Genomic DNA, 52323 nt, shown 5'->3' on the forward strand with positions numbered 1-52323 from the left:
GCTCTTTGTCTTGGGAGAACCAGATGTGTACCAGTACGGCCTGCTCACCGGCATCATAACGGTCAAACAAGCTATAACCTCGCTTATATAAAAAGACCAGGATGGAAAACCTGACGCTTTCCGATCCTGGTTAAACGGTGCCGCCTTACTCTGCGTTATCACCGTCTTGTTGTGGCTGCGACTGCGCAGAAGTGCTGCTGCCGCCATGATGGTAATTGTTGCTGCTGCCACCGCCGGTATTGTTGCTATGGTGAGAAACCGGGCGTGAAGGCACGACGGTAGAAATGGCGTGCTTATAAACCATCTGACTTACCGTGTTTTTCAACAAGATCACGAACTGATCAAAGGATTCGATCTGACCTTGCAGCTTAATACCGTTAACCAAATAAATCGAAACCGGAACACGTTCACGACGCAGTGCGTTCAGAAACGGGTCTTGTAATGATTGCCCCTTAGCCATTCTATCTTTTCCTTATATGCTTGTTGTTTGTTGCTTGTAGAACACAGTGGTTCTGAAAAAAACTGCGTAAAAATTTGCGCACGTAACTTGCCAATTGTACACAATCACCCATGCTTCGCACTAACAACCTTCAGTACTGTATCACGCGCTGAGTGAGGTTCATCACTGTCTAGCCAGTGAATATTTTCCCAACCACGTAACCAGGTCATCTGGCGTTTAGCGAGTTGCCGGGTTGCGCAAACTCCCCGATAAACCATTTCGTCGTAATCGATCTCGCCAGCCAAATACGACCACATTTGGCGATAGCCAACACAACGAATGGAAGGCATATCCGTATGCAAATCACCTCGTGCAAACAGGGCCCGAGACTCCGCTTCAAATCCTGACGCCAACATCTGATCAAAACGCAGTGCGATGCGTTGATGCAACAGTTCGCGGTTCGCGGGGGCGATAGCAAACTGATGCACATCGTAGGGTAACGCTTCACCAGAAATTTTTGTCAGTTCCGTTAAAGTTTTACCCGAAATAAAAAAAACTTCCAGTGCTCGCGAAAGTCTCTGCGGATCATTCGGATGAATACGACTGCCTGCGACCGGATCAATTTCGCAAAGTTGACGATGTAAAGCTTCCCAGCCTCTTTCATTCGCCATTTGCTCTATTTTTTGACGAACCTCCGGATCGGCCGAGGGCAGCGGCGACAATCCTTCAAGTAACGCCTTGAAGTAGAGCATAGTTCCACCAACAAGCAACGGAATTCGTCCATGCTGAACGATATCCGCCATTTCTGCTAACGCATCCCGCCGGAACTCTGCCGCCGAATAGGCTTCGGCAGGATCGCGAATGTCCAGCAAACGATGGGGCGCCAGCGCCCGCTCTTCTGCAGAGGGTTTTGCCGTACCGACATCCATCTGACGATAAATCAGAGCCGAATCTACGCTGATAAGCTCTACAGGTAAGTGCTTGCGCAATTCGATCGCTAATGCGGTTTTGCCCGACGCTGTAGGCCCCATCAAAAATATTGCCTTTGGCCGGCCAGCCTGGTTCAGTTCACTCATGCTTCAACGCGTTGACCGCGCTCTCAATCTCAATGGCTTGTACTAAGCCAGAAGGTGGCGATTTCAGTAACTGCGGACAAAGCCTTTCGAGCTCAGCCAGCAAGGTAATCGCCTGGGAGTGATTCCAGTGTTGAGGCTCTGCATCTTCACGTCGCGCCAGCCACTGGGCCAGTTGCGTAGCAGAGTTCTCTTGCTGCCGGGCGAGATAGCCTAACAGTTCAGGAATCAAGATTTGTAAATTTTGTGTTCGTAACGGTAAAGGCACCGCACGCAGGATAATGTGGTCACCCTCAGGGTGTAAATCAATGCCCATCAGGTTGAGCAGGCTGAGATTTTCCTGGGCCGCCTTGCGCTCCGCCGAGGCGATTTTTAACCGCACCGGGATCAAAAGCGGCTGTGATTTCAGCCCACCTTCGGTAGGTTCTAACTGTGCCTGCTTTAACCAGCGGGTTGCCACAGGCAGAGCCATTAGCAGTAACCGCTGGCCCTGCTCAAGCAGAGCATACTGGCCTTCAAGCACGGTTAACACGCGGCCAAAACTGTGGGCGTGAGCCGCCAGAGGTGGCACGGCACTGACCGGCTCTCGTGCCGCAGGCTCGGCACTTTTGGTTGCCGGCGAACTCGCCGGCGTTTTAAGAAGCTGCTGGTAAACCCGGCCTTCGCGTTGGCTGTATCCGGCGTCTTTATTTTGCCAGGCGGGTGCAACCGATGGCCTGGCCGCGTCACCTGTGACAGCCGGCTGGCTGAAATGATTGCCGCCTGCCGCCTGGCGGTTCTCCTGCTGCCAACGCGGAGTGGGTTCTTCAGCCTGTAACGTTGGCAGAACCGGGGAGGCGCTTTCCTGCAGCACGCTCATGACGCCCTGATAGATGAAGTCATGCACCAGACGTGACTGATGAAAACGCACTTCGTGTTTTGCCGGATGCACATTTACATCGACCTGATGCGGATCTATCTCTAAATACAAGACGTAAGCGGGGTGCTGATCATCCTGTAGTTGGCTCTGAAACGCCTGACGTATAGCATGATTGATCAGCTTGTCACGCATCATGCGGCCATTAACATAGCAATACTGAATATCACTCACCTGACGGGAGCCGGACGGATCGGCAACCCAGCCGCGCAATACAAGGTCATCATGTTGCCAGTCTATGCGTAGCGCATGCTGCATGAAGGTCGTCCCGCATATGGCACCCAGCCGACGCTCACGTTGCCCGTCATCATTGACGGCCCGGTACTGACGCATCAGTTTGCCGTTATGGCTTAATGAGATAGCCACGTCAAAGCGCGCCAGCGCGATGCGCCGGATCACTTCATCAATATGCCCGAATTCAGTTTTTTCAGTGCGCATGAATTTGCGCCGGGCTGGCGTGTTGTAAAACAGGTCAAGCACTTCCAGCGTCGATCCACAAGGATGGGCGGCGGGCTTAACAGTAACGTCCATATCGCGCCCTTCAGCATACGCCTGCCAGGCTTCGTTTTGCTCGGCCGTGCGCGATGTCAGGGTCAGACGAGACACTGAGCTGATACTGGCCAGGGCTTCACCGCGAAAGCCCAGGCTCATAATGGCCTCAAGATCGTCCAGCGAAGCAATTTTACTCGTGGCATGCCGAGCCAGCGCCATTGCCAGCTCATTTTTCGCTATACCGCAGCCGTTATCGCGGATGCGAATCAGTTTTGCGCCACCCTTTTCAATTTCCACATCAATGCGCGTCGCCCCGGCATCAAGGCTGTTTTCCACCAGCTCTTTGACGACCGATGCAGGACGCTCAACCACTTCTCCCGCCGCAATTTGGTTTGCGAGTTGCGGCGGCAAAATTTGTATTGGCATGCTGGATATCCTTGTGGCTGACAACCCGGCACGGCGGCCGGGCTAACAATCAGGATGCAGGGATTTTCAGGTTCTGACCCAACATCACGTTGGTGGATTTCAGGTTATTCGCCTGGAGAATCGATTTAGGGCTGACGCCATAATGCGCGGCGATACTGCTCAGCGAGTCTCCCCGCACCACTTTATGCCGCACCGGGCGATGCGCCCCTGAGGAAGCCGGTGCGGTACGGCTGGCCACCGCACTGGCCGGAACTTTCAGCCGCTGCCCCACCCAGACAACATCGCGCTTCAGGGTGTTCATCTGCCGCAGTGTTGCCATGCTCACGCCATATTTTGCCGCGATTCCTGAGAGCGTTTCGCCGCGCGTTACAGTATGCCGCTGAATGGCGCCCGTATACTGCGTCTCTCCGGTCGCCGGATTACTGACTACGCTGACCGCTGGCGACGTAGCCAGCGGCCGGTTTTCCTCCTTTGGGACCGATTGTAGCGGGTGCGCCAGGAAATAAGCGCGCAGTCCTTTATATATCGACTGAGCAATCTTATCCTGGTGTGCGCTACTGCCGAGCAGTCGCTCCTCCGAGGCATTACTAATAAAACCGGTTTCCACCAACAGGGAAGGAATATCCGGCGAACGTAACACGCCAAGACTGGCATGCTCAGGTAAACGCTTGTGTAAAGACGTGACGCCACGCAGCTGCTGAATCACCTTCGTCGCGATGTCATACCCGACGCGCTGCGAGTGACCAAACTGCAAATCCAGCACGGCCTGACTCAGATAGGGATCGGCCTGACTGTTCGCCAGCAGATCGCCTGCTCCGCCTAACAGTTCTGACTGTTTCTCTTTCTGCTCCAGCCAGTTTGCCATCTCACTGTTCGCGCGGCGGTTAGACAATACCCAAACAGAGGCTCCGGTTGCCGCATGGCTGGGTGCCGCATCGGCGTGAATTGACACCAGCACGTTAGCATTCGCTTTGCGCGCAACGTCTGAACGGCCCATTACAGAGATAAAATAGTCGCCGTCACGCGTCAGAACCCCTTTGAACATGGGATCGTCGTTTAACAACACTTTCAGTTTACGCGCAATGGCGATGGTGACGTTTTTCTCTTTAAGTCCGTGCTGGCCTATCGCCCCGGGATCCTGGCCTCCGTGTCCGGCATCAATGGCTACAATAACCGTGTCGTTTCGGCTGGCAACCCCACCGGGACGGACCGTGCTGTTGGTGTTGGTGACCGTGGTCACCGGGTTAGCATTGAACGGATTACTGGCTGCGGTTTCCCGTGCTCGTGTCGGCGCAGGCTCGGCTGCAACCACGGGCGCGCTGCGCGTAACGGCCGGATGTTTACCCTGTATGGTAAAGACCACGCTGTACTGACTGCCGTTGCGTTGCGTAACGGCGCGGGTTTTTCCAGACTGCGTCAGCTCAAAGACCAGACGTATGCTTTGTTTATCTTTTGGGGTACTGGTACGAATGCGTTTAACGATGTTATCGCCGCTAAACGTCAGGGGTAAGCCTTTGATGACGCCGCTTTGACGAATATCCAGCACCACACGGTCGGGATTGTGTAGCGGAAAGTAGGCATAAACCGGTTGGCCGGAAAAACTCAGCGTAACCGTGGCCTGATTTCCGCCATTCGATACCTGAATATCAGACAGGTTAGCGGCAAACAGGGGGCCGGTAATGAGTAGCAATCCTGCCACAACGAGCATTTTCATCCATGTCATCATGCCCGGACCCTGCCTTGTTCGATCTGATCAACCCAGCGCTGCCCCTGGGCGGAGTGCGCAACCAGCTCGGCTTGCCGCGCTTCATCGACATAACGGAGCGTCAACGCCACGTCCGGCGGGGGCAAAATACCGGCGCCCTGTTGGGGCCACTCAACCAGACAAACCGCGTCGTTCGTGAAGTAGTCACGAATGCCCATAAACTCCAGCTCTTCCGGATCGGCAAGGCGGTAGAGATCGAAATGATAAACGGAACGCCCTTCAAGAACATAAGGCTCGACGAGGGTGTAGGTAGGGCTTTTCACATTGCCCGGATGACCGGATGCCTGCAAGAAACCGCGGCTGAAGGTGGTCTTTCCTGCGCCGAGGTCGCCATAAAGATAGATCACCGCCGCATTGCCACAGGCCTGCGCCAGTTGAGCACCCAGTTCGAGTGTTGCCGCCTCATTGGGCAAAGATATAACACAGCTCTTCATGCTTCTTGATTCATCTCTGGATTAACAAACTGCCACAGCAGATCAAATAAGTCTGATGCCAGCATGCCGCGCGTGCCCCGCTGCTCAGCCAACGTATCAGCGGCAGCACCGTGAGCAACACAACCTGCACAGGCAGCATCAAACAGCGCCAATTTTTGTCCCATTAACGAGGCAATAATACCGGTGAGCACATCACCCATTCCGCCCGATGCCATCCCGGCATTACCCACATCGGCAAACGCCATTTGCCCGTTTTCACTGGCGATAATCGTGCCCGCACCTTTTAATACGGCAACGCCACCATAACGTTTCGCCAGCTCTCGTGCGGCTTGTAAGCGGTCACTCTCAATTTCGCTGGTCTTAACACCCAGTAAACGAGCAGCTTCACCCGGATGCGGCGTTATAATGCGATTCTGACGTTTCTCAGCGCTTATTGCCAGCAAGTTAAACGCATCTGCATCCCAAAGCATGGGCTTTTCAGTACTTTTAACCTTTTCGAGCGCCTTTTTGCCCCATTCCCGCTGTCCCAGCCCCGGACCGATGGCGATGACGTCCGCCCATTCCAGCGCATCAGCCAGTCCCGCGTCCGTGAGCACATCCACCATAATTTCCGGGCGCGCGGTGAGGATAGGGATAATATTGTCTTTGTGAGTAAGCACTCGCACCAAACCACTTCCCGTTCGTAGCGCGGCTTCTGCCGACATCCGCACGGCACCGGCGGTGCCGCTGTCACCGCCTATCACCAACAAACGCCCCTGATCGCCTTTGTGGGACGTTGCTTTACGCGGTTTCAGCCAGTGGGATAAGAAACGGGCATCATAGCGAGCCATAGGCGGCGACTGCGCTGACAGAAAGCTTTGCAGTCCCAGGTCGGCAAAGTAAAGCGACCCAATACAGTCCCGCGCCTTGCCGGTAAGCTGTCCGGGCTTAAGCGCAATAACGCTCAACGTATGCGTGGCATTGATAACCTCTCCCGGTGTGTTGCCTGTCGCTGCAGACAGACCAGAGGGGAGGTCAATCGCCATGACTGGCGCGTCATGTGCGTTTGCCTGAGTTATCAGGGTGGAAACAGGTTCGGCGGGCGCCCGGCTGATGCCTGTTCCCAGTAACGCATCGACGATAATATCGACCTTTTCAGGCCAGGCCACGTCGGGCGCATGGATCACCCCACCCGCTTCAAGCCAGCTGTTTCTGGCGGCCTCCGCTTCGTCGGGCAGCGGCTTATCGCTATCACAGGCCAGAAGCGTCACCTGTTTGCCTGCAGCCTGCGCCAGACGGGCAACCACATAACCATCGCCTCCGTTATTGCCATGACCGCACAGCACCAGCCAGTGCTCTGCATCCGGCCAGTGGACAGTTATATGCTCATAGGCGGCCTGTCCTGCCCTTAACATCAGCTCGTAGAGCGAGATACCCAGTGCATCGGCACCCTCACGCTCAAGTTGTGCCAGTGCCTGCGCAGGCCAGACAGAGTGTGGTAAACTGCTGCCGTTTCTCTTCGAATTCTGGTTAGTCATGTCATACCCTCTCGATCTTGATCAACTCGCTCAACACATTAAACAGTGGGGACGCGATCTCGGCTTTCAGCAGGTCGGTATTACCGACACCGATCTCAGCGCTGAAGAACCGCGTCTGCAGGCATGGCTGGACAAACAGTACCATGGCGAGATGGAATGGATGGCCCGCCATGGAATGATGCGTGCGCGTCCCCATGAGCTGTTACCCGGTACGCTGCGGGTGATCAGCGTGCGCATGAATTATCTTCCTGCCAAAGCCGCTTTCGCCAGTACGCTGAAAAACCCACAGTTAGGTTATGTCAGCCGCTATGCGCTGGGCCGTGATTACCACAAAGTATTGCGCAATCGCCTGAAAAAGCTCGGAGAAATGATTCAGGCCCACTGTGGCGAAAGCCAGTTTCGTCCGTTTGTCGATTCTGCCCCACTGCTTGAACGCCCTCTGGCAGAGAAAGCCGGATTGGGCTGGACCGGCAAACACTCGTTGATCCTGAACCGCGAAGCGGGCTCATGGTTTTTCCTGGGGGAATTGCTGATCGATCTGCCTCTGCCGATAGATTCCCCACAGGAAGAGCAGTGTGGACGCTGCGTGGCCTGCATGACGATTTGCCCGACAGGCGCTATCGTGGCGCCTTACACGGTGGATGCCCGCCGCTGCATTTCCTACCTGACGATTGAGCTCGAAGGCGCCATCCCCGAAGCGCTGCGGCCCCTGATGGGAAACCGCATTTATGGCTGTGACGACTGCCAGCTCATCTGTCCCTGGAACCGCTATGGGCAACTGACTGACGAAGCGGATTTTTCACCCCGCGCAGCGCTGCATGCGCCAGCGTTAACCGCCCTGTTTCAGTGGGATGAAGCGAAATTCCTGCGTATTACCGAAGGCTCTCCCATCCGCCGAATTGGTTATCAGCGCTGGTCACGCAATATTGCGGTGGCGCTAGGGAATGCCCCGTGGAGCGCAGAGATCCTCCCCATACTCGAACAGCGGCTGGGGGAAAGTGATTTACTGGACGAACATATTCAGTGGGCCATTGCGCAGCAACAGGATAAGCGAAAGCACGTAGAGATTGACGTACAGCCAGCACAGCAAAAAAGGCTCGTCAGGGTAATAGAGAAGGGATTGCCGCGTGATGCCTGATTGCGCAACGATACACAGGAAACAGATTTCCACATCCTGTGAATAAAAATAAAAACACCTTGTCATTCAATCGTAATAACACAAGTGACAGAATCAAATAACATAATGAAATATTATTATTTCTTTAACTATCAATAGATTAAATAAAATTTGTGTTATTTTGCAAATGCGTCTAGCGTTTGGCTTAATCCCTATATCTGTGGATAACTCTGTTTAAAAGAGTTTTACAGAACGGCAAAAAAGCATGAACAGTCATCTGTCCTGCTGTGGATAACTCTGACTGTAGTACTAAAGATCATCATCCAGCCTGGCAGGCTGCGACAAAGAAAGTGACAAAACTGGAGCGGGAAACGAGACTCGAACTCGCGACCCCGACCTTGGCAAGGTCGTGCTCTACCAACTGAGCTATTCCCGCATAGAAGGGCACTGCTAAACATATTTTGGAGCGGGAAACGAGACTCGAACTCGCGACCCCGACCTTGGCAAGGTCGTGCTCTACCAACTGAGCTATTCCCGCATAGAGGGTACTGCTAAACATAATTTGGAGCGGGAAACGAGACTCGAACTCGCGACCCCGACCTTGGCAAGGTCGTGCTCTACCAACTGAGCTATTCCCGCGCCTTGTACCGTCATAAATTCTTCACCGGTACGGGGTGCGCATTATACGAGAAATCGCTGCTGCTGCAAGATGCTTACAGCAAAAATTTGCGCTTTTGATGCGTTTGCTGCTTATTGCATCAACCTGGCGATTTCCTGCGCACCCTTTGCGGTTTAAAGCTGCAAAAAGTGTTGGCGGTAGTACGCCAGTTCGGCAACGGACTCACGAATATCGTCTAACGCCTGATGCGAGCCGCTCTTTTTGAAGCCTGGAAGAATGTCTGGCTTCCAACGACGAGCCAGTTCCTTGAGCGTGCTGACATCTAAATAGCGGTAGTGGAAATAGGCTTCCAGCTCTGGCATGTACTTGAACAGGAAACGGCGATCCTGCCCAATGCTGTTGCCGCAGATGGGCGAGGTATTTGCGGGCACCCACTGCTGTAGGAACTCGATAGTCGCTTTTTCCGCAGCGCGATCGTCAATCTTACTGGCCTTCACCCGTTCCACCAAACCGCTATTCGTATGTGTACGGACGTTCCATTCGTCCATTAAGGCGAGCTGTGCATCTGACTGATGAACCGCCATCACCGGCCCTTCAGCCAGGATATTGAGGTCGGCATCGGTCACGATAGTGGCGATCTCAATAATGCGATCGCGTTCCGGATCGAGTCCGGTCATTTCAAGGTCGATCCAAATTAGATTATTTTCGTTTCCAGTGGCCATGCTGTTACCTGTGGTTGCTGAGTCGTCATTCATCATGAATAAGGTGTATCATAGACGTTTTGCCCCTCAGGGCGAAATCCAGCTAAACGGTGAGGGTGAGTGAGTAAAAATAAACTGTCTAAAGGTCAACAACGTCGCGTAAGCGCTAACCACGATCGTCGTTTGAACCAGCGCAAAACGCGCCCGGAAGCGGACGATAATTTGTTTGGTCAGGACGCAGAGGGCGTGGTGGTCAGCCGATTTGGCATGCATGCCGATGTCGAGGACAGTGCTGGCCTTACCCACCGTTGCAATATACGTCGTACGATTCGTTCGCTGGTCACCGGCGATCGGGTGGTATGGCGTCCCGCGCTAAACGGCGGTAAAGGTATTGTTGAAGCGGTGCACGAACGCACCAGCGTGCTGACGCGCCCCGATTTCTACGATGGCGTCAAACCCATCGCCGCAAACATCGATCAAATTATTATCGTGTCCGCGATTCTGCCAGAGCTGTCACTGAATATTATCGACCGTTATCTGGTCGCCAGCGAAACACTGGATATTGAGCCCCTGCTGGTGCTGAACAAAATCGATCTGCTGGATGACAACGCACGTGCGTTTGTTGACGAGCAGATGGAGATTTACCGCAAGATCGGTTATCGGGTATTGATGGTTTCCAGCCATGTGAAAGAGGGTTTGAATGCACTGCAGGCAGCCTTAACTGACCGGATAAGTATCTTTGCCGGGCAGTCCGGCGTAGGTAAGTCCAGCCTGCTGAACGCCCTGCTTGGCTTCGATCAACAGCAGGACACCGCCATTCTGACCAATGATGTTTCCGATGTTTCCGGACTGGGCCAACATACCACGACCGCATCCCGGCTTTATCATTTCCCCGAGGGCGGGGATGTGATTGATTCTCCGGGTGTCCGTGAGTTTGGTTTGTGGCATCTTGAGCCGGAACAAATCACGCGTGGATTTGTCGAATTCCGTGCGTTCTTAGGCGATTGTAAGTTTCGTGACTGTAAGCATGACACCGATCCGGGCTGTGCGATTCGTGAAGCCGTTGAAAACGGCAAAATCGATCAATCACGCTTCTATAACTACCACCGTATTCTTGAAAGCATGGCGCAAATGAAAACCCGGAAAAACTTCGCCGAGAGTGAAGATTAAGGCCCGTAACGGCGTATTCGCCATCTGACTGGGGCGCTGTTACAATCCGCTCCCTTTTTGTCAATGTTATGAAAGATAGCCAGGAGGCTAGGGTGTTTGATCGTTTTAAACTCGGCTTGAATCACATTCTTCCAAAAAAATGGCTGACTGAACTTGCGGGTTGGGGAGCCAGCCGTCGCGGCGGCTGGCTGACGAAGCTGGTCATTGATATTTTTGTCTGGTTTTACAAAGTCGATATGGCTGAAGCACGGAAACCGGATACCGCCAGCTACCGCACCTTTAACGATTTCTTTGTTCGTCCGTTAAAGGACGATGCACGCCCAATCGATCCCGATGCCAGCCTGATCGTTCTGCCTGCTGACGGCGCGATCAGCCAGCTTGGCCATATTGAAGGCGATCAGATTTTCCAGGCGAAAGGCCATTACTACACGATCGACGCCCTGCTCGCCGGTAATGAGCATATGGCGGCACAGTTTCGTGAGGGGGAATTTGCGACCACTTACCTGGCACCGCGTGATTATCACCGCGTCCACATGCCTTGTAACGGCATCCTGCGTGAGATGATCTATGTACCGGGCGATCTTTACTCCGTTAATCCGCTGACCGCACGTAACATCCCTAACCTCTTTGCCCGTAACGAGCGCGTAATTTGTTACTTTGAAACCGATATGGGCCCGATGGTGCAGATCCTGGTGGGCGCAACGATTGTCGGCAGCATTGAAACCGTTTGGGCAGGCACCGTCACACCGCCGCGCGAAGGCATTATTAAACGCTGGCATTACCCGGCCGCCGATCATGACGGTGCCGTGGTATTACTCAAAGGTCAGGAAATGGGCCGCTTTAAACTGGGTTCTACGGTAATCAACCTGTTCGCGCCTGGCCGAATCAAGCTGGCGGAAAGCCTTGAGGCGGAAAGTAAGGTTCGACTGGGCCAACCTTTAGCGCTCGCCCTTCCACTGACGACTACCGCGCCTGACGCTGTCGAGTAGAACCTATGTTCGTGCGTTCGATCTTTTGTCTGCTGCTGAGCCTCTGGCTCAGCTCTTCTACGCTAGCCGCCAGCCTGCCTGATGCCAGCCAGCTCAAACAGCAGCTGGAAGAGGTCAAAGCCACTAAAAATGCCCCCTCGCAAACTGAACAAATTCAGTCACTGGAAGCCGCACTGGCCTCGCTCTCTGAACGCGATGATGCCCTCGAACGCGCACAACAGTATCAACAGGTTATTGACGATTTTCCGCGCCTTGCCCGCGAGTTAAGGCAGCAAATCGCCACGCTTAACGACAACGCTAAAACCGTGCGCAGCACGATGAGCAGCGCAGAGCTGGAACAAGAGATTCTGCAAATCAGCAGTCAGCTGATTGAAGAAGGACGCCAGGCCCAGCAGGAGCAGGACCGTGCCAGAGAGATCAGTGATTCCCTGTCGCAGTTGCCACAGCAGCAAACGGAAGCGCGCCGGGCACTGACCGAGAGCGAACGGCGCTTACAGAGTGCCGGCAGCGCTGCCACTCCAGTAGGTCAGGCCCAACTGGTGGCTCGCCAGGCAGAAAATGCCGCCAATAAAGCCAAAGTCGATGAGTATGAGCTGGCGCAGTTGTCGGCCAACAATCGCCAGGAGCTGGCTCGCATGCGCGCCGAGGTGCATCAGCGCAAAGTGACCCAGCTTGATAATTATCTGCAGGCTTTACGTAATCAACTGAATGAACAACGTCAGCGCGAGGCCGAAACGGCGCTGGCGCGTACGGAACAGCTGGCGGAAAACAGTGGTGATTTACCGCCCGAGATCAGTGAGCAGTTTCGGGTTAACCGCGATTTGTCCGGTGCGCTGAATCAGCAGGCACAGCGCATGGATCTGGTGGCATCGCAACAGCGCCTCGCCACCAATCAAATTATTCAGGTCCGTCAGGCGCTGGCAACGTTGCGGGAACAATCCCAGTGGCTGGGTGCCTCTAACCTGCTCGGCGATGCGCTTCGGGCACAGGTGGCGCGTTTACCCGATATGCCGAAATCTCAGCAAATCGATAATGAAATGGCACAGCTGCGCGTTCAGCGCCTGCATTATGAAGATCTTCTGGAACGACAGAATGCGCTTCGCAAAGCACATCAGGCGGACGGGCAGCCTTTTACCAGCGACCAAAAGCGCATTCTGGATGCACAGTTAAAAACGCAGCGAGAATTGCTGAACTCCCTGATATCCGGCTGCGATACGCTGATTCTGGAAATCACTAAACTCAAGGTCGCCAATACGCAGCTTCAGGATGCGTTAACCGAAGTCAAAGACGCCACGCACCGCTATCTGTTCTGGACAGCAGATGTCAGCCCCATTTCATTGAGCTATCCTCTGGACGTGGCTAAAGGCCTGTCGCACCTGCTTACGCTGGATACGCTTGGGCAGCTTGGCAAAGCTCTGGCAATGATGTTTACCAGCCGCAGCACCGTCCTGCCCATTTTGGGTGCCGTGTTGCTGGTCGGTTTTAGCCTGAGTACACGCCGTCACTTCAACGCTTTTTTGGAACGCTCAGCCAGTAAGGTTGGTAAGGTCACCCAGGATCGCTTCCGCCTGACCATCCGCACTGTTTTCTGGTCAATTCTGGTCGCGCTTCCGCTTCCTGTGCTTTGGGCAACCCTGGGATACGGGCTGCAAAACGCCTGGCCGTATCCGGTAGCCGTTGCTATCGGCGATGGCATTACGGCGACGCTGCCTCTGCTGTGGATATTCATGGTCAGCGCCCAGTTTGCCCGCGCCAACGGTTTGTTCATTGTGCATTTCCGCTGGCCGCAGGTACGCGTTGCGCGTGCCATGCGTTACTACTCGTTGAGTATTGGCCTGATCGTGCCGCTGATTATGCTGCTGATCACCTTTGATAACCTTGACGATCGTCTTTTCTCTGCCACCCTGGGCCGACTGTGTTTTATTTTGATCTGTGGCGCCCTGAGTCTTGTTACGGTAAGTCTAAAACGTGCAGGGATCCCTCTTTATCTTGATAAAGAGGGCAACGGCGAAAACATGATTAACCGCCTGCTGTGGAATATTATGATCGCCATTCCATTGCTGGCCGCGCTGGCCTCCATGATTGGTTACCTTGAAACAGCGCAGGCGCTGCTGGCACGTCTGGAAACCTCGGTGGCAATCTGGTTTTTCCTGCTGGTTATTTACCATATCATTCGCCGCTGGATGCTGATTCAACGACGCAGGCTGGGGTTCGATCGCGCACGCCAGCGCCGGGCCGATATGCTGGCCAATCGCGCGCGCAACGAAGAAGAAAAAGATCAGGCGCAAAATACTGACGTTATTGAAATAGAAGAGCCCGTGATTGATTTGGACGCCATCAGTGCTCAGTCACTGCGCCTGGTCAGGTCAATCCTGACGCTGATTGCGCTGGTGTCAGTCATTGTCCTGTGGTCGGAAATCCACTCTGCGTTTGGTTTCCTTGAGAATATTCGTTTATGGGATGTCAACACCTCCGTTCAGGGCGTGGAGAGTATTCAACCCATTACGCTGGGCGCCGTTCTGATCGCCATCCTGGTGTTCGTGATTACGACGCAGCTGGTGCGCAATATGCCGGCCCTCCTTGAGCTGGCCCTGCTGCAGCATCTTGATTTGTCGCCAGGCACCGGCTATGCCATTACCACGCTGACCAAGTATTTGCTGCTGCTAATTGGTGGCTTGCTCGGCTTCTCATTGATTGGGATTGAATGGTCCAAGCTGCAATGGCTGGTGACCGGCCTGGGCGTTGGGTTGGGATTTGGCCTGCAGGAGATTTTTGCGAACTTTATCTCCGGCCTGATTATTTTGTTTGAAAAACCCATTCGTATTGGCGATACCGTTACTATTCGCGATCTGACCGGCAGCATTACGCGCATCAATACCCGCGCCACGACAATTACAGACTGGGATCGCAAAGAGATCATCGTGCCTAATAAGGCCTTTATTACAGAACAGTTTGTTAACTGGTCGCTGTCGGACTCCGTCACGCGCGTCGTGCTGACCATACCCGCTCCCGCACAGGTAAGCAGCGAGGAGGTCACCACGTTGCTGAAGCTGGCTGCAGAACGTTGTAGCTACGTTCTGGATACACCGCCGCCGGAAGTGTTTCTGGTTGACCTGCAGCAGGGAATACAGTTATTTGAGCTACGCGTACACGCCGCTGAAATGGGCCATCGCATGCCGCTTCGCCATGAACTGCATCAGCTTATTCTGCACGGCTTTGCAGAACATGGTATCGAAATGCCTTTCCCACCCTTCCAGATGCGGGTAGAAACCTTAAGCAGAAAAACGCCTGCCGGAAATGGTGCGTCGACGACGCGGACTTTTAAATCAGGCGGATTATAAAAAAACGCCCGGTCTGACCGGGCGCTTTCCTGTTCGGGCTGCGGGGGTTATTGCTTCACAAAAGCTTCGCCCTGCGCGATATCTTTTTTCAGTGTTTCCAGCATGCCATCCAGCGCCTGCTGTTCGAACGGGCTAAGGGCACCAACAGGCTTACGCTCCGCCACGCCGTTTTTACCTAACAGCAGGGGCTGAGAGAAGAAGCGGGCATGCTCGCCATCGCCTTCCACGTAGGCACACTCCACAACGTTCGCTTCGCCGTTTAAGGCACGTACCAGCGATAAACCGAAACGGGCGGCGGCCTGCCCCATGGATAACGTTGCTGACCCCCCACCGGCTTTCGCTTCCACCACTTCTGTACCGGCGTTTTGAATACGTTTGGTGAGGTCAGCCACTTCCTGATCGCTAAAGCTGACGCCCGCAACCTGGGACAGTAATGGCAGAATAGTGACGCCTGAGTGTCCCCCCACCACGGGCACGTTCACCTCGCCAGGCTGTTTGCCTTTCAGCTCAGCGACAAAGGTATTGGCGCGAATAATGTCCAGCGTTGTCACGCCAAACAGTCGATTCTTGTCATAAACACCGTGTTTCTTCAGGACCTCGGCCGCAATCGCCACCGTCGTGTTAACCGGATTGGTGATCACCCCAATTAACGCTTTCGGCGCTGTCGTAGCAACCTGCTCAATCAAATTACGCACGATGCCGGCATTGACGTTAAACAAATCGGCCCGATCCATACCAGGCTTACGCGCTACCCCAGCAGAGATGAGCACGACATCCGCACCTTTTAAAGCCGGGGTGGCATCTTCCCCACTAAAACCCTTAACGTTAACTGCGGTAGGAATGTGGCTGAGATCGACCGCGACGCCAGGCGTGACGGGCGCGATGTCGTAGAGAGAAAGTTCTGAACCTGCGGGAAGCTGGGTTTTGAGTAGAAGTGCTAGCGCCTGGCCTATGCCACCAGCGGCACCGAGTACGGCAACTTTCATTCATAACTCCTTATTAAGGTGGGGCAGAGAAGAGCCGAAATTCCATCTGTGTCAGACCTTAATCAACTGCTCAGGTGATGACGGGTATCCGAGACTATTTTACGCGCTAATGCCCGCAGTCTCGGGATTTTAAAACTTACTTATCATCGCTATATCGTCCTCATCCTGCGTTGCAGACAACGAGCTAACCTGTTTGCCGTGTCAGGGCTACCTCAGGTAAGCGCCGACGACGGTGACGGGATTTCTCTCCAACTGTTGCGCGGGAGTTGGCCGGTATCACCTGAAATCGACAACCTTGACGTCGGCAGACAGAGAACGGCAGTGTAAATTTTTATTTTCTTACCTCATCAATAATATAACAGCTTTGCAACCTTTGCCTTTCCAGGCTGTGAGCTGGGTTTTGGTCTGAGTAAATTCTTTGCTATTATCGCCGCCCGCCATGGATACCGCCCCGTTCAATTAACAACCAATTGCATAAAAATTCATTTATATGCATAATAATGACTTTGCTGCGGTCTGTTCCGCGGTTTTTCTTACATTTACTGGTAAATTATGCGAAACCCATCGAAACAAGACGATCTGATCAAAGCCTTCAAGGCTTTATTAAAAGAAGAAAAATTCAGTTCTCAGGGCGAAATTGTTCAGGCGCTTCAGGAAGACGGCTTTGAGAACATCAACCAGTCCAAAGTTTCCCGGATGCTGACAAAGTTTGGCGCGGTGCGGACCCGCAATGCCAAAATGGAGATGGTGTACTGTTTGCCTGCCGAGCTGGGCGTGCCGACAACAACCAGTCCATTGAAGAATCTGGTTCTGGATATTGACTACAATGATGCGCTGGTCGTGATCCATACCAGCCCTGGCGCAGCGCAGCTGATCGCTCGCCTGCTGGATTCTCTGGGTAAATCTGAGGGGATTCTGGGGACGATTGCGGGTGATGACACCATTTTTATCACGCCGGCACGCGCCTTTACCGTCAAACAACTTCACGATGCTATCCTCGTCCTGTTTGAACAAGAGCTATAGTCGTTCCCGCTAACCGGCAGCACATCGCCGGTTTATTCTGCCCGTTATCCCCCTCTTCCTTCTGTCAGCTCTCTTTCAGCCGATACGTTACTTTTCAAGGCATTACTCTTTAACCGCGTCGTTTTCAGCGCATAAAATATTGGTCATACCCTTTGCCACCTTTAACATTACGCGCTATTTTACACTGCTTTACATTCAAATACTGGCGTCATCACCCAGACCAAAACAGATAAGCAGCCAGATCAACCATGATTTTTCGCACTAAAAGTTAAAGTAACGTATCTTACTGTTTTTATGCGTAATTACCCATCTGTAGTGGCATTTTAGCCATTTTTAATAACTTTTAGTTATTAAAAAATCCCAAATGGTTAAATTGCATCAACAAAACATTATTAGGCAGGTATTAATTTCTGCCGTTATTAGTCCTATACTTAGTTTCGTGATGTGAATCACACTAATAAAAAAGAAGAACAACCAGGACGAGGACATCTTTTATGAAAACTAAATCTACCATCGCTGCCTTGAGCATTTTATCTGCCCTGTCATTCGGCGCTTCTGCAGCAGATTATATTTCTGCTTCACAAGCACAAAATCTGCAGCCTGTTGGCACGGTAAGCGTGAGCGGTGTGGCCGGCGCGCCATCCGATATCAGACAGCAACTGAGCGATAAAGCCGATCAACAAGGCGCGAAAGCTTTCCGTGTTATTGAGGCCTATAACGACGGCAACTACCACGCGACGGCTGAGCTGTACAAATAAACTCGCAGGACCTGACAGGTAACCAGCGGTCCCAATGCGACCGCTGGTTAAACATCCTTACCGGAGAATGAATGATGAAAATCCAATTAACGATTGCCGCGCTGGGCGTGGCCTCACTGCTCTCTTTTGGTGCCAATGCCGCTAGCATGGTCACAAATCAGCAGGCGCAAGACATGAATCTGCAGCCGCTAAACCAAACAATTAGCGTAAGCGGTATCAATGGCGACCAGACCAACATCCGCCAGGTACTGTCTGAGAAAGCGGATGCACAAGGTGCAGGCCATTACCGCGTGATTGAGAACAACCGTGACGATACCTTCCACGTCACCGCCGAACTGTATAAATAATTCATCTGCGGCAATGTTGCCGCCCTGACAAAATCGATGACCCGCTCTATGTATGCCATTCCGCAGGTTGTTGATTGCTATGAGGAATAAATCATGAACATCAAATCAACCATCGCAACGATGAGTCTGCTCTCCGTGATCGCTTTTGGCGCTTCAGCAGCGCAGCTCGTCACGGCCGATCAAACGCAGAATCTGCAACCTGCAGGAACCGTAAGCATCAGTGGCGTTGCGGGTTCACCTATCGACTATCGCGCCCAGCTGTCCCAGAAAGCGGATGAACAAGGCGCAAGTGCCTATAAAATTATTGAGGCTAATACAGGTGACAGCTACCACATCACCGCGCAGCTGTATAAATAGTTCCTCGTCTGACGTATGACGAACCCTTTAGCCCCGCTCGCCGGGGCTTTTTTTTGCCTGAAACGCGCGGTGAGTGAACTGTGACAGGGGGTAAGCAAAGGCAGCCTTCATCCGCCAATGTTAATCGACGGGATTCAGCGACATAAAACGACATGAGCAGAAGAAGTCTGGCTTACGCGGGGGATTAATACGCTGTCAACAGTACCGTAAATCACAGACCTAAGGCGCAATATATCAATGGGCAATCTGCGCCAAATCATCGTCTGACAGTCCGGTCATCTCTGCGACAAGGCTGGGAGGCAAACCGTTTTGCAGCATTGTTCGCGCGATTTTTAGTGCAGCCGACCGTTCTCCCTCACTGCGGCCTTTCACCAGGCCACGTTGTTCACCAAGCTGAAGGCCCTCTTCCAGGCCCTTTTCCATCCCCTTTTCAATGCCTTTCTGCTCAAGCTGTTGTGCGATGGTCATCAATGCATCCTCATGTTGCGGCACCCGCTGCGCCAGCGTTCTGACGAAAAGGTCAGCGTCCGCGGTTTCGCCCGCCTGTAAAAGATAGTTTACCAACGATATAACCTGTGATGAAGAGAGATAACCCGCCAGTGTGACAGGGGCCAGCTTATCGATGAGTTCTGCTAAATCTCTTTGATGAATATGCTTTTGCAGCAGTGTTAATGCAGCCATGCTGCGGTGGCCGACAATCTCCTCATCAGGAATCACCGTCACGTCCACTAGCGGAAAAGCGTTGCTGTAGAGCCGACTGGCGAAGGCGGGAATCGAAAATTCGTCCAGCCAGCGGGTACTATAGGGATAGGGACTGCGTTTGCCACTGTAGAATAAAATCGGAATGACTAACGGGAGTTTTTTGTGCCCGGCATCCAGGTGCCGCTGCATTGCCGCAATGGCATAACGCATCAGTCTGAATGCCATATGCCTGTCAGGTGATGACTGATGTTCAATCAACACATGGATATAGCCATCATCGCGGCTTGTGGTTTTTAGACTGTACAGTATATCGCTAAAATATTGCCGTAAGTCCTCTTCCACAAAAGCGCCAGATTCCAGTTTTAACGTATCCAGATCGCACAGCGCGAGAAACTCTGCCGGAAGATGCAATGCCATAAAATCACGGGCAATGGTGGGCTGGGACAAAAATTGACGGAATGTCGCATCATGGGGCGTGGGCGTGCCATTTTTACTTTTCATGTAACCTGTCCTGATGATGAGGTGGCAGGTTAGCACGACCTGAAAATGCTCAGCGTCAGCAAACGGTGACGTTGCGAGAGCTCTCGAGGAATTTCTCGCACGTGGGCGACCCGATAATACACGTTAGTCGGTCTTCAACGCTGTTAACGCTCTATTACGTTAAATTGCAGTTGTCCTTCCAGCTCCTCTTCCGCCTCGTCGAACAGCAGAATTAAGGCTCCATATCGCCGCTTCTGCCCTTGTCCTAAATTCACAAACTCTATTTTCAGGGGGAGAGGTAAACCTTTGCAGACAATGATGTCCCACAATCCATCCAAATCACAGATGGCGTACGCCTTTAAAGCAAAGCGTTCGCAAAATTGCCGTAAAAAATGGGCCTGATCGACAATCTCATTAAAATCAAAACGCTCGACTCTCATACTGGCGACTCCCGTTATCCGGTTCTGGGCGGCCCTGCGCCGCCCGGATGTTCATCTAACTTAACCCGCCGAGGTGCAGCGCTTTGACCTCCAGGTACTCATCCATCCCCAGTACCGATCCTTCACGTCCCAGACCAGACTCTTTCACGCCGCCAAAGGGGGCCAACTCTGTCGAGACCGCACACTCATTGATGCCAATCATTCCACTTTCGAGCGCGGCAGAGACCCGGAATACCCGCTGCAGGTTTTGCGTATAAAAATACGCCGCCAGCCCGTATTCCGTCTGGTTGGCACGACGGATAACCTCTTCTTCGTCATCAAAGCGGAAACAGGCTGCCACCGGCCCAAACGTTTCTTCCTGAGCCAGTTTCATGCCTTCATGTGCCTCAACAATGACCGTTGGCTGCCAAAAATTTCCGCCCAGCGCGTGCCGCTGACCACCCGTCAGCACTTTTCCGCCCTGAGCAATGGCATCTTTGACATGCTCTTCGACTTTTTCTAATGCGGATGATTCGATTAACGGGCCGACGACCACGCCATTATCCATGCCGTTTCCGACGCTAAGCTTATCCACTTCAGCGGCCAGTTGGGTCGTAAAACGTTCGTAAACTGCACTGTGAATGAAAAAGCGGTTAACGCTGACACAAACCTGACCGGCATTGCGGAATTTATTGGCGATGGCTCCCTGCACGGCTGCATCGATATCCGCATCTTCAAAGACGATATAGGGCGCATTACCGCCCAGTTCCATCGAAACCTTTTTCATGGTTTCAGCAGCGTTACGCATTAGCGTTTTCCCCACTGCCGTGGAACCGGTAAAGGAAATTTTACGTACGGCTTTGCTGGCCATAATGGCATCGCTAATGGCATGCGTGTCGCCTGCTACACCGTTAAGCACGCCATCAGGGATGCCGGCTTTTTTTGCCAGCGCCAGTAAGGCAAATGCGGAAAGCGGTGTGTTATTCGCGGGTTTAATAATGCCTGTACATCCCGCTGCCAGCGCCGGGCCTAACTTACGTGTCAGCATCGCCATAGGGAAATTCCAGGGCGTGATAGCGGCGACGACGCCGACCGGCTCACGGGTTGCCAGAATGCGCGATCCCGCTTTAGCAGGAGGGATGATTTCACCGTTAGCCCGTTTAGCCTGCTCGGCGAACCATTGAATAAAGCTGGCGGCATATTCCACTTCGCCTTCTGCTTCCTTGAGCGGCTTACCTTGCTCCGTTGTCATTAGCTCAGCCAGCCAGCGTTTGTGTTCAATGATTAACCTATACCAGCGGTACAGCAGTTCTGAACGCCCCTTGGCGGTCTGTGCTCGCCACGCTGGGAAAGCATCCTGGGCAGCCTTTATTGCAGCTTCCGTTTCCGTTTTTCCTGCTTTTGCCACCTGAGCGACGACCTCGCCCGTGGCAGGATTCGTCACGTCAAAGGTAGACGTGGTACGCAGCCATTGCCCGTTTACCAGATAGCCTGTCTGGAACAGTTCGCTGTCGTGCAGTGAAGAATGCATTAGGTGCTCCTGTCGGTTTGTCATCTGTCAGGAAAGTATAGATGGCAAAAATGACAGGTCAGGTAACACGGGGGATCATCATGGCCGCCAGCGCTTGCCGCGGCCATAATTCAGATTTGGACGAGCGTATTTTGATATTTTTTCAGCATCTCAGCCAGTCGCGTTACCGGCTCGGTCACGCTGGTTGGGGCGTCATAGTGCGCCAGCTTGTGCTGATAGACATCCAGCTCTTTGAGTAACCGTTCGAAATAATAACGGCGCTTTTCGTCACTGCGTACCGAGATGATCCGATCCGCCGTGTGGCGCAGTTGGCGATGATACGCAGACAGATCGGCATTAACCGGCACATCGGCAGCACGTAATCGCTGATGACCAATAATTAAGGTCAGGGCAATGCGATATTTGTCGATGTCACCCGGGAACAGGTTAAGCAGTAAAAAGAGCTGCTGATAGAGTGCCGGAAGATGGTTTTCACGACGGCGAGCCTGGTTAGTGGTCATCGCCGAGACCGCCGCATACATGAAGCGGTTGAGCAATTTACGGCCCGTGCGCGCTTTGGACTTATCCCGAATCAACAGGATGACCATCAACGCAACGAAGCTGCCGATCCACTGTCCCAGCGCATTGTCGATAAACTGCGTAAAGTTGAACTGCATCGGATTATCCAGCACAAGCACGTTGATTGTGCCGACCATGGCTCCCAGCGTACCAATCTGCCTGCGCTGAATTAAAATGCCGGAAATAAACCCTAACAGGCCAATGGCAATGCACAGCAGCACGGCACTTTGTTGGGTGTTGGGCAAAATATACATGAAATAGAGTGCGCCCAGCGGGACCGCCACCGTCATACCGTAAACAAAGTCTTTAGCCATCATGAGCGGATTGGGCATGCGCATCGCCAGTGCCGTAATCACGCCCAACATGACCATACAGCCGCTACCTGATGTCCAGCCGGTATAGAGCCAGAACAGCGAACCGAGCGCAGTCGCTACAAAGGTGCGAACACCGTTAATCATCGCATGGTGGTTTTCAGCAGAACGCGCCTGAATCACGACCTCGCGCTGAAGAATCCCCTCCTCCAGCGCTGTGATACGGCCGTTACTTTTGATGCCATGCGTCAGCAGCTGATATTCCGTTGCTGCCTCAACCCAGCTTTCCAGCGTCTCGGGGTCCGTTTTACTGCTGACGGCAATTAACCGTCGCAGCGCTTTCATACGCTTGTGTACGTCTTCTGCCGTCGCTGCCTCTTTCTCCATTAACACACGATACTGCGTTGCAATGTAGTCAGGCCGTGAGTTTTGAATTAAAAAGGTTTCAGCCGCCTGGGTAATCATCGTCAGTGACAGAGTGTTCAGCATTTGCAGCCGTCGACTGGTATTCTGCCAGCGCGAAGACTCCATCATCAACTGGCTACGCATACTGCTGAGCGCCGTGGTACGCCGTACCAAAGCCCCCCAGGCTTTATCGACTTCTTCTTTGTCCTCATGCGCCACGCACAGCTGCAGCAACCTGTAATGCGCCACCAGCAGCGAGTCAACTTCAGCATCAATCACTTTTTTAATCGAACGTGGCGAGAAAATCATATCGGCCAGAATGGCGCACAGGATCCCTAAAATGATCTCGCTACAGCGTTCCACGGCATATTGCGGGACCAGCGTCAGCCCACCACTGGCATTCGCCGTCACGACAATAATTAACGCGGTGTAACCAGCCAGTCCGAGCGCATAGGAGTTTTCAACCTTGATCAGCGAAGACAGCCATACGCAGAAACCCGCCCAAATACAACACAACAGCAGCATGACTACCGGTGCGCGTACGGTCGCAATCATGATGACCAGCGCGGCGACACAGCCAATAAATGTTCCGATGATACGAAGAATACCGCGATAGCGTAATGCGCCCGAATAGGGATCGCCGCCTGCCGCAAACGCCGTCCCGCCTGCCACAATGCCCGCCGTCATGACGGCCCAGCGGGGGGTTTCAAGGTTAAGATGAAAGCCGATCATCAGCGCCGCAACCAGCGCAAAAGTCAGCTTTATCGGGAACCGCAGGAACTCAGTCATAGCGTCCTCTTAACCAAACTCACGCAGACGGTTAAAGAAGGACATGATGGGCGATGTATCAGTATGCTGACGATCCTCTGTGCCAGTGATGACCACGGTCGCTGTCGTTCCGGCCGGATAGTGATTGCCGGGGTCCTGGTCAAGACGGATGCGAACCGGTACGCGCTGCGCCAGGCGTACCCACTCCAGGTTAGACTGGACCGTTGCCATTCCTTTACTGTCAACGCTGCTGCTGCTGTTGGTCACGCCTGCCGCGATGCTGTCAACCGTACCGCGCAGCGTCACATTGCTGCCCAATGGCGTGATCTCGGCCCGAAAGCCGGGGCGCACACCATGCAGCTTGGTCTCTTCGAGATAAGCCAGCACGTAAAATGAGCGCTGCTGTACCAGCGCCACGGCAACCGCTCCCCGCGTAATGAATTCGCCCTGGTAGACGTTCAGGTTCGTCACCCATCCATCTGACGGCGCGGTGATCGTGGTTCGTTCCAGGTCGATCTTAGCCAGATCGCGGGTAGCGACAGATTTTGCCAGTTGATGTTCACTGGTTTGCAGATCGTTGTTGGACTGCTCAATGGCTTCGCGTGACATCGCAGAGGTTCCGAGTCGGTTTCGACGTCCGGCCTCACGGCGTTTTTCATTAACCAGTGCCTGGTAATATTCCACATCAGCCTGCGCTTCATCTAACGCTTTTTGGTACCGTGGACGATCGACCACAAACAGCGTGTCACCTTTTTTAACCCGTTGGTTGTCGTGAACGGGAACCTCGGTAATTAACCCGGTGACATCAGGTGAAATCGCGACCACATCGGCCGCAAACCTTGCATCGCGTGTCCAGGGGGATTCGGTATAGAACACCCAGGCACGGAATATGATAATGACGGCGATGATGACCAGCAGGATGGTGATCGCGTAACGCGCGATTTTTCTTATAAGCGTGTTCACGTAAACCTCAAACAAATAAACGGGATACCAGATAAAATACACAGCAGTAAAGGGCTGTATTGAAGAGTGCCGGATGCCAGACAAGATCGTAGATACCGCTGGGCGTCAGCACGCGTTTCACTATCCAGAACAGCATGAGCGAAACGATGAGTTCGATGAAAATGGGCGGAAAAGAGAGCCCAAACATGACAAATACCGGAAGTACACTCATTAAAAATCCTTAGTTCGATACGGCCGGGATAATTCACCGCCTGAAGGACGCAAACGCCTGCGCCTCATAAGCCACATCTGAACTACGGCTGACTTAATAATAGCGTATCATCGGGTGTTTTCAGGTAATGAAGCGTCGCCAGGTCATACCCCGGTCGACATATAGTAACGCGCTTAACTATACGTTTTCTACTGAATGTGATCTAAATCACTTTTTAGCCAGAGTAAACAATGGAACGACTCAAAGGTATGTCGATTTTTGCCAAAGTAGTTGAACTGGGTTCTTTTACTGCGGCCGCACGACAGCTTCACCTTAGCGTGTCATCAATCAGCCAGATTGTCGCCAAACTGGAAGATGCGCTGCAGGTAAAGCTACTCAACCGCAGTACGCGCAGCATTGGGCTCACTGAAGCCGGTAAAATCTACTATCAGGGCTGTCGCCGTATGCTGGCAGAGGCTAACCAGGTTCACGAACAGCTTTATGCCTTTAATAACACGCCGATCGGCGTACTACGCATTGGCAGCTCTTCCACGATGGCACAGAACGTGCTGGCAGGTATGACGAGCGATATGCTGCGTGATTACCCGGGGCTGAGCGTCAACCTGGTAACCGGTATTCCTGCGCCAGATTTAATCGCGGACGGGCTGGACGTGGTGATCCGGGTGGGCGCTTTAAAGGATTCGAGCCTGTTCTCGCGCCGACTCGGGGCGATGCCAATGGTGGTCTGTGCCGCTAAACACTATCTGACGCAGCATGGGACGCCGGAAAAACCTGGCGATATCACTAAATTTGCCTGGCTGGAATACAGCGTAAGGCCAGATAACAATTTTGAGCTGATTGCCCCCGAAGGCATCGTTACGCGTTTATCACCGCAGGGGCGTTTTGTCACCAATGACTCTCAGACGCTCATCCGCTGGCTTAAGGCCGGTAATGGCATCGCCTATGTCCCGATGATGTGGGTAGCGGATGAAATCAAGAAAGGTGAGATTGATATTTTGTTCCCGCAGTACCAATCTGACCCACGACCGGTTTATGCGCTTTATACTGAAAGAGACAAGCTGCCGCTGAAAGTGCAGGTTTGCATCGACTATCTGACGCAGTATTTCGAGCAGGTTGCCGAGCAGTACAAACAGCACCGCAAAAGCTAAAAACCCGCCAGTTGGCGGGTTTTGCGTCTCGGTCAGGCGGTGCCGCCGATTGTCAGCTTATCCAGCTTGAGTGTGGGTTGCCCCACGCCTACCGGCAGGCTCTGTCCTTCCTTACCACAGACGCCAACGCCTTTATCCAGCGCCAGGTCGTTGCCGACCATCGAAATTTGCTGCATTGCCTCGATACCGGAGCCGATCAATGTCGCCCCTTTTACGGGCTTGGTCACTTTGCCCTTCTCAATCAGATAGGCTTCCGAGGTGGAGAACACAAATTTTCCGGAAGTGATATCGACCTGACCGCCGCCGAAGTTAGGGGCATATAATCCGTACTCCACGCTTTCAATGATGTCCTGCGGCGTGGATTTACCGGCCAGCATATAGGTATTTGTCATACGCGGCATCGGCAGGTGCGCATAGGATTCGCGACGACCATTACCGGTGGGATTCACCCCCATCAGTCGGGCATTCAGCTTATCCTGCATATAGCCTTTCAATACGCCATTTTCGATCAGCACATTGTATTGCCCCGGCACGCCTTCATCGTCGATAGCTAACGAACCCCGCAATCCATCAATCGTGCCGTCATCGACAACGGTGCACAGATCAGAAGCGACCAGTTGGCCCATCTTGCCGCTAAAGACCGATGTACCACGGCGATTGAAATCACCTTCCAGGCCGTGACCTACGGCTTCGTGCAGCAGTACGCCCGGCCAGCCAGCGCCCAACACCACAGGTAAGGTTCCTGCAGGCGCAGCCACCGCTGACAGATTTACCAGCGCCATGCGCACGGCCTCACGAGCCCAGGCATCGGCCCGCACCTCGCCGTTCTCATCGGCCAGGAAAAAGGCATAGCCGGTACGCGCACCGCCGCCGCTTGAACCGCGCTCACGCTTGCCCTGATCTTCAACCTGGACGCTAATGGACAGACGAACCAGTGGGCGGACATCGGCGGCTAAGGTGCCGTCAGTAGCGGCAACCAGGACCTGCTCATAGACGCCAGTCAGGCTGGCATTGACTTCCTGAACGCGGGGATCGGCAGCACGTGCGACCTGGTCTACACGATGCAGAAGGGCTATTTTATCTTCACGGCTCAGGCTACCGAGCGGATCGACCGGCGCGTACAGCGAGCGGTTAACTACGGCCGACAGCGTCTGTGCCTTGCCGTTGCCTTGTTCACGCACAATGCTACGTGCCGCTTCAGAAGATAAACGCAACGCATTCAGGGTAATTTGGTCAGCATAGGCAAAGCCGGTTTTTTCACCGCTTACGGCGCGTACGCCCACGCCCTGATCGATATGGTAGGACCCGTCTTTAATGATTTTATCTTCCAGAACCCAGGATTCATGGAAGCTGGACTGGAAATAGAGATCGGCATAGTCCAGACGACGTTCTGAAAGCTGCCCTAACAGGGAAAAAAGGTCCTGCTGATTAATGTTGTTAGCAGTTAGCAACTGCTCACTTACCAGATTCAGAGTCATCGTTTCTCACTTAATATGTGCTCGGATAATCATAGCCTGCGGCAATTATGTTACGCCGTCAAATATCACTTGTTATAGGTTTCGCGTGGTTTACGCATTACTTCATCAATTTCAGGCTTATCCAGCGGCCCGCTGATGTGATAACGCAGCACGGAAATCTTACTCCAGAGCGGCCCCAGCACCTTGCTGGCAGCAAATACCGCAGCGCCCACCACCGGATTGATGGCAAACGCAGCCGCTACGCCGACTGAGGCTGAGATTTCTGGCGTGACTATCGCTTCCATATCAATGCGGCGCTTCACCAGGTCCATATTCCCCTGCATGGCGATATCCGCTTCCAGCCCATCGACAAGCAGGTTATCCGTGCGTACGACGCCATTTTCAATCCAGGCGGTGCCGTTGATGGCGTCGAAGTAGAATCCTTTGTTAAAGGTATCGCTGAAGTCAAAACGCAGTTTGCGCAACAACGCATCAAAGCTCAGCAGACGCAGGATCTGTCCCGCAGCGCCGGTATCCACATCACTGATTTGCCCTTTGCCAAAATGCGTTTTTAATGTGCCGCTCAGCGTTTCCGCTGCAGGCTGCCACGGTGCAGAGCGCCAGTGCAGATCATAATCAATCTTGAAAGGCGCATCCCGCAGCGGTGTATTTACGCCAAACCAGTTGGTGGCGTTATTGATGTTGCTGCCCTGTAATGTGCCTTTCAATGAGGTTCGCTGGTCGTCTGGACGATTAACCCATTCGCCCTGAATATTCAGGCGCGAGGTGCCGGTGTCAACCAGTCCGTTAGTGAGTGCTAACGTACTTCCATTGGGCTGCAGTCTGGCGTTCACCCGACCATACTTCTGCCCCAACAGCCAGCATTCTGTACACTGCAGCTGTAAGGCAGGCCACTGACTAAAATCGATCCGCTCGCTCTTTTGTCCCAGCGGTGAAGTCGACGCGCCTTTTTGATCGGCCGTCGCCTTCCATTCTGGATTGTAATACAGGTAATCCAGTGCAATCTGCCACGGGGCCGAAGGTGAGGTCGTTAACTGGCCTCTCAGCTCATCGGCGTTGACCTTCACCCGGGTCTTACCACTCATTTCCTGAGTGAGAGAGGTATCAACGTTATGCCACTGTTGCCCGGCCAGAGTCACAGAAGGACTGCGCAGGATAATATTGCCCGGCAGCGTTGCGCCGCCCACCTGATGCTCACCCGTCGTCGAACGGGTTGATCCGCCGCCGGTCGCCATCAATGCCGCCCAGGCTTCGCCATCCAGCGCCGGCAGGTTCAGCACCATTCCCGATCGGTCTGGCAACGTCGGCAGGGTTTTTGTATCGTTAAGCCAGATGCCCCGATCGACGCGCAGTGTGGGTTCCAGCAGCCAGCGGCTGTTGAACTTATGTCGTTCATCCACGCTACCGCTGAGATCAAAATGCGTTAAATCGCCTTTAGCATTGACGGCGATCGGCAGGCTTTCGCCCGCTTTTTTATCAAGCGGCGAAGGTAAGCGACTACTTACTTCTTTTCCGTCACCTTTCAAGGCTACGTCATAACGCGCGCCGCCCTTGTGCGGTAAGGAAACGTTCACCTCACCCTGCCAGGGAAGATGCCCGGCCAGTTGGCTGCCAATCTGAGGCGGCATTCCGGTGATTTTTGCCAGCTGCCAGTCAGCAAGCAACTTTACGTTAACGCCAAAATCATCGGGGTTTTCTTTCGTACTAAAGCTGACATTGAGTGGCTGACCAAACCAGTTAGCCTGCATCTGATCGCTTTCGAGATTGCCGTTGTCATAACGAAACTGTCCAGTCAGATGCGTCATGGTGGTGTTCAGCGGCTTGATATGCAGGCTGTTATTGTTCATCACCACATCACCGCTGGCGTGAACATCCTTACCATCCAGCGGAATATCAAGTTTGAGGTGGCCCTTGGTCAGACCTTTAATCTGTAGCTGCTCCAGCGCCGCGCCCAGCGAGGACTTAAGTGGCGTGTGCTGAAAGTATTCGCCAATTTCCTGCCCATCACCGCTGATATCGCCATTGATAATCAGCTTTTCCTTCATGTAATCAGGAATGACGGCGCTGACGTTGCGGGCATTAACCTCCCCCAGTTTTGCCAGAGGAGCCTGCATCCACAAACCGTCATTGAGAAAGTTAAGATCGATATCGAGATTGCTGATATCCGGCCAGCCCGGCTGGAAGCCATAGGTAGCCTTGCGTAACGGTACCCAAACCTGAAACATGCCGTCGTTGTGCTGGAAGGGGAAAAGTGCCGGATTGCCGTTGAACAGCAGCGTGGCATTGTCGACCCTGCCCCCTTTTACGGCACCGCTCAGATAGCGCGTAAGTGAATGCCCCATTAACGGCGTTGGGAAATAGCGCCAGGCATCGCCCGCGTCAGTAACGTTGATCCCGGCCAGGATATCCAGCTGAGGATGCGTATCGGTATTTTGCTGATAACGGAAATCGCCATGCGCCCAGAGTGAACGCGCCTGTACATCAAGATCCTGACCTGCCAGAGTCAGTCCGTGTTGGTCACGCAGCCAGTTCATGCTGCCGGTCACCTTCTTGATCTCTAACGGGGCCTGGAACATATCACCATAGGGCACCGTAGCCTGACCCATCGCAATCCTGGCCTGTCCGTTATTCAGGCTGCCTGCTGCCTCGCCACTTAAATGACTGATTCCCGGAACCAGTTTCCAGTACTGCCAGCTGAAATCTCGCCATTTAACCTGAAAGCGTGTCTGCTCAGGCTGCTCAACAGGAATATCCAGGGCCAGCCCGTCAATGGTGCCGCGAGGTCGCAGTGCTCGCCAGTTATCAAACAGCGCCGGTGACAAGGGCGCAAACAGCGGCACCAGGGGGGCAATATGGTCCAGCGCCAGTTGCGTCGCGCGAACCCGTACCTCAGCCTCGCTGTTGCTGCCCAGCATCTGCGTGTCCTGAGGTTGCCAGAGTAGCGAAAAATGACCAGCGGGCCAGGCGTTACCGTCTGTGCTGAGTTTGGTTTGCGGCACATTAACCACCCAGCCATTTTTGTAACGCGACAGATGGGCAGTAAGGTTATCAACGCTCAGCGTATGTGGGCCGCTTTCGCCCTGCCAGCTTGCGCCGCCCCGACTTAACAGCAGATCGCCGGCATAGACGTCGCCATCGCGCAAATTAACCCAGGCCGCCAGACTGAATCGGGCACTGTCAAGACGCGTATTATCCCGCACCCAGCGGCCCAGCCAGGGGCGCATATCAACGTCATCAGCCTGCATCCAGATACGACCATCGTTGAGTAAGCCACCGCTGTCTTTCAGGTCGAGACGGACCTGCACCACGCCGTGCTGGCCGGTAAAGCTCGACAAGCTGACTTCACCTTCAGCCCGATGCCGGGTGTTTTCATTCAGCCATGTCAGTTTCGGTATCGCCAGTTCAGCATGTTGGCCGGATGGCGTGATAAAACGAATGGTGCTGTCACGCAGGTCAAAGTGATCGAACTGGCGCAAAAACAGATCGTTAACCTGGGTGAGTTTGAAACTGTGCTTGTCATTGTCACTGGTTAACAGAGGCTGAGTGCTGTCGAGATGTAACTGCCAGAAGGTAAGATCGCGGAACTGCCAGCGCCAGTGAAGCAGTGACTGCCAGACGTCCAGTGCCACGGTGATACGCGCGATAGAGAGCGACCCCGTCTCTTTCATATCGACGTCTAAATTGCGGATTTGTAGCGTGGGCCCAAAATTCTCCCACTTGCCACGTAGCTCACTGGCTTTCACGTTGACGCCGCTGGCGTCAGAAACCCACTGAAGGACCTGACTGCGATAGGCATCGAGATGCGGCATCGCCAGACGTAGCGCGCTGACGAGCAGCGCCACAATCACAACGACTGTCGCGAGCAGCAGTAACAGAATTCTTGGCAACTGCCTCACTCACACCTCTCCTTGTCTACCGTTAACGACGGATGGTTGCTGCTCATACCCGGCGTCCTATGACATAGCGGTATGGGTTCACATTTTACCCTAAAATGTGCAGTCAGGCATCGTCAGCCCGACCAGCCAGTATTACATCATCACCACGTCAAATTGTTCCTGGGTGTAAAGCGCTTCGACATGCACCTTTACCTGCTTGCCCACGAAAAGCTCCACTTCGGCCAGCGCATGGGACTCATCCGTTTTCAACGCTTCACCTACGGTTGGCGAAACATACACCAGGAAACGATCCGAATCATAAGCATGGTGCACGCGGACGATTTCGCGCATGATTTCATAGCACACGGTTTCAACCGTTTTCAGCGTGCCGCGCCCTTTGCACACAGGACAGTCTTCGCACAGCACGTGCTCAATGCTTTCGCGCGTGCGCTTGCGAGTCATTTCCACCAGCCCCAATGCGGAAAAACCGCTGATACCTGTCTTGACCCGATCTTTATTCAGCGCCGTTTCCAGTGAATGCAGTACGCGACGACGATGATCTTCATTACTCATATCAATGAAGTCGATGATAATAATGCCGCCAAGGTTGCGAAGCCTTAGCTGACGTGCAATGGCCTGAGTGGCTTCCACGTTGGTATTAAAGATCGTCTCATCAAGGTTTCGGTGTCCGACAAAGGCACCCGTGTTGATGTCTATCGTCGTCATCGCTTCAGTTTGATCGATGATGAGGTATCCGCCAGATTTGAGTTCAACTTTACGCTCCAGCGAGCGTTGAATCTCATTTTCAACGTCGAACAGATCGAAGATGGGCTGCTTGCCGTTGTAAAGTTCGAGCTTGCTGGCCATCTCGGGGATGTATTCGCTGGTAAACTCGTTAAGTAAATCACAGGTCAGCCGCGAGTCTACGCGAATGCGGTCAAGGGCTGCGCCGGCAAAGTCTCGCAGAATACGCTGCGCCAGCGCCAGTTCGCCATAAAGCAGGCAACGTGTCTGGTTACGTTTTTTCCGCTCGCTGACTTTGGTCCACAGACGTTTCAGAAAGGCGGCATCCTGTGCCAGCTCTTCTTCGCCAATGCCTTCGGCTGCCGTGCGAATAATAAAGCCGCCCAGATCGTCGCAGTAGTCAGCTACTACCGCTTTGAGACGCTCGCGTTCTTTTTCACTGGCAATACGTTGAGAAACCCCGACGTGCGCAGCACCAGGCATGAACACCAAATAACGGGAAGGCAACGTGATATCCGTAGTCAGGCGCGCGCCTTTTGTGCCAAGCGGGTCTTTCACTACCTGCACGACCAAATCCTGCCCCTGACGAACCAGTTCTGCGATATCGCGTACGACAAAATTTTTCTTTTCATCGCCTGCGACACATTCCGTATGCGGCATGATGTCAGAAGCATGCAGGAAAGCGGCCTTGTCCAGTCCGATATCCACAAAGGCCGCCTGCATGCCAGGCAGCACGCGACTGACGCGTCCCTTGTAGATATTGCCAACGATGCCGCGTCGGGCTTCACGCTCAATATGGATTTCCTGCAGGATGCCGCCGTCGATATAGGCGACACGCGTTTCAGCAGGCGTAACATTAACCAGTAGTTCAGCCGTCATGTTAACCCCTTACGGCACGCAGTGACTGAAAATGGTCGATCAGCTCCGCTGTCTCAACCAAGGGCAATCCGACCACCGCGTGATAACTTCCATTGATTTTACGAACAAAGTTTCCGCCCTTCCCCTGAATGCCGTATGCGCCGGCTTTATCCATGGGTTCACCTGTTGCGATGTAATCGGTAATGTCGCGCGCGGTTAAGTTACGAAATGTCACCTCGGTTACCACCAGGCAGTCCAGCACCTGCTGACGATCGGCGAGGGCAATTGCGGTCATGACCTGATGGGTTTTCCCGGAGAGTTTACTGAGCATGGCGCTGGCATGGTCGGCATCGTGCGGTTTTTCCAGCACTTCTCCATTGAGCACGACAATGGTATCCGCGCCCAGCACCGGCAGATCGTGTTGGGCAATCAGCGTGCCGGCTTTCGCTTTGTCATGCGCCAGGCGGCGGACATAAACGTCTGCCGCTTCATGGGGCTGACGCTGTTCTTCAACGTCAGTGATGATGCGCTCAAAGGTCAGACCCAGTTGGGTCAGCAACTCACGTCGACGGGGAGACGCGGAGGCCAGATAAAGGGTTACCATAAATTTCCTTATTGAACAGCGAACTGACGGCGGATCTTTCTCATTAATAAGAATAGCCACGGCCAGAGAATCCCGTCGACAACACTGCTCCAGAAAATTTCAGGGCGGAATGAGACGTTGATCACCAGAAACTCCGCCCAGAAGACGATCACATCCATTGCTAATGACAGCACCATAACCATTAACGCCTGCTGCCACAACGCTAAGTTACGGAATAGCTGGAATTTAAATGCGACCAGATAGGCGATGATGCTCAGCGCCAACGCCCGAACGCCGAGCGTCGAACCCGCGATTAAATCCATAATCGCTCCCAGCAGAAAACCACTTCCGACGTTGACACGGTGCGGTAGCGCCAGAACCCAATACACGAGAATCAGCAATAGCCATGATGGCCGGAACATATAGATCTGTTCCGGCCACGGCATGATTTGCAGAATAAAGGCCATAAGGAAGGACAGCCAGATAACCCATCGACCCTGGCTGCGATATCGACTCAATTCTGGCCTCCGCGTGAGCGCGAAGCGGAACCCTGTGCGGCGCTTTCGCCACTGCCCGAAGCCGGAGTGGTGTTCTGCGCTGAAGGCGCAGGAGGGCCCATTTCACCGGCGGGAGGCAGAACCTGCGGCATCATTTGCATCAGCCGTTCATTAGCTACCCGATGAACATCGTCAGGTGCCATCGGCATCTCGCCTTTGCGATCCGCGCCCCACAGCAGCAGCAGGTAACGCAGACGTTGCAGACCCGCGGTGGGATGCGCCTGAATGACCGTGTAGGCGCGCTGTGTGTCAACCTTGACCGATGACACAACACCCACCGGATAGCCTTCAGGGAAACGGCCACCTAAACCAGAGGTGACCAGCACGTCACCAACGCGAATGTCAGTATTGCCCGGCAGATGCTCCAGCTGCAGATCTTCCGTACAGCCATTGCCCGCTGCGATGACACGAATGTCATTGCGCAGCACCTGAATAGGCAGCGCATGTGATGCATCACAAATCAACAGAACACGGCTGGTGAACTGGCCTACGGCAATCACCTGACCGACCACACCTTTATCACTGATAACCGGCTGGCCTTCGTATACGCCATTCGCACTGCCCTTATCGATCACGACCTGATCGGTGTAAGGATCGGTGCCGGTAGAGATCACCTGGGTCACCATCTTGTGCTCGTCCTGACGCAGTGGGGAACCCAGCAGCTCGCGCAGGCGCGCGTTCTCCTGCTTATATTGCCCCAGCATGAGCAGGTCGCTGTTCTTCAGAAAAAGCTCTCGACGTAACGCTTTATTTTCCAGTTCGAGCTGCTGGCGAGAAGCCAGCGTGTCTGACACGCCATCAAGTAGCTGGCGCGGCCCGTTGGCCAGGAAGTAAAACGGACTGACCGACGTGTCCAGATAGTTGCGTATTTGAGTAAATGAACTCACGCGACTATCAGCGATGATAATGGCAATCGCCACAATCACCGCCAGAAATAGACGCAATTGCAGAGAAGGCCCTCTGCTAAAAATCGGCTTCATATAATCTGCGTGTTCCTCGACTACAAGGTAAGAAAGTACGGGCGGGCCGCACTTTCCTGGGCTGGTCACATCATACCGATGCACGCAGCGCCGGTTTACACGCTACTCCCTGCGCACTGTTACAACGATTCCAGCCGGTTGAGGCAATTATTCTTCGCTGAATAAATCGCCGCCATGCATGTCGATCATTTCCAACGCTTTACCGCCACCGCGAGCCACGCAGGTCAGGGGATCTTCCGCGACGACCACAGGAATACCGGTTTCTTCCATCAGCAGGCGATCCAGGTTACGCAGCAGCGCACCACCACCGGTCAGTACCATACCGCGCTCGGAGATATCAGATGCCAGCTCCGGCGGGCACTGTTCCAGCGCAACCATGACTGCACTGACGATACCTGTCAGAGGCTCTTGCAGGGCTTCGAGAATCTCGTTGGAATTAAGTGTAAAGCCGCGTGGCACACCTTCCGCCAGGTTACGTCCACGCACTTCAATTTCGCGCACTTCATCGCCCGGATAAGCCGAGCCGATCTCATGCTTGATGCGTTCTGCCGTGGCTTCACCAATCAGTGAACCATAGTTACGGCGCACATAATTAATAATGGCTTCGTCGAAACGATCACCGCCGATACGGACGGATGACGAGTACACGACGCCGTTCAGGGAAATAACGGCGACTTCAGTGGTACCACCACCGATATCGACGACCATAGAACCCGTTGCTTCGGAAACCGGTAGGCCAGCACCAATCGCGGCCGCCATCGGCTCTTCAATCAGGAAAACTTCGCGGGCGCCAGCGCCCTGGGCCGATTCACGAATCGCACGACGTTCAACCTGGGTAGCGCCAACTGGCACACAGACCAGCACGCGCGGGCTTGGACGCATGAAGCTGTTGCTGTGAACCTGCTTAATGAAGTGCTGCAGCATTTTTTCCGTCACAAAGAAATCGGCGATAACGCCATCTTTCATTGGACGAATAGCTGCGATATTGCCTGGCGTACGGCCAAGCATCTGTTTGGCGTCATGACCTACTGCCGCCACGCTTTTTGGTGAACCGGCACGATCCTGGCGAATAGCAACCACGGAAGGCTCGTTCAGCACGATGCCTTGTCCTTTTACATAAATCAGGGTGTTCGCGGTACCCAGGTCAATGGACAAGTCATTTGAAAACATGCCACGAAATTTTTTAAACATACTAAAGGATAATCCTGCAAGCTGGAGGCGGAAAATAAAATCCGCTTACTTTACCAACCACACGAAGCTGCCACAAGGCGCAAAAACGTTCTGCTTCGGTGAAAAATTAGACTGCATTCGCTTTACATCATTTATGCCTGTTACGCACACGAGCGGAACAGCGATACCACGGCATCAGAGCGGCATGTTAAAGAATTTTCTTAACTTTACTCCGACATAAAATCTAACATTTCAGGCGCATTATTCTGCCTGTTTATTGTCACATATTCACCAAAAGCGCAGGCGATAACCCTGAAACCGGTCAAACGATTAAAAACGGTAACGTTGGGAGTGCTTTTTTACGTTACTGTTAACCGGTTGTGAAGGTGAAAAAAAGTCACCCTGACCACCTTCTACACCTAACCCGACCAAAGTCTGCCACTCTGCGTGCGTTCGCACGCCAGTCGCATACAGCTGCGTCCCGGTGGGTTTGCAAACATCCAGTAAGCTTCGCACGAACAGCTGGTTTTCTGTACGGCGCTCAATATTACGCACTAAACCCGCATCCAGCTTGATCAACTCAACCGGTAACTGCCGGATATAGGCACTGCTGACCACCGTCAAACCCGCCTGATTAACGGCGATGCGACAACCGAACGCCTGCAATGCGTGAAATACGGGAATCAAATCGCTGATGTGTTGACAGACGTCCCCTTCTGCAAGTTCAAATAAAAATCGCTTTCTTTGACTTTTTGGGCACTGCAGCAACATCGTGTGCAACCAGGCAATAAAGGGACGTTTCAGCAACGACTCAATGTTAACGGGGATCGCCAGCGTCTCTTCCGGCCAAAGTTCAGAGAGTGCGGCAACGCGTAATACCATCTGCCGGTCCCAGTTCTCAGCCATACCGAGCTGCTGAACCAGGGGCATATATTCTGCCGACAGGACCTCTTTATCCCCGTCAAAAATGCGCGTGAGCAGAACGCGATGCCGCACCTTACCCTCTCTGTCCACGGCGGGCTTTTGATATAACCGGGGGCCGCCGCGACTTAAGGTATTTTCCAGCAGAGTACGCCAGCGAACGCTGCCGCGCCCGGCATCCAGGGGATTTCCTGCGCCATTGGACCAGTTGTTTCCGCCCGACAGGGTTGCCCGACGCGTGGCCATTTCAACGTTTTCCATGACCTGGGGCACCGTCTGTCCGCTGTGCCATGCGCTGATACCAATGTGGATAAAATCGTCCCGGTTGACCATGCGCATAGGCGGCAGGGCATCGACCGCATTGATGAGGTGATCGGCGATGCTGTTGGCCTCTTTCAGGCTGCGGTGCGGCAGTAAGACCGCAAAATCGCTGCGAAAATAGCGGGCCAGAAGTGCGCCGGGGTAGCGCATGACAAAGGTCGACAACATATTCACGACATTGAAGAGATACTCTTCGACCAGCACGGGCCCCAGTGAATCATCATGTGTATCAAGTTCAGGAAAACGGATCATCATGACCACGCCATGCGTGCCAACATCTTCCTGATCTTCAAGCAGCGTTGCCAACTGACTGTCGAAGAAAAGGCGATTATTCAGCCCCGTCCGCCCGTCCTGTGCAGCGAAGGTACGAATTAAGGTATCAATGCGCACACGCTGCTCACCGGCTTCCTGTAAATCGGAGAGCAACACGTCAATTGCCCGGCTGGCTTTGGGCGGCCACTCATCAGCATGCTTCCTGCGATAAAGCTGGCGCGCGCCGCTGAGTATTGATGCCGACCGGCTCTCCAGCTGTTCCATTCCGCGCCATTGTCTTACCAGCCAGCGATGGGTGATGAACAACGTCACCGCCATAATCAGCACCACCAGCATCAGGGCGGCAAGCGTATAGGTGGTGGGAATAGATCGTAGCCAGGTTTGTGCCGGGTCGAGTATCGTCAATTGCAAACGCATACCCGGCTGATGCATCAGCGCAATGTCAAAGTGGATGTAGCGGTTTTTTTGATGTTGCAGCATCTGGTTTTCGTGGCGGGAAAGCGTAAAAACATTCTGCCGGCCATTGTATAAAGATAACTGCTCAGCGTTGATGACGGGTAAGACCGGCGCAAGCCAGGCTTCTAACGCATCGGGCGGCTGTTTTAGCAAGACTTTATCCACTTCCGTTGCCAAAACCTGTACGCGATTTTCAACGCGTTGATGCGTGAGCCAGAAAACGCTAAAAGCACAGCCAACCAGCATTAAAACCATTGCCAGTACGCTAATAAATGTAATAAATGCAGAAAGTTTGGTAGTTAATCGCATCCCTGTGCCTGTTTCACTACGGTTGTAGCCGAATCACGCCGCCCCTCTGACCGTCCGCCGGGAGAAATTTTGAGAAAAATAACACAAATTGTTCCCGGCGGCAGCGAGGTCGTGCATGAAGCCGAAGTATACCGTTGAGAAAGGCCCAGAGCGCTTAATTATCCTTTTTTCAGCGCATTCTCATTGGAAGGGTTTACCAGGAAATTTCACATTTTTGCGGCAAAATTCGCCAGCTTAAGTAATAGTCATCATGCTGATGATGAAAATCGAGCCGGAGAAGAGACGATGACGCTGAAAAAACGCCTGACTGAAGCTGATGTAACGCCAGAAAACATCTTTAATATGAATCGTCGTCGCGTGCTTCAGACCCTGGGTCTGGGCGCTGCCGCTATTAGCATTCCCGGCATGGCCAACGCCGATATTCTGAGTTGGTTTAAAGGCAATGACCGCCCACCCGCGCCCGCAGGCCGCCCTCTGGACTTTACCAAACCTGCACAATACCAGGCTAACCTGCCGTTGACGCCTGCAGACAAGGTTTCGGGCTATAACAATTTCTATGAGTTTGGCCTTGATAAAGCCGATCCGGCCGCCAATGCGGGGACGCTAAAGACCGATCCCTGGAAGCTGACGATTGAAGGCGAAGTGGCAAAGCCCATCACATTAGATATGGATGATATCTTCAAACGCTTTGCCATGGAGCAGCGTATCTATCGGATGCGATGCGTTGAAGCCTGGTCGATGGTGGTGCCCTGGATAGGTTTCGAACTCAATAGACTCCTGAAGCTGGCAGAACCCACCAGCAAAGCGCGTTTTGTCGCTTTCCAGACGCTTTATGCTCCCGATCAGATGCCTGGTCAAAAAGATCGCTTTATCGGCGGCGGGCTAAATTACCCTTATGTAGAAGGTTTACGTCTGGATGAAGCCATGCATCCCCTCACGATTCTGACGACAGGCGTTTACGGTAAAGCGCTGCCCCCGCAGAATGGTGCCCCGATTCGCCTGACGGTCCCGTGGAAATATGGCTTCAAGGGCATCAAGTCCATTGTGAAAATCACGCTGACGCATGATCAGCCACCGACGACCTGGAACCAGATTGCCGATAACGAGTACGGCTTCTATGCCAACGTTAATCCGCATGTTAATCATCCACGCTGGTCGCAGGCGACCGAGCGTTTTATTGGTCCGGGCAGCAGCTTTAATGTGGATCGTCAGCCAACATTACTCTTCAACGGTTATGCCGATCAGGTCGCGTCGCTGTATCGCGGTATGGATTTGCGGGAGAATTATTGAGTGCGCCTGACAATAAAGCAGATCGGCTGGCTTAAAGTCCTGCTACATCTGGCGGCTTTCTTACCGCTGGTTTACTTGATTATGGCCGCTATGCAGGGCGGTCTTAGCGCCGATCCCGCCAAAGATATCCAGCATTTTACCGGCCGTATGGCGCTGAAACTGCTACTGGCGACGCTGCTTGTCTCGCCGTTAACGCGCATCGCCAAACAGCCTTTACTCATTCGCACCCGACGGCTGCTGGGGATCTGGACTTTTTTCTGGGCCAGCCTGCATTTAACCAGCTACTACCTGCTGGAACTGGGCATTAACAACCTTGGTCTGCTCGGTAGCGAACTGATTTCACGCCCCTATCTCACGCTGGGAATTATTTGCTGGTTTATTCTGCTGGCGCTGGCGGTGACCTCTTTTCAACGCATGCAGCGAAAACTGGGCAGACGCTGGCAAACCTTGCACAACGCGATTTATCTGGTCGCGATTTTGGCCCCAATTCACTACATATGGTCGGTAAAAATCCTTTCTCCCCAGCCTGTCATCTACGCGCTTTTCGCCCTGATCCTGTTAGCCTGGCGCTATAAAAAGTTCATTAAATGGTGGCCGCGTTAGCCTCTGCGCTTCTCCTAACGTCTGCGAAAAATGGGGTCCACAGGCCGCACCCGATCAACTTCGCAGATAAGACCAGTATTTTGCTGCGAAATGCCACGAAACGGATATAATGCCCGGCTTTATTGCGATATGACGCTTCTTTTTTACTGTGACGGGTGACAAATGGAAAGCGGCAAGGTATTTTACGCGATGCCTCAATGATTGCGGGAGATGGCAGCAAGATGGCCGACAAATTACATATTCTGCTTTTGAACGGTCCCAACCTTAATCTGTTAGGGACGCGCGAGCCTGAAAAATACGGGGATGTCACCCTGGATCAGATCGTTTCCGATTTGAGCCATCAGGCAGACCAGCTGAATGTAAGATTAAGCCATATGCAATCCAATGCTGAATTTCAGCTTATTGATCGCATTCATGAGGCAAAAGGCAATGTGGATTATATCCTTATCAATCCTGCTGCGTTTACGCATACCAGCGTAGCATTACGTGATGCGCTGCTAGCGGTGAATATTCCCTTTATCGAAGTTCACCTGTCAAATGTGCACGGTCGCGAGCCTTTTCGCCATCACTCCTATTTTTCTGATGTCTCTGCTGGCGTCATTTGTGGGCTTGGCGCTGACGGTTACTCGTGGGCATTGCAAACGGCAGTAAAGCGCCTGTCTCATACTAATTAATCAAACTGAGTACGGAACCCCATTCATGGATATTCGTAAAATTAAAAAACTGATCGAACTGGTTGAAGAATCTGGCATTTCTGAGCTGGAAATCTCCGAAGGCGAAGAGTCTGTTCGCATCAGTCGCGCACCTGCAAATACCGGTTACCCAATGATGCAACAGGCTTATGCCGCGCCGGTTGCTCAACAGCCTGCTCTGGCGACAGCCGTTGCACCTGTTGCCGCCGTTGCAGAAGCCGCGCCTGCTGAGATCAGCGGCCACATCGTACGTTCACCAATGGTAGGAACCTTCTATCGCACACCAAGCCCGGATGCAAAAGCGTTCGTGGAAGTGGGTCAGAAAGTCAATGCAGGTGACACGCTGTGCATCGTTGAAGCCATGAAAATGATGAACCAGATTGAAGCGGATAAGTCTGGCGTTGTTAAAGCCATTCTGGTGGAAAGTGGTCAGCCGGTAGAATTTGACGAGCCACTTGTTGTCATCGAATAACGGGGCGAACCATGCTGGATAAAATTGTTATTGCTAACCGCGGTGAGATTGCGCTGCGCATTCTGCGTGCCTGTAAAGAACTGGGCATCAAGACTGTCGCGGTCCATTCAAGCGCGGATCGTGACCTGAAGCACGTGCTGCTGGCAGACGAAACGGTTTGCATCGGCCCGGCGCAGTCGGTCAAAAGTTACCTCAACATCCCGGCGCTGATTTCTGCCGCTGAGATCACCGGCGCGGTGGCGATTCACCCCGGCTACGGCTTCCTTTCTGAGAACGCCGATTTTGCTGAGCAGGTTGAGCGCTCTGGCTTTATCTTCGTCGGTCCGAAAGCCGATACCATTCGCCTGATGGGCGATAAAGTGTCCGCGATTACCGCGATGAAGAAAGCGGGCGTTCCTACCGTCCCCGGCTCCGATGGCTCGCTCACCGATGACATGGAAAAAAACCGTGCCTTCGCCAAGCGCATCGGCTATCCGGTTATTATCAAAGCCTCTGGCGGCGGCGGCGGTCGCGGCATGCGCGTTGTGCGTAGCGATAAAGATCTGGAACAATCCATCAACATGACGAAAGCGGAAGCCAAAGCGGCTTTCAACAACGACATGGTTTACATGGAAAAGTATCTGGAGAATCCACGCCATATCGAGATTCAGGTACTGGCCGACGGCCAGGGCAATGCCATTTATCTGGGCGAACGCGACTGTTCAATGCAGCGTCGTCACCAGAAGGTCGTGGAAGAAGCGCCAGCACCGGGGATCACGCCAGAATTGCGTTCCTTCATCGGTGAGCGTTGCACCCGAGCCTGTATTGACATTGGCTATCGCGGGGCAGGTACGTTTGAATTCCTGTATGAAAACGGCGAGTTCTATTTCATTGAAATGAACACCCGTATCCAGGTTGAGCATCCGGTTACCGAGATGATCACCGGCGTTGACCTGATTAAAGAGCAACTGCGTATTGCTGCGGGTCAGCCGCTGTCAATCAAGCAGGAAGACGTGATTATTCGCGGTCATGCGGTCGAGTGCCGTATCAACGCGGAAGATCCGGTTAGCTTCCTGCCAAGCCCGGGCAAAATCACCCGCTTCCATGCGCCGGGTGGTTTTGGCGTGCGTTGGGAATCTCATATTTATGCCGGTTACAGCGTACCGCCTTATTATGACTCCATGATTGGCAAGTTAATCACCTACGGTGAAACCCGCGATATCGCCATTGCACGTATGAAAAATGCCCTGGCGGAGCTGATTATCGACGGTATCAAAACCAACATCGAACTGCAGATGAAAATCATGTCCGATGAGAACTTCCAGCAGGGTGGAACCAATATCCACTATCTGGAGAAAAAGCTTGGCCTGCACGAGAAGTAATCGCCACGCTGAGTCAGTCTGAGGCCGGATATTCCGGCCTTTTTCTTTTCCCGCTGGCGTTGAGGTCACACTATGGACGCGCGTTATTTACAGGCTCATAAAGAAGCTCGCTGGTCACTCTATCTGACGCTGGCCTGGTTAGCCGTCTGGGGCGGTTCTGCCTGGTTAGGGGGAAATGCCACTGGCCTGACCGGCTTACCTCGCTGGTTTGAGCTCTCCTGTCTTTTTGCCCCCCTGCTGTTCATTTTTTTATGCTGGATGATGGTGCGTAAGATCTTCCGGAATATGTCGCTGGAGGATGAAAATGAATACTGAAATCATTCTTCCACTGCTGGCTTATCTGGCTGTTATCGCGGGCCTTTCCGTCTTTGCGATGCGAAAACAACGCCAAGGAAATTTCCTGACTGAGTATTTCCTGGGCAGCCGCTCAATGGGCGGATTTGTCCTGGCAATGACCATTACGACCACCTATATCAGTGCGAGCTCGTTTATCGGCGGGCCGGGTGCAGCCTATAAGTATGGCCTGGGCTGGGTGCTGCTGGCTATGGTACAGGTGCCTGCTGTCTGGCTGTCGTTAGGCGTGCTGGGTAAAAAGTTTGCCATTCTGGCGCGCAAGCACAACGCCGTGACCCTTAACGATATGCTCTATGCACGCTATGGCAGTACGCTGCTGGTCTGGTTAGCCAGCCTGAGCCTGCTGGTTGCCTTCGTGGGCGCGATGGCCGTGCAGTTTATTGGTGGCGCGCGTCTGCTGGAAACCGCTGCCGGGATCCCTTACGACACCGGCCTGTTGATCTTTGGCGGCACAATAGCGCTTTATACGGCCTTCGGCGGCTTCCGCGCCAGTGTGCTGAATGATGCGATGCAGGGCGTGGTGATGCTGATAGGCACGTTTTTACTGCTGTTTGCCGTTATTCACCACGCTGGCGGTATTCACTCGGCCGTCGATAAACTGCACGCCATCGATCCCAAGCTGCTGTCGCCGGAGGGACCGGGCGATATTATTACGCCCACGTTCCTGAGCTCGTTTATCGTGCTGGTCTGCTTTGGCGTCATCGGCCTGCCGCACACCGCCGTTCGCTGTATCTCTTACAAGGACAGTAAAGCGGTACACCGGGCTATTGTGCTTGGCACCATTGTTGTTGTGCTCCTGATGCTGGGAATGCATCTGGCCGGGGCGCTCGGACGCGCGGTATTACCTGACCTGACCGTGCCGGACAGCGTTATCCCTACGCTGATGATCACCGTGCTACCACCACTGGCTGCCGGGCTGTTTTTAGCCGCGCCGATGGCGGCGATCATGTCCACTATCAATGCCCAGTTGCTGCAGGCCTCCGCTACGCTGGTGAAAGATCTCTACCTGCGCCTTGCACCGCAGCAAATCGATAATGAGCCGCGGTTGCGAATATTATCGGGAACGGTGACCTTTTTGCTGGGTGTCATACTGCTGTTTGTCGCCTGGCATCCGCCAGACATGATTATCTGGCTCAACCTGCTGGCTTTTGGTGGTCTGGAAGCCGTGTTCTTATGGCCGCTGGTGCTGGGTTTATATTGGGAGCGCGCTAATGCCGCCGGCGCTGTCAGCGGCATGGTGGTGGGCGGAGGATGTTATGCCGTTCTGGCAACCTTTGGTCTGCAACTATGGGGTTTTCATCCCATTGTGCCGTCATTAATGTTAAGTCTGCTGGCGTTCCTGGTCGGCAACCTGTTTGGGCGCTTACCGCATGCGGTTGATGCACCACAACACTGAATTAAGAGAGACGTTATGCCTTGGATTCAAATCAAAATTAACAGTTCTGGCGCAAACGCGGAAGGACTGAGCGACGCGCTAATGGAAGTCGGTGCCGTGTCTGTGACCTTTCAGGACACAAACGATACGCCGGTATATGAACCTATGCCGGGTGAAACGCGTTTATGGGGTGATACCGACGTTATCGGATTGTTCGACGCTGAAAGCGACATGGATGGCGTGATTGCGGAACTGTCTCAACATCCGCTGCTCGGCGAGAATTTCCGTCACAAGATCGAGCAGATCGAAGACAAAGACTGGGAACGTGAATGGATGGAAAACTTCCATCCTATGCGGTTCGGTGAGCGTTTGTGGATCTGTCCAAGCTGGCGCGATGTACCCGACCCCGATGCCGTCAATGTGATGCTCGATCCCGGCCTGGCGTTCGGAACCGGCACGCACCCCACCACTTCACTGTGCCTGACGTGGCTCGACGGCCTGGATCTCGCGGGTAAAACCGTGATCGATTTTGGCTGCGGTTCAGGGATCCTGGCAATTGCGGCGCTTAAACTTGGGGCGGAGCAGGCTATTGGTATTGATATTGATCCCCAGGCGATCCAGGCCAGCCGCGACAACGCCGAGCGCAATGGGGTGGCCGATCGTTTATCCCTGTATCTGCCGCATCAGCAGCCGGAAAACCTGCAGGCTGATGTCGTGGTCGCGAATATCCTGGCCGGGCCGCTCCGCGAGCTGGCACCGCTTATTGGTGTCCTGCCTAAATCTGGCGGGCATCTTGGTTTGTCAGGCGTACTGGAGAGCCAGGCTGAAAGCGTCTGTGAAGCTTACAGGACGCATTTTGCGCTCGATCCCGTTGCAGTCAAGGAAGAGTGGTGTCGTATTACAGGCGTTAAAACCGCTTAGCCTTTCAGGCATTGCAGGTACCAACAGCAGCCCTGGCGGATCGGCAGGGCTGTTAAACATTCGTTACTGTCCGTTCAGTGTTTCACCCAGAGCCGCGATTGCAATCGGCTGAGGCTAAACCCTCCTGTGGCGCAGTCTTTGTGGTTGATAAAACCGCTGCTTGTATCGTTAATCACGGTATGTGACGTTTTTTATCTGGTGAATACCGAATCTTCGTCGGAAAAACCTTTGTTCACAAAATAAACACAAACACTTAATCTACTGATTTATCTTGTTATTTATCCTTATCAACAGGGTCCGGGCAGGATAAAAGCGGTTTTCTTGTGAATTGTTCAAAGTTTGGCCTTTCATCTTCATAAAAAAATGCGTAATATACGCCGCCTTGCAGACACAGTATGGCATTACGACTTCATGCGCATTGGAAACCTCCAGCTGAGAAATCGACTGATTGCAGCGCCGATGGCCGGTATTACCGACAGGCCTTTCAGAACGCTTTGTCACGAGATGGGTGCAGGAATGGCGGTTTCTGAGATGTTGTCATCAAATCCCGAAGTCTGGGCCAGTGACAAATCTCGTTTACGCATGGTGCACAGTGATGAACCCGGCATTCGTGCCGTCCAGATTGCAGGCTGTGATCCCAGTGAGATGGCCCAGGCTGCACGTATTAATGTTGATGCTGGTGCACAGGTTATTGATATTAATATGGGTTGCCCGGCGAAAAAGGTGAACCGCAAAATGGCGGGCTCCGCCTTACTGCAGTATCCCTCAGTAGTAGAGTCAATTCTCTCTGCCGTGGTAAATGCTGTTGATGTCCCGGTAACACTGAAAATCCGTACCGGATGGGATCCAGAAAACAGAAACTGTGTCGCGATTGCCCAATTGGCTGAACGCTGTGGCATTCAGGCTTTGACGATACATGGCCGCACTCGTGCCTGCCTGTTCAACGGAGACGCTGAATACGACAGTATTCGGACAGTTAAGCAGAGTGTTTCTATTCCGATTATCGCGAATGGAGACATAACTGACCCGCATAAAGCCAGAGCAGTGCTCGACTACACCGGAGCCGATGCTCTGATGATAGGACGTGCTGCTCAGGGAAGACCGTGGATCTTCCGGGAAATCCAGCATTATCTGGACACTGGGGAGCTGCTTGCCCCGCTGCCACTGGCAGAGGTCAAGCGTTTGCTTGTTTCGCATATACGTGAGCTGCACGACTTTTACGGTTCAGGCAAGGGATACCGTATAGCGCGAAAGCACGTCTCCTGGTATCTCCAGGAACATGCCCCAAATGACCAGTTTCGGCGCACATTCAACGCCATTGAGGATGCCAGCGAACAGCTGGAGGCGTTGGAGGCATACTTCGAAAATCTTGCGTAACGAAATAAAGAGCTGAAAGAACTATGTTCGAACAACGCGTAAATTCTGACGTACTGACCGTTTCTACCGTTAACTCACAGGATCAGGTAACTCAAAAACCTTTGCGTGATTCGGTTAAACAGGCACTGAAGAACTATTTTGCTCAACTGAATGGTCAGGATGTTAGTGACCTGTATGAGCTGGTTTTGGCTGAAGTCGAGCAGCCTCTGTTGGACATGGTGATGCAGTATACCCGTGGCAACCAGACCCGTGCTGCCCTGATGATGGGTATCAACCGCGGTACGCTGCGTAAGAAACTGAAAAAATACGGCATGAACTGATTCAGGTTCAGGCCGTTAATCTCGCCAGCCTCAGGGCTGGCGTTTTTATTTGTGCCCTGACACACAAATTGTTTTAAAACTTGTGAAACAGTTGCGTCAAATATGGTAACTGTAGTTGCAGTCGCCAGCGTGATTTTTAACGGGCTGCCTTTTTCATATCGTCCTCATTTCCAACCCTGTCTTTTCCCGTTTCCTGCCTCTCAGCCCCGCTATAGCGGCCTTGTGTGAGCCTGCTTTACTTTTTTCGCAACGAGCACCCTGCTTGCAGTCAGCGCATGCAACGCTGCTCACAATGTTGCTAAATAGTGAAACATTTTGCACTAAATGTGATCCCTACGACTCGAAATGCTTCCTTTTGGTGCGTCATATTAACGCAGCCTTCCAGATAATTCAGATTATTACCCGATCTTTCAGGTGACTTCAGGATTCTGCAAACCTGGCACTGGCTTTGCAAAGTCGTGGGGGGCCGTTCGCCACAGACAGGACGCACAATAAAGTGCGCAATACATAACAACACAACATGACATGCCACACAGGATGCTTTATGAAAAAGATGATGCTCTCTACTCTGGTTGCTGCGGCTTCTCTGCTTGCCGTTGCTCAGCAGGCCCATGCAGGCCCTACACTCGATGCGATTAAAAAGAAAGGCTTCATTCAGTGTGGGATCAGCGATGGCCTGCCGGGGTTCTCTTATGCGGATGCCAGCGGCAAATTTACCGGCCTTGATGTGGATATCTGTCGTGCTGCCGCGGCCGCCGTATTTGGCGACGCCACAAAAGTGAAGTACACCCCGCTGACGGCAAAAGAGCGTTTTACCGCGCTGCAGTCCGGCGAAGTCGATGTGCTTTCTCGCAACACCACCTGGACTTCATCACGTGACGGCGGCATGGGCTTCATGTTTACCGGCGTCAACTACTACGACGGCATTGGCTTCCTGACTCACAAGAAAGCGGGTCTGAAGAGCGCGAAAGAACTCGACGGTGCGACCGTCTGTATTCAGGCGGGCACCGATACCGAGCTGAACGTCGCTGACTTCTTCAAAGCCAACAAAATGCAGTACACGCCGGTCACCTTCGATCGCTCTGATGAATCCGCTAAGGCACTGGACAGCGGTCGTTGCGATACGCTGGCATCTGACCAGTCTCAGCTGTACGCCCTGCGCATTAAATTAGGTAAGCCAGACGACTTTATCGTCTTGCCTGAAGTGATTTCTAAAGAACCACTGGGGCCGCTTGTACGTCGCGGTGATGATGACTGGTTCACCATTGTTAAGTGGTCGCTTTTCGCCATGCTGAACGCCGAAGAGATGGGCATCAACTCCAAAAACGTTGATGAAATGACGGCTAAACCGGCAACACCTGATATGGCTCACCTGCTGGGCGCTGAAGGTGATTTCGGCAAAGACCTGAAGCTGGATAACAAATGGGCTTACAACATCATTAAACAGGTAGGTAACTATCAGGAAAGTTTTGATCGCAACGTCGGTAAAGACAGCCCGTTAAAAATCGCTCGTGGCCAGAATGCACTCTGGAATCAGGGCGGTATTCAGTACGCGCCACCGGTACGTTAATCGCGCCTCAACCCGTCGGGCACCGTTTTCTACGGTGCCCCAGCAAAGCTTTTGTTATTGAGGTTTAAACATGTCACAACGCCCAACCGTGAAAAGGGATTTTTCGTTCGGTAATCCCACGGTTCGAGCCTGGCTTTACCAGATAGTTGCGATCATTATTGTAGTTGCTGTGGTGGGCTACCTTATCCACAACACCGTTATCAATCTCGCTAATCGCGGTATTACTTCCGGGTTTGGTTTTCTGGAGCGCAATGCGGGTTTCGGCATTGTTCAGCATCTTATTGACTACACTGAGGGTGACACCTACGCACGCGTCTTTCTGGTCGGGCTGACCAATACGTTACTGGTTTCGGCACTCTGTATTGTTTTTGCATCTGTTCTGGGTTTTTTTATCGGACTGGCACGCCTGTCAGATAACTGGTTACTGCGTAAAATCGCCAATATCTATATTGAAACTTTCCGCAATATTCCTCCCTTACTCCAGATCTTCTTTTGGTATTTTGCGGTATTACGTAACCTGCCCGGCCCCCGTCAGGCGCTCAATGCTTTCGATCTGGCCTTCGTCAGCAACCGTGGCCTGTATGTGCCCTGGCCGACCTATGCACCGGGAAGCTGGCCATTTGTTTTTGCCCTCGTTTTGGCTGTTGTCGCGAGTTACGCCCTGTTCCGCTTCAACCGTCAGCATCAGCTTAAAACCGGTCAATTTCGTCGCACCTGGCCTGTCGCCATTTTGATGTTGTTACTCTTTCCCTTCATTGCACATCTGGGCTTTGGCGCAGCCATGCATTGGGACATTCCTGAGTTACGCGGCTTTAACTTTAGGGGCGGTTTCGTCATGATTCCTGAGCTGGCGGCACTGACGCTGGCGCTGTCGATTTATACCTCCTCGTTTATTGCGGAAGTCATTCGATCAGGTATTCAGGCTGTGCCCTATGGGCAGCATGAGGCGGCCCGCTCGCTGGGATTACCCAATCCGGTCACCTTGCGTCAGGTTATTATCCCTCAGGCGATGCGCGTGATCATTCCTCCCCTTACCAGCCAGTATCTGAATATTGTGAAGAACTCTTCTCTGGCTGCGGCAATTGGCTATCCCGATATGGTGTCGTTGTTTGCCGGAACGGTCCTGAATCAGACCGGCCAGGCCATCGAAACCATTGCTATCACCATGAGCGTCTATCTGATTATCAGCCTGCTAATTTCAATGTTGATGAACTTCTACAACCGCAAAATCGCGCTGGTTGAGCGTTAAGAGAACGGGATAACTATGTCTGTCACTACACACGAAACACCGCAGATAGCCTCATCACCGCTGAGCCGGGCCTGGCTGTGGGCGCGCAAAAATCTGTTTTCAGGGTGGTTTAATACCTGTCTGACGCTGCTTTGCATCTGGCTTATCTGGCATGTGATTCCACCTGCTCTGAACTGGCTGATCTTCGATGCAAACTGGTTCGGCACAACACGCGCAGACTGTACGAAAGAGGGGGCATGTTGGGTCTTTATTCATGCCCGCTTTGGCCAGTTTATGTATGGGCTTTATCCACATGAACTGCGCTGGCGCATCAACCTGGCGCTGGTCATTGGGCTGGCATCCATTGTGCCGATGTTTATTAAACGGCTGCCTTACCGTGGACGCTACATTGCCGCATGGGCAGTATGCTATCCCCTTGTTGTCTGGTTTCTGTTGTATGGCGGTTTCTTAGGGCTGGACCGGGTGGAAACCCGTCAATGGGGTGGGCTTACACTGACGCTGATCATTGCATCCGTTGGTATCGCTGGCGCCTTACCGCTGGGGATTTTACTGGCGCTGGGACGACGCTCCCGGATGCCGGTGGTGCGAACGCTGTCAGTGATTTTTATTGAGTTCTGGCGCGGCGTGCCGCTGATAACCGTTCTGTTTATGTCTTCGGTCATGTTGCCGTTGTTTATGGCAGAAGGAACGACCATCGACAAACTGGTGCGTGCACTGGTTGGCGTGATCTTGTTCCAGTCGGCTTATGTGGCAGAGGTGGTACGTGGTGGACTGCAAGCCTTGCCTAAGGGGCAGTATGAAGCTGCTGAATCGCTGGCTTTGGGATACTGGAAGACGCAAATGCTGGTCATCCTTCCGCAGGCCTTAAAGCTGACTATTCCAGGACTGGTGAATACCATTATCGCGTTATTCAAAGATACCAGCCTGGTCATCATTATTGGTTTATTCGATCTGTTTAGTAGCGTGCAGCAGGCTACCGTCGATCCCGCCTGGCTAGGCATGTCTACTGAAGGCTATGTCTTTGCCGCGCTGGTCTACTGGATTTTCTGTTTTAGCATGTCGCGTTACAGCCAGTATCTGGAAAAACGTTTTCACACCGGGCGCAAATCGCACTGAGGTTTCTATGACACAAATAATAACTGGTTCAACCAATGCGATGATTTCGCTGGAAAATGTGAACAAGTGGTATGGGCAATTCCATGTGCTGAAAGATATTAATCTTCAGGTTAAACCCCAGGAACGTATCGTCTTGTGTGGTCCATCAGGTTCAGGCAAATCCACCACAATTCGCTGCATCAACCATCTTGAAGAACACCAGAAGGGCCGTATTGTGGTTGATGGTATTCATTTGAATGATGATGTGCGCAACATTGAGCGGGTCCGTACCGAGGTCGGTATGGTGTTTCAACATTTTAACCTTTTCCCTCATCTTACCGTTTTGCAGAACTGCACGCTGGCGCCCATGTGGGTGCGTAAAATTGCCAAAAAGGAAGCCGAAGAGCTTGCTATGCACTACCTCAAGCGTGTTCGTATTGAGGAACATGCGCATAAGTTTCCCGGCCAGCTTTCTGGGGGACAGCAGCAGCGCGTAGCTATCGCACGTTCGCTATGCATGAAGCCTAAAATCATGCTGTTTGATGAGCCGACCTCTGCTCTGGATCCAGAGATGGTGAAGGAAGTGCTCGATACGATGATTGGACTGGCCGAAGATGGTATGACAATGCTTTGTGTGACGCACGAAATGGGCTTTGCCCGTACGGTAGCCGACAGAGTGATCTTTATGGATCGCGGTGAGATCGTGGAAGTCGCTCCTCCGCAGGAGTTTTTTGCTAATCCTCGGTCAGAGCGTACCCGCGCTTTCCTGTCCCAGGTTATCCACTAACCCCTCTTATCTCTCCCCGCATCTTCGTCTACGACGGAGGTGCGGTTTCCCCCCATGACGCTCAGCATGATATTCTTCTGCTACGCGAATAATCGCACTGCGTTAACTGTGGTTGCACAATGCCTCAGCTGCCAGCGTTGCTTATAATCGCGTTTCATTACGCTAACAACCCTGTTTGAGCTCAGTTGCCCGGTTTTTAGCCGGCGTTTTATTGATATGGAAAGGAGCATTCGAAAGTTTTCAGTGCCCAAAGGGGGCCTTCCGCGCGCGATAATCGGCTCAGTATTGGCTTTTTACCGCGTTGCAGACGTAAAAAAGCCCCGCACTTTCGTACGGGGCTTTTCTGTTTGATGCCTGGCAGTTCCC

Annotated in this window: 46 protein-coding genes and 3 tRNA genes (1 of these 49 only partly in view); 23 read left to right on the forward strand and 26 right to left on the reverse strand. The window is 53.1% G+C overall.

Translation table 11 applies throughout. The features are described from left to right. The 7 genes from hflX to nnr all read right to left on the reverse strand — a co-directional run. On the reverse strand, positions 1-70 hold the 5' portion of the coding sequence (hflX, locus tag EL29_RS15925; RefSeq protein ID WP_013027403.1) for a ribosome rescue GTPase HflX. 1211 nt of this gene lie to the left of the window's left edge; the window shows 70 of its 1281 coding nt (coding positions 1-70); it begins with the start codon at positions 68-70; its stop codon lies beyond the left edge, outside the window. Between the two features lie 75 nt (positions 71-145). Beyond that, positions 146-460, reverse strand: coding sequence for an RNA chaperone Hfq (gene hfq, locus EL29_RS15930; protein WP_013027404.1), 315 nt, complete (start codon positions 458-460; stop codon positions 146-148). 104 nt (positions 461-564) lie between these two features. Continuing rightward, on the reverse strand, positions 565-1515 hold the full coding sequence (miaA, locus tag EL29_RS15935) for a tRNA (adenosine(37)-N6)-dimethylallyltransferase MiaA (protein WP_015699418.1): 951 nt from the start codon (positions 1513-1515) through the stop codon (positions 565-567). Next, the gene (gene mutL, locus EL29_RS15940; RefSeq protein WP_014594725.1) at positions 1508-3346 is read right to left on the reverse strand and encodes a DNA mismatch repair endonuclease MutL; all 1839 of its coding nucleotides are present in this window, start codon (positions 3344-3346) and stop codon (positions 1508-1510) included. Before mutL ends, miaA begins: the two co-directional genes overlap by 8 nt. A gap of 49 nt (positions 3347-3395) precedes the next feature. Continuing rightward, on the reverse strand, positions 3396-5072 hold the full coding sequence (amiB, locus tag EL29_RS15945; RefSeq protein WP_013027407.1) for an N-acetylmuramoyl-L-alanine amidase AmiB: 1677 nt from the start codon (positions 5070-5072) through the stop codon (positions 3396-3398). Next, positions 5069-5545 carry a tRNA (adenosine(37)-N6)-threonylcarbamoyltransferase complex ATPase subunit type 1 TsaE gene (gene tsaE / locus EL29_RS15950; protein ID WP_015699417.1) on the reverse strand — a complete coding sequence of 159 codons (477 nt, stop codon included), beginning with the start codon at positions 5543-5545 and terminating at the stop codon, positions 5069-5071. Before tsaE ends, amiB begins: the two co-directional genes overlap by 4 nt. Next, positions 5542-7062 (reverse strand): bifunctional ADP-dependent NAD(P)H-hydrate dehydratase/NAD(P)H-hydrate epimerase, encoded by a 1521-nt coding sequence (gene nnr, locus EL29_RS15955; RefSeq protein ID WP_028715854.1) that lies wholly within the window; start codon positions 7060-7062, stop codon positions 5542-5544. Before nnr ends, tsaE begins: the two co-directional genes overlap by 4 nt. On the opposite strand from nnr, the gene queG reads away from it, so the two are divergent. Continuing rightward, positions 7061-8200 (forward strand): tRNA epoxyqueuosine(34) reductase QueG, encoded by a 1140-nt coding sequence (gene queG, locus EL29_RS15960; protein WP_013027410.1) that lies wholly within the window; start codon positions 7061-7063, stop codon positions 8198-8200. The two genes, nnr and queG, sit on opposite strands and share 2 nt — an antisense overlap. 339 nt (positions 8201-8539) lie before the next feature. Here the strand turns inward: queG and EL29_RS15965 are convergent. The 4 genes from EL29_RS15965 to orn form a co-directional block, all read right to left on the reverse strand. Continuing rightward, positions 8540-8615: transfer RNA gene (locus EL29_RS15965), tRNA-Gly, on the reverse strand. Positions 8616-8641: 26 nt separating this feature from the next. After that, positions 8642-8717: transfer RNA gene (locus EL29_RS15970), tRNA-Gly, on the reverse strand. A gap of 25 nt (positions 8718-8742) precedes the next feature. After that, positions 8743-8818, reverse strand: a tRNA-Gly gene (locus tag EL29_RS15975). Positions 8819-8971: 153 nt separating this feature from the next. Beyond that, the gene (orn, locus tag EL29_RS15980) at positions 8972-9520 is read right to left on the reverse strand and encodes an oligoribonuclease (RefSeq protein ID WP_014604895.1); all 549 of its coding nucleotides are present in this window, start codon (positions 9518-9520) and stop codon (positions 8972-8974) included. Between the two features lie 99 nt (positions 9521-9619). Between orn and rsgA the strand changes: the two genes are divergently transcribed. The 3 genes from rsgA to mscM all read left to right on the forward strand — a co-directional run bounded on the left by rsgA (position 9620) and on the right by mscM (position 14999). Continuing rightward, positions 9620-10669, forward strand: coding sequence for a small ribosomal subunit biogenesis GTPase RsgA (rsgA, locus tag EL29_RS15985; protein ID WP_013027412.1), 1050 nt, complete (start codon positions 9620-9622; stop codon positions 10667-10669). Between the two features lie 92 nt (positions 10670-10761). Then, positions 10762-11658 (forward strand): archaetidylserine decarboxylase, encoded by an 897-nt coding sequence (gene asd, locus EL29_RS15990; protein WP_014604894.1) that lies wholly within the window; start codon positions 10762-10764, stop codon positions 11656-11658. Between the two features lie 5 nt (positions 11659-11663). After that, a complete protein-coding gene (gene mscM, locus EL29_RS15995) occupies positions 11664-14999 on the forward strand; it encodes a miniconductance mechanosensitive channel MscM (RefSeq protein ID WP_013027414.1) in 3336 nt (1111 codons plus the stop codon). A 47-nt stretch (positions 15000-15046) separates the two neighbouring features. On the opposite strand, the gene mdh is transcribed toward mscM, so the two are convergent. Further along, positions 15047-15985, reverse strand: a complete 939-nt coding sequence (gene mdh / locus EL29_RS16000) for a malate dehydrogenase (protein WP_014594728.1) — start codon at positions 15983-15985, stop codon at positions 15047-15049. 552 nt (positions 15986-16537) lie between these two features. Here mdh and argR point away from each other — a divergent pair. The 4 genes from argR to yhcN (EL29_RS16020) all read left to right on the forward strand — a co-directional run bounded on the left by argR (position 16538) and on the right by yhcN (EL29_RS16020) (position 18470). After that, positions 16538-17008: a transcriptional regulator ArgR gene (gene argR, locus EL29_RS16005; protein WP_013027416.1), complete on the forward strand. Its 471-nt coding sequence runs from the start codon at positions 16538-16540 to the stop codon at positions 17006-17008. A 494-nt stretch (positions 17009-17502) separates the two neighbouring features. Continuing rightward, positions 17503-17766: a peroxide/acid stress response protein YhcN gene (yhcN, locus tag EL29_RS16010; protein WP_013027417.1), complete on the forward strand. Its 264-nt coding sequence runs from the start codon at positions 17503-17505 to the stop codon at positions 17764-17766. Between the two features lie 74 nt (positions 17767-17840). Then, positions 17841-18113, forward strand: a complete 273-nt coding sequence (locus EL29_RS16015; RefSeq protein WP_015699414.1) for a YdgH/BhsA/McbA-like domain containing protein — start codon at positions 17841-17843, stop codon at positions 18111-18113. 93 nt (positions 18114-18206) lie between these two features. Next, entirely contained in the window at positions 18207-18470 is a 264-nt protein-coding gene (gene yhcN / locus EL29_RS16020) for a peroxide/acid stress response protein YhcN (protein WP_013027419.1), read from the forward strand. A gap of 234 nt (positions 18471-18704) precedes the next feature. On the opposite strand, the gene EL29_RS16025 is transcribed toward yhcN (EL29_RS16020), so the two are convergent. The 6 genes from EL29_RS16025 to aaeX all read right to left on the reverse strand — a co-directional run bounded on the left by EL29_RS16025 (position 18705) and on the right by aaeX (position 24818). Next, complete coding sequence (locus tag EL29_RS16025) at positions 18705-19673, reverse strand: Rpn family recombination-promoting nuclease/putative transposase (RefSeq protein WP_014594729.1); 969 nt, start codon at positions 19671-19673, stop codon at positions 18705-18707. Between the two features lie 143 nt (positions 19674-19816). Beyond that, on the reverse strand, positions 19817-20092 hold the full coding sequence (locus tag EL29_RS16030; RefSeq protein WP_014604891.1) for a barstar family protein: 276 nt from the start codon (positions 20090-20092) through the stop codon (positions 19817-19819). A gap of 55 nt (positions 20093-20147) precedes the next feature. After that, on the reverse strand, positions 20148-21602 hold the full coding sequence (locus EL29_RS16035; protein ID WP_014604890.1) for an NAD-dependent succinate-semialdehyde dehydrogenase: 1455 nt from the start codon (positions 21600-21602) through the stop codon (positions 20148-20150). A 110-nt stretch (positions 21603-21712) separates the two neighbouring features. Further along, a complete protein-coding gene (gene aaeB / locus EL29_RS16040) occupies positions 21713-23665 on the reverse strand; it encodes a p-hydroxybenzoic acid efflux pump subunit AaeB (RefSeq protein WP_028715856.1) in 1953 nt (650 codons plus the stop codon). Between the two features lie 9 nt (positions 23666-23674). Next, positions 23675-24607, reverse strand: a complete 933-nt coding sequence (gene aaeA / locus EL29_RS16045) for a p-hydroxybenzoic acid efflux pump subunit AaeA (RefSeq protein ID WP_015699409.1) — start codon at positions 24605-24607, stop codon at positions 23675-23677. 7 nt (positions 24608-24614) lie between these two features. Further along, positions 24615-24818 carry a p-hydroxybenzoic acid efflux pump operon protein AaeX gene (gene aaeX, locus EL29_RS16050; RefSeq protein ID WP_013027425.1) on the reverse strand — a complete coding sequence of 68 codons (204 nt, stop codon included), beginning with the start codon at positions 24816-24818 and terminating at the stop codon, positions 24615-24617. A 230-nt stretch (positions 24819-25048) separates the two neighbouring features. Between aaeX and aaeR the strand changes: the two genes are divergently transcribed. Next, positions 25049-25966: an HTH-type transcriptional activator AaeR gene (gene aaeR / locus EL29_RS16055; RefSeq protein ID WP_013027426.1), complete on the forward strand. Its 918-nt coding sequence runs from the start codon at positions 25049-25051 to the stop codon at positions 25964-25966. 32 nt (positions 25967-25998) lie between these two features. Here the strand turns inward: aaeR and tldD are convergent, their stop codons facing one another. The 8 genes from tldD to csrD all read right to left on the reverse strand — a co-directional run bounded on the left by tldD (position 25999) and on the right by csrD (position 38491). Beyond that, positions 25999-27444, reverse strand: coding sequence for a metalloprotease TldD (gene tldD / locus EL29_RS16060; RefSeq protein WP_013027427.1), 1446 nt, complete (start codon positions 27442-27444; stop codon positions 25999-26001). A 65-nt stretch (positions 27445-27509) separates the two neighbouring features. After that, positions 27510-31340 (reverse strand): AsmA2 domain-containing protein YhdP, encoded by a 3831-nt coding sequence (gene yhdP, locus EL29_RS16065; RefSeq protein ID WP_028715857.1) that lies wholly within the window; start codon positions 31338-31340, stop codon positions 27510-27512. Between the two features lie 132 nt (positions 31341-31472). Further along, the gene (gene rng, locus EL29_RS16070; RefSeq protein WP_013027429.1) at positions 31473-32942 is read right to left on the reverse strand and encodes a ribonuclease G; all 1470 of its coding nucleotides are present in this window, start codon (positions 32940-32942) and stop codon (positions 31473-31475) included. 1 nt (position 32943) lies between these two features. After that, a complete protein-coding gene (locus tag EL29_RS16075) occupies positions 32944-33525 on the reverse strand; it encodes a Maf family protein (RefSeq protein WP_014594735.1) in 582 nt (193 codons plus the stop codon). 8 nt (positions 33526-33533) lie between these two features. Continuing rightward, complete coding sequence (gene mreD, locus EL29_RS16080; protein WP_006120976.1) at positions 33534-34022, reverse strand: rod shape-determining protein MreD; 489 nt, start codon at positions 34020-34022, stop codon at positions 33534-33536. Beyond that, entirely contained in the window at positions 34019-35041 is a 1023-nt protein-coding gene (mreC, locus tag EL29_RS16085; RefSeq protein ID WP_028715858.1) for a rod shape-determining protein MreC, read from the reverse strand. Before mreC ends, mreD begins: the two co-directional genes overlap by 4 nt. A gap of 147 nt (positions 35042-35188) precedes the next feature. Beyond that, positions 35189-36232, reverse strand: coding sequence for a rod shape-determining protein MreB (gene mreB / locus EL29_RS16090; protein WP_003855260.1), 1044 nt, complete (start codon positions 36230-36232; stop codon positions 35189-35191). Between the two features lie 309 nt (positions 36233-36541). After that, a complete protein-coding gene (gene csrD, locus EL29_RS16095) occupies positions 36542-38491 on the reverse strand; it encodes an RNase E specificity factor CsrD (protein ID WP_028715859.1) in 1950 nt (649 codons plus the stop codon). Positions 38492-38776: 285 nt separating this feature from the next. On the opposite strand from csrD, the gene msrP reads away from it, so the two are divergent. From msrP to EL29_RS16165, 14 genes are all read left to right on the forward strand, one after another. After that, a complete protein-coding gene (gene msrP, locus EL29_RS16100) occupies positions 38777-39781 on the forward strand; it encodes a protein-methionine-sulfoxide reductase catalytic subunit MsrP (protein WP_019104913.1) in 1005 nt (334 codons plus the stop codon). After that, positions 39782-40384, forward strand: a complete 603-nt coding sequence (gene msrQ, locus EL29_RS16105) for a protein-methionine-sulfoxide reductase heme-binding subunit MsrQ (RefSeq protein ID WP_013027434.1) — start codon at positions 39782-39784, stop codon at positions 40382-40384. Between the two features lie 221 nt (positions 40385-40605). Continuing rightward, on the forward strand, positions 40606-41058 hold the full coding sequence (gene aroQ / locus EL29_RS16110; protein WP_024472015.1) for a type II 3-dehydroquinate dehydratase: 453 nt from the start codon (positions 40606-40608) through the stop codon (positions 41056-41058). 25 nt (positions 41059-41083) lie between these two features. Further along, on the forward strand, positions 41084-41548 hold the full coding sequence (gene accB, locus EL29_RS16115; RefSeq protein WP_013027436.1) for an acetyl-CoA carboxylase biotin carboxyl carrier protein: 465 nt from the start codon (positions 41084-41086) through the stop codon (positions 41546-41548). 11 nt (positions 41549-41559) lie between these two features. Next, positions 41560-42909, forward strand: coding sequence for an acetyl-CoA carboxylase biotin carboxylase subunit (gene accC / locus EL29_RS16120; RefSeq protein WP_013027437.1), 1350 nt, complete (start codon positions 41560-41562; stop codon positions 42907-42909). Positions 42910-42981: 72 nt separating this feature from the next. Then, positions 42982-43224: a YhdT family protein gene (locus EL29_RS16125; RefSeq protein ID WP_014594741.1), complete on the forward strand. Its 243-nt coding sequence runs from the start codon at positions 42982-42984 to the stop codon at positions 43222-43224. Beyond that, positions 43214-44659, forward strand: coding sequence for a sodium/pantothenate symporter (panF, locus tag EL29_RS16130; protein ID WP_019104914.1), 1446 nt, complete (start codon positions 43214-43216; stop codon positions 44657-44659). The genes EL29_RS16125 and panF overlap by 11 nt, the downstream gene beginning before the upstream one ends. A 15-nt stretch (positions 44660-44674) precedes the next feature. After that, the gene (prmA, locus tag EL29_RS16135) at positions 44675-45559 is read left to right on the forward strand and encodes a 50S ribosomal protein L11 methyltransferase (RefSeq protein ID WP_019104915.1); all 885 of its coding nucleotides are present in this window, start codon (positions 44675-44677) and stop codon (positions 45557-45559) included. Positions 45560-45970: 411 nt separating this feature from the next. Further along, positions 45971-46936, forward strand: a complete 966-nt coding sequence (gene dusB, locus EL29_RS16140) for a tRNA dihydrouridine synthase DusB (protein WP_014604881.1) — start codon at positions 45971-45973, stop codon at positions 46934-46936. 23 nt (positions 46937-46959) lie between these two features. Next, positions 46960-47256 carry a DNA-binding transcriptional regulator Fis gene (fis, locus tag EL29_RS16145; RefSeq protein ID WP_003855228.1) on the forward strand — a complete coding sequence of 99 codons (297 nt, stop codon included), beginning with the start codon at positions 46960-46962 and terminating at the stop codon, positions 47254-47256. A 544-nt stretch (positions 47257-47800) separates the two neighbouring features. After that, positions 47801-48826 carry an amino acid ABC transporter substrate-binding protein gene (locus tag EL29_RS16150; RefSeq protein WP_014604880.1) on the forward strand — a complete coding sequence of 342 codons (1026 nt, stop codon included), beginning with the start codon at positions 47801-47803 and terminating at the stop codon, positions 48824-48826. A gap of 70 nt (positions 48827-48896) precedes the next feature. Next, entirely contained in the window at positions 48897-50075 is a 1179-nt protein-coding gene (locus tag EL29_RS16155) for an amino acid ABC transporter permease (protein ID WP_014594745.1), read from the forward strand. Positions 50076-50090: 15 nt separating this feature from the next. Continuing rightward, positions 50091-51191: an amino acid ABC transporter permease gene (locus EL29_RS16160; RefSeq protein WP_013027444.1), complete on the forward strand. Its 1101-nt coding sequence runs from the start codon at positions 50091-50093 to the stop codon at positions 51189-51191. Between the two features lie 7 nt (positions 51192-51198). Further along, the gene (locus EL29_RS16165) at positions 51199-51957 is read left to right on the forward strand and encodes an amino acid ABC transporter ATP-binding protein (protein WP_028715860.1); all 759 of its coding nucleotides are present in this window, start codon (positions 51199-51201) and stop codon (positions 51955-51957) included. The last annotated feature ends 366 nt before the right edge of the window (positions 51958-52323 follow it).

Origin of the sequence: Pantoea ananatis LMG 2665 (genome assembly GCF_000710035.2) — a bacterium.
GTDB lineage: Bacteria > Pseudomonadota > Gammaproteobacteria > Enterobacterales > Enterobacteriaceae > Pantoea > Pantoea ananatis.

Bases quoted from the DNA above. Each gene is read 5' to 3' on its own strand.
- accC (WP_013027437.1), top strand. From the start codon at position 41,560: ATGCTGGATAAAATTGTTATTGCTAACCGCGGTGAGATTGCGCTGCGC.
- csrD (WP_028715859.1), bottom strand. From the start codon at position 38,491: ATGCGATTAACTACCAAACTTTCTGCATTTATTACATTTATTAGCGTA.
- dusB (WP_014604881.1), top strand. From the start codon at position 45,971: ATGCGCATTGGAAACCTCCAGCTGAGAAATCGACTGATTGCAGCGCCG.
- prmA (WP_019104915.1), top strand. From the start codon at position 44,675: ATGCCTTGGATTCAAATCAAAATTAACAGTTCTGGCGCAAACGCGGAA.
- yhcN (WP_013027419.1), top strand. From the start codon at position 18,207: ATGAACATCAAATCAACCATCGCAACGATGAGTCTGCTCTCCGTGATC.
- aaeR (WP_013027426.1), top strand. From the start codon at position 25,049: ATGGAACGACTCAAAGGTATGTCGATTTTTGCCAAAGTAGTTGAACTG.
- argR (WP_013027416.1), top strand. From the start codon at position 16,538: ATGCGAAACCCATCGAAACAAGACGATCTGATCAAAGCCTTCAAGGCT.
- hfq (WP_013027404.1), bottom strand. From the start codon at position 460: ATGGCTAAGGGGCAATCATTACAAGACCCGTTTCTGAACGCACTGCGT.
- EL29_RS16150 (WP_014604880.1), top strand. From the start codon at position 47,801: ATGAAAAAGATGATGCTCTCTACTCTGGTTGCTGCGGCTTCTCTGCTT.
- EL29_RS16035 (WP_014604890.1), bottom strand. From the start codon at position 21,602: ATGCATTCTTCACTGCACGACAGCGAACTGTTCCAGACAGGCTATCTG.
- mdh (WP_014594728.1), bottom strand. From the start codon at position 15,985: ATGAAAGTTGCCGTACTCGGTGCCGCTGGTGGCATAGGCCAGGCGCTA.
- mscM (WP_013027414.1), top strand. From the start codon at position 11,664: ATGTTCGTGCGTTCGATCTTTTGTCTGCTGCTGAGCCTCTGGCTCAGC.
- aroQ (WP_024472015.1), top strand. From the start codon at position 40,606: ATGGCCGACAAATTACATATTCTGCTTTTGAACGGTCCCAACCTTAAT.
- nnr (WP_028715854.1), bottom strand. From the start codon at position 7,062: ATGACTAACCAGAATTCGAAGAGAAACGGCAGCAGTTTACCACACTCT.
- amiB (WP_013027407.1), bottom strand. From the start codon at position 5,072: ATGATGACATGGATGAAAATGCTCGTTGTGGCAGGATTGCTACTCATT.
- yhcN (WP_013027417.1), top strand. From the start codon at position 17,503: ATGAAAACTAAATCTACCATCGCTGCCTTGAGCATTTTATCTGCCCTG.
- mutL (WP_014594725.1), bottom strand. From the start codon at position 3,346: ATGCCAATACAAATTTTGCCGCCGCAACTCGCAAACCAAATTGCGGCG.
- mreC (WP_028715858.1), bottom strand. From the start codon at position 35,041: ATGAAGCCGATTTTTAGCAGAGGGCCTTCTCTGCAATTGCGTCTATTT.
- tsaE (WP_015699417.1), bottom strand. From the start codon at position 5,545: ATGAAGAGCTGTGTTATATCTTTGCCCAATGAGGCGGCAACACTCGAA.
- accB (WP_013027436.1), top strand. From the start codon at position 41,084: ATGGATATTCGTAAAATTAAAAAACTGATCGAACTGGTTGAAGAATCT.
- EL29_RS16160 (WP_013027444.1), top strand. From the start codon at position 50,091: ATGTCTGTCACTACACACGAAACACCGCAGATAGCCTCATCACCGCTG.
- fis (WP_003855228.1), top strand. From the start codon at position 46,960: ATGTTCGAACAACGCGTAAATTCTGACGTACTGACCGTTTCTACCGTT.
- orn (WP_014604895.1), bottom strand. From the start codon at position 9,520: ATGGCCACTGGAAACGAAAATAATCTAATTTGGATCGACCTTGAAATG.
- EL29_RS16155 (WP_014594745.1), top strand. From the start codon at position 48,897: ATGTCACAACGCCCAACCGTGAAAAGGGATTTTTCGTTCGGTAATCCC.
- queG (WP_013027410.1), top strand. From the start codon at position 7,061: ATGTCATACCCTCTCGATCTTGATCAACTCGCTCAACACATTAAACAG.
- rng (WP_013027429.1), bottom strand. From the start codon at position 32,942: ATGACGGCTGAACTACTGGTTAATGTTACGCCTGCTGAAACGCGTGTC.
- EL29_RS16030 (WP_014604891.1), bottom strand. From the start codon at position 20,092: ATGAGAGTCGAGCGTTTTGATTTTAATGAGATTGTCGATCAGGCCCAT.
- panF (WP_019104914.1), top strand. From the start codon at position 43,214: ATGAATACTGAAATCATTCTTCCACTGCTGGCTTATCTGGCTGTTATC.
- mreB (WP_003855260.1), bottom strand. From the start codon at position 36,232: ATGTTTAAAAAATTTCGTGGCATGTTTTCAAATGACTTGTCCATTGAC.
- EL29_RS16025 (WP_014594729.1), bottom strand. From the start codon at position 19,673: ATGAAAAGTAAAAATGGCACGCCCACGCCCCATGATGCGACATTCCGT.
- EL29_RS16015 (WP_015699414.1), top strand. From the start codon at position 17,841: ATGAAAATCCAATTAACGATTGCCGCGCTGGGCGTGGCCTCACTGCTC.
- miaA (WP_015699418.1), bottom strand. From the start codon at position 1,515: ATGAGTGAACTGAACCAGGCTGGCCGGCCAAAGGCAATATTTTTGATG.
- EL29_RS16165 (WP_028715860.1), top strand. From the start codon at position 51,199: ATGACACAAATAATAACTGGTTCAACCAATGCGATGATTTCGCTGGAA.
- msrP (WP_019104913.1), top strand. From the start codon at position 38,777: ATGACGCTGAAAAAACGCCTGACTGAAGCTGATGTAACGCCAGAAAAC.
- EL29_RS16075 (WP_014594735.1), bottom strand. From the start codon at position 33,525: ATGGTAACCCTTTATCTGGCCTCCGCGTCTCCCCGTCGACGTGAGTTG.
- aaeB (WP_028715856.1), bottom strand. From the start codon at position 23,665: ATGACTGAGTTCCTGCGGTTCCCGATAAAGCTGACTTTTGCGCTGGTT.
- tldD (WP_013027427.1), bottom strand. From the start codon at position 27,444: ATGACTCTGAATCTGGTAAGTGAGCAGTTGCTAACTGCTAACAACATT.
- aaeX (WP_013027425.1), bottom strand. From the start codon at position 24,818: ATGAGTGTACTTCCGGTATTTGTCATGTTTGGGCTCTCTTTTCCGCCC.
- EL29_RS16125 (WP_014594741.1), top strand. From the start codon at position 42,982: ATGGACGCGCGTTATTTACAGGCTCATAAAGAAGCTCGCTGGTCACTC.